The sequence below is a fragment of the Acidovorax sp. Leaf78 genome (assembly GCF_001422735.1).
Classification (GTDB): Bacteria; Pseudomonadota; Gammaproteobacteria; order Burkholderiales; family Burkholderiaceae_C; genus Acidovorax.
Genome location: NZ_LMLZ01000009.1, coordinates 1 through 56,597, shown reverse-complemented (window position 1 = coordinate 56,597; position 56,597 = coordinate 1). Strand labels below are relative to the sequence as shown.

Annotated in this window: 50 protein-coding genes, 2 tRNA genes and 1 pseudogene; 23 read left to right on the top strand and 30 right to left on the bottom strand. The window is 64.5% G+C overall.

Annotated elements, in window-relative coordinates; translation table 11 throughout:
- Window positions 1-445: 445 nt before the first annotated feature.
- Both ASF16_RS07950 and ASF16_RS07945 read right to left on the bottom strand, forming a co-directional pair.
- The gene (locus tag ASF16_RS07950; RefSeq protein ID WP_056165076.1) at window positions 446-1,768 is read right to left on the bottom strand and encodes a DUF445 domain-containing protein; all 1,323 of its coding nucleotides are present in this window, start codon (window positions 1,766-1,768) and stop codon (window positions 446-448) included.
- 54 nt (window positions 1,769-1,822) lie between these two features.
- Window positions 1,823-2,962, bottom strand: coding sequence for an aminotransferase class V-fold PLP-dependent enzyme (locus ASF16_RS07945; protein ID WP_056165074.1), 1,140 nt, complete (start codon window positions 2,960-2,962; stop codon window positions 1,823-1,825).
- An 89-nt stretch (window positions 2,963-3,051) separates the two neighbouring features.
- Between ASF16_RS07945 and ASF16_RS07940 the strand changes: the two genes are divergently transcribed.
- Entirely contained in the window at window positions 3,052-3,861 is an 810-nt protein-coding gene (locus ASF16_RS07940; RefSeq protein WP_056165072.1) for an AraC family transcriptional regulator, read from the top strand.
- Between the two features lie 80 nt (window positions 3,862-3,941).
- Window positions 3,942-4,580, top strand: coding sequence for a LysE family translocator (locus ASF16_RS07935; protein WP_235507295.1), 639 nt, complete (start codon window positions 3,942-3,944; stop codon window positions 4,578-4,580).
- 24 nt (window positions 4,581-4,604) lie between these two features.
- On the opposite strand, the gene ASF16_RS07930 is transcribed toward ASF16_RS07935, so the two are convergent.
- The gene (locus ASF16_RS07930) at window positions 4,605-7,895 is read right to left on the bottom strand and encodes a carboxyl transferase domain-containing protein (protein ID WP_056165080.1); all 3,291 of its coding nucleotides are present in this window, start codon (window positions 7,893-7,895) and stop codon (window positions 4,605-4,607) included.
- A gap of 230 nt (window positions 7,896-8,125) precedes the next feature.
- On the opposite strand from ASF16_RS07930, the gene ltaE reads away from it, so the two are divergent.
- Window positions 8,126-9,193, top strand: a complete 1,068-nt coding sequence (gene ltaE, locus ASF16_RS07925) for a low-specificity L-threonine aldolase (RefSeq protein ID WP_056165069.1) — start codon at window positions 8,126-8,128, stop codon at window positions 9,191-9,193.
- Between the two features lie 176 nt (window positions 9,194-9,369).
- On the opposite strand, the gene ASF16_RS07920 is transcribed toward ltaE, so the two are convergent.
- Complete coding sequence (locus ASF16_RS07920; RefSeq protein WP_056165067.1) at window positions 9,370-10,077, bottom strand: YggS family pyridoxal phosphate-dependent enzyme; 708 nt, start codon at window positions 10,075-10,077, stop codon at window positions 9,370-9,372.
- 37 nt (window positions 10,078-10,114) lie between these two features.
- Between ASF16_RS07920 and ASF16_RS07915 the strand changes: the two genes are divergently transcribed.
- The 4 genes from ASF16_RS07915 to ASF16_RS07900 all read left to right on the top strand — a co-directional run bounded on the left by ASF16_RS07915 (window position 10,115) and on the right by ASF16_RS07900 (window position 14,346).
- The gene (locus ASF16_RS07915; protein WP_056165066.1) at window positions 10,115-11,158 is read left to right on the top strand and encodes a type IV pilus twitching motility protein PilT; all 1,044 of its coding nucleotides are present in this window, start codon (window positions 10,115-10,117) and stop codon (window positions 11,156-11,158) included.
- A gap of 207 nt (window positions 11,159-11,365) precedes the next feature.
- Entirely contained in the window at window positions 11,366-12,001 is a 636-nt protein-coding gene (locus ASF16_RS07910) for a Crp/Fnr family transcriptional regulator (RefSeq protein WP_056165064.1), read from the top strand.
- Window positions 12,002-12,077: 76 nt separating this feature from the next.
- Window positions 12,078-13,214, top strand: a complete 1,137-nt coding sequence (locus tag ASF16_RS07905; protein WP_056165062.1) for a PilT/PilU family type 4a pilus ATPase — start codon at window positions 12,078-12,080, stop codon at window positions 13,212-13,214.
- 217 nt (window positions 13,215-13,431) lie between these two features.
- On the top strand, window positions 13,432-14,346 hold the full coding sequence (locus tag ASF16_RS07900; protein ID WP_056165060.1) for an NAD(P)-dependent oxidoreductase: 915 nt from the start codon (window positions 13,432-13,434) through the stop codon (window positions 14,344-14,346).
- A 294-nt stretch (window positions 14,347-14,640) separates the two neighbouring features.
- On the opposite strand, the gene ASF16_RS07895 is transcribed toward ASF16_RS07900, so the two are convergent.
- The 3 genes from ASF16_RS07895 to ASF16_RS07885 form a co-directional block, all read right to left on the bottom strand.
- Window positions 14,641-15,306, bottom strand: coding sequence for a BON domain-containing protein (locus ASF16_RS07895; RefSeq protein WP_056165058.1), 666 nt, complete (start codon window positions 15,304-15,306; stop codon window positions 14,641-14,643).
- A 17-nt stretch (window positions 15,307-15,323) separates the two neighbouring features.
- Window positions 15,324-15,935, bottom strand: coding sequence for an SIS domain-containing protein (locus tag ASF16_RS07890; RefSeq protein ID WP_056165057.1), 612 nt, complete (start codon window positions 15,933-15,935; stop codon window positions 15,324-15,326).
- A 102-nt stretch (window positions 15,936-16,037) separates the two neighbouring features.
- On the bottom strand, window positions 16,038-16,481 hold the full coding sequence (locus ASF16_RS07885; RefSeq protein ID WP_056165055.1) for a YraN family protein: 444 nt from the start codon (window positions 16,479-16,481) through the stop codon (window positions 16,038-16,040).
- Here ASF16_RS07885 and rsmI point away from each other — a divergent pair.
- Complete coding sequence (gene rsmI / locus ASF16_RS07880) at window positions 16,481-17,434, top strand: 16S rRNA (cytidine(1402)-2'-O)-methyltransferase (protein WP_056165053.1); 954 nt, start codon at window positions 16,481-16,483, stop codon at window positions 17,432-17,434. The genes ASF16_RS07885 and rsmI overlap by 1 nt on opposite strands.
- Window positions 17,435-17,667: 233 nt before the next feature.
- Here rsmI and ASF16_RS07875 read toward each other — a convergent pair whose 3' ends face one another.
- On the bottom strand, window positions 17,668-18,921 hold the full coding sequence (locus ASF16_RS07875; RefSeq protein WP_082516803.1) for an Hsp70 family protein: 1,254 nt from the start codon (window positions 18,919-18,921) through the stop codon (window positions 17,668-17,670).
- Between the two features lie 669 nt (window positions 18,922-19,590).
- Here ASF16_RS07875 and ASF16_RS07870 point away from each other — a divergent pair.
- Window positions 19,591-20,352 carry an SDR family NAD(P)-dependent oxidoreductase gene (locus ASF16_RS07870; RefSeq protein ID WP_056165052.1) on the top strand — a complete coding sequence of 254 codons (762 nt, stop codon included), beginning with the start codon at window positions 19,591-19,593 and terminating at the stop codon, window positions 20,350-20,352.
- A 161-nt stretch (window positions 20,353-20,513) separates the two neighbouring features.
- Here the strand turns inward: ASF16_RS07870 and ASF16_RS07865 are convergent, their stop codons facing one another.
- Window positions 20,514-20,933, bottom strand: a complete 420-nt coding sequence (locus tag ASF16_RS07865) for a MarR family winged helix-turn-helix transcriptional regulator (protein ID WP_056165050.1) — start codon at window positions 20,931-20,933, stop codon at window positions 20,514-20,516.
- A 164-nt stretch (window positions 20,934-21,097) separates the two neighbouring features.
- Between ASF16_RS07865 and ASF16_RS07860 the strand changes: the two genes are divergently transcribed.
- Both ASF16_RS07860 and ASF16_RS07855 read left to right on the top strand, forming a co-directional pair.
- Complete coding sequence (locus ASF16_RS07860; RefSeq protein ID WP_056165077.1) at window positions 21,098-21,556, top strand: tripartite tricarboxylate transporter TctB family protein; 459 nt, start codon at window positions 21,098-21,100, stop codon at window positions 21,554-21,556.
- A gap of 12 nt (window positions 21,557-21,568) precedes the next feature.
- On the top strand, window positions 21,569-23,071 hold the full coding sequence (locus tag ASF16_RS07855) for a tripartite tricarboxylate transporter permease (RefSeq protein WP_056165048.1): 1,503 nt from the start codon (window positions 21,569-21,571) through the stop codon (window positions 23,069-23,071).
- A 99-nt stretch (window positions 23,072-23,170) separates the two neighbouring features.
- On the opposite strand, the gene ASF16_RS07850 is transcribed toward ASF16_RS07855, so the two are convergent.
- Genes ASF16_RS07850 through ASF16_RS07840 form a run of 3 tightly spaced genes read right to left on the bottom strand, consistent with a single transcriptional unit; the run spans window position 23,171 to window position 26,849 of the window.
- Entirely contained in the window at window positions 23,171-24,421 is a 1,251-nt protein-coding gene (locus ASF16_RS07850; RefSeq protein WP_056165046.1) for a dienelactone hydrolase family protein, read from the bottom strand.
- A gap of 42 nt (window positions 24,422-24,463) precedes the next feature.
- Window positions 24,464-26,035, bottom strand: coding sequence for an NAD(P)/FAD-dependent oxidoreductase (locus ASF16_RS07845; RefSeq protein WP_056165045.1), 1,572 nt, complete (start codon window positions 26,033-26,035; stop codon window positions 24,464-24,466).
- A gap of 13 nt (window positions 26,036-26,048) precedes the next feature.
- Window positions 26,049-26,849, bottom strand: a complete 801-nt coding sequence (locus ASF16_RS07840; RefSeq protein ID WP_056165043.1) for an SDR family oxidoreductase — start codon at window positions 26,847-26,849, stop codon at window positions 26,049-26,051.
- A gap of 301 nt (window positions 26,850-27,150) precedes the next feature.
- On the opposite strand from ASF16_RS07840, the gene ASF16_RS07835 reads away from it, so the two are divergent.
- Both ASF16_RS07835 and ASF16_RS26700 read left to right on the top strand, forming a co-directional pair.
- Window positions 27,151-28,089 (top strand): AraC family transcriptional regulator, encoded by a 939-nt coding sequence (locus ASF16_RS07835; RefSeq protein ID WP_235507294.1) that lies wholly within the window; start codon window positions 27,151-27,153, stop codon window positions 28,087-28,089.
- Window positions 28,005-28,244, top strand: coding sequence for a helix-turn-helix domain-containing protein (locus ASF16_RS26700; RefSeq protein WP_235507293.1), 240 nt, complete (start codon window positions 28,005-28,007; stop codon window positions 28,242-28,244). Before ASF16_RS07835 ends, ASF16_RS26700 begins: the two co-directional genes overlap by 85 nt.
- 293 nt (window positions 28,245-28,537) lie before the next feature.
- Here the strand turns inward: ASF16_RS26700 and ASF16_RS07830 are convergent, their stop codons facing one another.
- Complete coding sequence (locus tag ASF16_RS07830) at window positions 28,538-29,515, bottom strand: hypothetical protein (RefSeq protein WP_156371990.1); 978 nt, start codon at window positions 29,513-29,515, stop codon at window positions 28,538-28,540.
- Window positions 29,516-30,317: 802 nt separating this feature from the next.
- On the opposite strand from ASF16_RS07830, the gene ASF16_RS26050 reads away from it, so the two are divergent.
- The 10 genes from ASF16_RS26050 (at window position 30,318) to ASF16_RS26695 (ending at window position 36,961) form a co-directional block, all read left to right on the top strand.
- Window positions 30,318-30,914 carry a hypothetical protein gene (locus ASF16_RS26050; RefSeq protein ID WP_156371989.1) on the top strand — a complete coding sequence of 199 codons (597 nt, stop codon included), beginning with the start codon at window positions 30,318-30,320 and terminating at the stop codon, window positions 30,912-30,914.
- A 296-nt stretch (window positions 30,915-31,210) separates the two neighbouring features.
- Complete coding sequence (locus tag ASF16_RS25350; protein ID WP_162241060.1) at window positions 31,211-31,786, top strand: helix-turn-helix domain-containing protein; 576 nt, start codon at window positions 31,211-31,213, stop codon at window positions 31,784-31,786.
- Window positions 31,787-31,864: 78 nt separating this feature from the next.
- Complete coding sequence (locus ASF16_RS07820; RefSeq protein WP_056165036.1) at window positions 31,865-32,509, top strand: helix-turn-helix transcriptional regulator; 645 nt, start codon at window positions 31,865-31,867, stop codon at window positions 32,507-32,509.
- Window positions 32,506-32,652 (top strand): hypothetical protein, encoded by a 147-nt coding sequence (locus ASF16_RS26045; protein WP_156371988.1) that lies wholly within the window; start codon window positions 32,506-32,508, stop codon window positions 32,650-32,652. The genes ASF16_RS07820 and ASF16_RS26045 overlap by 4 nt, the downstream gene beginning before the upstream one ends.
- 528 nt (window positions 32,653-33,180) lie before the next feature.
- The gene (locus ASF16_RS26040; RefSeq protein WP_156371987.1) at window positions 33,181-33,342 is read left to right on the top strand and encodes a hypothetical protein; all 162 of its coding nucleotides are present in this window, start codon (window positions 33,181-33,183) and stop codon (window positions 33,340-33,342) included.
- A 204-nt stretch (window positions 33,343-33,546) separates the two neighbouring features.
- Window positions 33,547-34,779: a phage/plasmid replication protein, II/X family gene (locus ASF16_RS07815; protein ID WP_162241059.1), complete on the top strand. Its 1,233-nt coding sequence runs from the start codon at window positions 33,547-33,549 to the stop codon at window positions 34,777-34,779.
- Between the two features lie 25 nt (window positions 34,780-34,804).
- A complete protein-coding gene (locus tag ASF16_RS07810; RefSeq protein ID WP_056165032.1) occupies window positions 34,805-35,113 on the top strand; it encodes a hypothetical protein in 309 nt (102 codons plus the stop codon).
- Between the two features lie 118 nt (window positions 35,114-35,231).
- The gene (locus ASF16_RS07805; RefSeq protein ID WP_056165030.1) at window positions 35,232-35,750 is read left to right on the top strand and encodes a hypothetical protein; all 519 of its coding nucleotides are present in this window, start codon (window positions 35,232-35,234) and stop codon (window positions 35,748-35,750) included.
- 9 nt (window positions 35,751-35,759) lie between these two features.
- Window positions 35,760-35,984, top strand: a complete 225-nt coding sequence (locus tag ASF16_RS07800; protein WP_056165028.1) for a DUF4224 domain-containing protein — start codon at window positions 35,760-35,762, stop codon at window positions 35,982-35,984.
- A 92-nt stretch (window positions 35,985-36,076) separates the two neighbouring features.
- Window positions 36,077-36,961, top strand: a complete 885-nt coding sequence (locus ASF16_RS26695; RefSeq protein WP_235507292.1) for a tyrosine-type recombinase/integrase — start codon at window positions 36,077-36,079, stop codon at window positions 36,959-36,961.
- Here the strand turns inward: ASF16_RS26695 and ASF16_RS26035 are convergent.
- The 17 genes and pseudogenes from ASF16_RS26035 to ASF16_RS25345 form a co-directional block, all read right to left on the bottom strand.
- On the bottom strand, window positions 36,954-37,604 hold the full coding sequence (locus ASF16_RS26035; RefSeq protein WP_156371986.1) for a hypothetical protein: 651 nt from the start codon (window positions 37,602-37,604) through the stop codon (window positions 36,954-36,956). The two genes, ASF16_RS26695 and ASF16_RS26035, sit on opposite strands and share 8 nt — an antisense overlap.
- Window positions 37,605-38,091: 487 nt before the next feature.
- Window positions 38,092-38,167: transfer RNA gene (locus tag ASF16_RS07785), tRNA-Phe, on the bottom strand.
- 72 nt (window positions 38,168-38,239) lie between these two features.
- Window positions 38,240-38,920 (bottom strand): response regulator, encoded by a 681-nt coding sequence (locus ASF16_RS07780; protein ID WP_056165023.1) that lies wholly within the window; start codon window positions 38,918-38,920, stop codon window positions 38,240-38,242.
- Between the two features lie 41 nt (window positions 38,921-38,961).
- Window positions 38,962-41,256 (bottom strand): ATP-binding protein, encoded by a 2,295-nt coding sequence (locus ASF16_RS07775; RefSeq protein WP_056165022.1) that lies wholly within the window; start codon window positions 41,254-41,256, stop codon window positions 38,962-38,964.
- Complete coding sequence (locus ASF16_RS07770; protein WP_369817127.1) at window positions 41,253-41,837, bottom strand: DUF4390 domain-containing protein; 585 nt, start codon at window positions 41,835-41,837, stop codon at window positions 41,253-41,255. Before ASF16_RS07770 ends, ASF16_RS07775 begins: the two co-directional genes overlap by 4 nt.
- Before the next feature lie 37 nt (window positions 41,838-41,874).
- Window positions 41,875-43,311, bottom strand: coding sequence for a 16S rRNA (cytosine(967)-C(5))-methyltransferase RsmB (rsmB, locus tag ASF16_RS07765; protein ID WP_056165018.1), 1,437 nt, complete (start codon window positions 43,309-43,311; stop codon window positions 41,875-41,877).
- A 24-nt stretch (window positions 43,312-43,335) separates the two neighbouring features.
- Window positions 43,336-43,965 carry a LemA family protein gene (locus tag ASF16_RS07760; RefSeq protein ID WP_056165016.1) on the bottom strand — a complete coding sequence of 210 codons (630 nt, stop codon included), beginning with the start codon at window positions 43,963-43,965 and terminating at the stop codon, window positions 43,336-43,338.
- A gap of 189 nt (window positions 43,966-44,154) precedes the next feature.
- Entirely contained in the window at window positions 44,155-48,393 is a 4,239-nt protein-coding gene (gene rpoC / locus ASF16_RS07755) for a DNA-directed RNA polymerase subunit beta' (RefSeq protein WP_056165013.1), read from the bottom strand.
- 21 nt (window positions 48,394-48,414) lie between these two features.
- Window positions 48,415-52,527, bottom strand: coding sequence for a DNA-directed RNA polymerase subunit beta (rpoB, locus tag ASF16_RS07750; RefSeq protein WP_056165012.1), 4,113 nt, complete (start codon window positions 52,525-52,527; stop codon window positions 48,415-48,417).
- Between the two features lie 300 nt (window positions 52,528-52,827).
- Window positions 52,828-53,205: a 50S ribosomal protein L7/L12 gene (gene rplL, locus ASF16_RS07745; RefSeq protein ID WP_007850046.1), complete on the bottom strand. Its 378-nt coding sequence runs from the start codon at window positions 53,203-53,205 to the stop codon at window positions 52,828-52,830.
- 39 nt (window positions 53,206-53,244) lie between these two features.
- On the bottom strand, window positions 53,245-53,769 hold the full coding sequence (rplJ, locus tag ASF16_RS07740; protein WP_056165010.1) for a 50S ribosomal protein L10: 525 nt from the start codon (window positions 53,767-53,769) through the stop codon (window positions 53,245-53,247).
- A gap of 237 nt (window positions 53,770-54,006) precedes the next feature.
- Window positions 54,007-54,705 carry a 50S ribosomal protein L1 gene (gene rplA / locus ASF16_RS07735; RefSeq protein ID WP_056165008.1) on the bottom strand — a complete coding sequence of 233 codons (699 nt, stop codon included), beginning with the start codon at window positions 54,703-54,705 and terminating at the stop codon, window positions 54,007-54,009.
- Between the two features lies 1 nt (window position 54,706).
- Complete coding sequence (gene rplK, locus ASF16_RS07730) at window positions 54,707-55,138, bottom strand: 50S ribosomal protein L11 (RefSeq protein ID WP_007850051.1); 432 nt, start codon at window positions 55,136-55,138, stop codon at window positions 54,707-54,709.
- 186 nt (window positions 55,139-55,324) lie between these two features.
- Entirely contained in the window at window positions 55,325-55,921 is a 597-nt protein-coding gene (gene nusG / locus ASF16_RS07725) for a transcription termination/antitermination protein NusG (protein WP_056165005.1), read from the bottom strand.
- On the bottom strand, window positions 55,918-56,304 hold the full coding sequence (gene secE, locus ASF16_RS07720) for a preprotein translocase subunit SecE (protein WP_056165003.1): 387 nt from the start codon (window positions 56,302-56,304) through the stop codon (window positions 55,918-55,920). Before secE ends, nusG begins: the two co-directional genes overlap by 4 nt.
- 90 nt (window positions 56,305-56,394) lie before the next feature.
- Window positions 56,395-56,470: transfer RNA gene (locus tag ASF16_RS07715), tRNA-Trp, on the bottom strand.
- Between the two features lie 21 nt (window positions 56,471-56,491).
- Window positions 56,492-56,597: pseudogene (locus ASF16_RS25345) on the bottom strand (elongation factor Tu); the annotation flags it as partial.

Genomic DNA, 56,597 nt, shown 5'->3' with positions numbered 1-56,597 from the left:
CCCCAGGAGATATCACTGGGGGCCGGCCAGTCTTTGCCATCGTATTGCTCCTGTGGAATCGGCACGATGGGATCATAATTTATTTCTTCTACACCCTCTTGGCGACGCAAGAGAAAGTTACCGCGCCGCCGGGCGCGCACCCCGGCTCCCGCCCTCAACAAAGGCATGCGCCCCCATCAGCGAGCCCGCGAGCAGCGCCCAGGTTTCGACAAGCTCAACCCGAACGGCCTGGGGGTGTCGACGAGCACAGGCGTCGACACGCTCAACCCGAACGGCCAGTGATGCAACGCCCCGGTTTCGACAAGCTCAACCCGAACGGTTTTGGGGGTGTCGACAAGTACAAGCTTCGGCAGGCTCAGCGCGAACGGATGGATGATGAAGCGACCAGGCTTCGACAAGCTCAGCCCGAACGGTTGTGGGGGTGTTGCTGCTCTCCCTCGCCGAACTACCCGCCCACCACCGCCCGCCAAATCTCCCCCGCATGCGACACCGCAAACAAAACCAGCCCAATCAGCCCCCCCACCACAGTCCCGTTGATCCGGATGTACTGCAAGTCCTTGCCAATATTCAGCTCGATCAACTGCGTCATCTCCTCAGTGTCCCAACGCCGCACCGTGTCCTCAATATGCTGCGCCACAAACTGCGACACATCCGGCGCAAGCCCCTGCACCCACTGCTCCAACCGCGCATTGAGTGACTGCCGCAGCGCCGCATCCCCCGCCAGCGACTCCCCCAGCCACTGACCCAACGCCCGCACCTGCCGCGCCACGGCCGACTGCTCGTCCGCCAAGTCACGCCGCAGCGCCCCCCGCACGTCCTGCCACAGCGTCTGCACATAGGCCCCCACCGCACCATCGTTCTGCAGATACGCCCGAATCTCTTCGCCCTTGCGGGCCCACTCCGGGTCGGTGCGCAGACGCTCCACAAAACGCGCCACCGCCGTGTCGAACTGTGCGCGCAGCACATGCTGGGGGTTGGCAGCCACCTCGGCCATCAGGCTTTCGAGCGCGCGGGCCAGCAGCGACGACCCCTTGTCGCCCAGCCAGTCGCTGGGCAGCAGCTTCTCGGTACGCGGGTGCTCCTTCTTGAGCCAGGCCACGATGGTCTGCGCCACCCAGGTGCGCGTCTGCTCGTTCTGCAGCAACTCGGTGAGCTTGCCCAGCACATCGTCCAGCAGCGCCTGGTGGCGGCCGTTGTGCGTCAGCGTGTCGAGCACCGTGGCCAGTGCGCCCGACAGGTCGATCTGGCCGATGAGCGAGCGCGCAGCTTTCTGGATGAAGCGCTCCACCTGCGCGTCCTGCACGGTGTCGAGCGCAGCCGACAACAAGCGCGTGGCCTGCTGGCCCAGCAGCGCGGCGTTGCCCGGCGCCGTGAGCCACTGCGCCAGCCGCTCGGCAGGATCGTGCCGGCGGATCAGCGCGACCAGCGAGGGCACATCCAGAAATTTGTCGCGCACAAACGTGGCCAGGTTGCGGCCGATGCGCGCCTGGTTGCGCGCAATGACCGCGGTGTGCGGAATGGGCAAACCCAGCGGGCGCCGGAACAGCGCCACCACCGCAAACCAGTCCGCCAGCGCACCCACCATCGCGGCCTCGGCCATGGCCTTCACGCAACTGAGCCACAGGCCGCGCTCGACCACGCTGGTGGCGACGAACACCGCGGTGACCAGCAGCAGCAAGCCCAGCGCCTGCCGCTTAGCGCGCCGCAGGGCGCGCACCGGGTCTTCGATGGCGTCGGAGGGAGGAGGTGTTGTCGGACTGCTGTTCATGCCAACAAGGCGCGCGCGGGCACAACGACGCCCTGCGCCACGCCACAACGCAGGTCAGGGCGCGGCTGCAATCTGGTCCAGCGCCTTCGACAAGTGGCCCACGGTGCGGTCCACGTTGTGCCACTTCTCAAGGCCAAACAGGCCGACGCGGAAGGTCTTGAAGTCTGGCCCCTCGTCGCACTGCAGCGGCACGCCGGCAGCGGTCTGCAGGCCCACTTCCATGAACTTCTTGCCGTTCTGGATGCCGGGGTCGGTGGTGTAGCTCACGACCACGCCGGGCGCCTTGAAGCCATCGGCCGCCACGCTGGGGAAGCCGCGCGATTCGAGCAGCGCGCGCACCTTGGCGCCCAGCTCGATCTGCTCGTCGCGCACCTTGGCGAAGCCATAAGCGCGCGTCTCGGCCATCACTTCGGACAGGCGCACCAGGGCGTCGGTGGGCATGGTGGTGTGGTACGCGTGCTGGCCCTTTTCATAGCCTTCGGCGATCTGCATCCACTTCTTGAGGTCGCACGAAAAGCTGCTGCTCGTGGTGCCGTCGATGGCCTGGCGCGCGCGTTCACCCAGCATCACCATGGCGCAGCAGGGCGAGCCGCTCCAGCCCTTTTGCGGCGCGCTGATGAGCACGTCCACACCCGTGGCCTGCATGTCCACCCACATGGCGCCGGACGCCACGCAGTCCAGCACGAACAGTGCACCCACATCGTGGGCCGCAGCCGTCACGGTGCGGAGGTAGTCGTCGGACAGGATGATGCCGCTGGCCGTCTCCACATGGGGGGCGAACACCACCTTGGGTTTTTCGGCGCGGATGGTGGCTGCGACTTCTTCGGCCGGGCATGGCGCCCAGGGGGCCTGCGGGCCGCTGCCCTGCGGGCGTGCCTTGCACACCACCGAGCCGCCGCCCAGGCCCTGGTCGGCGTCGAAGATCTGCGTCCAGCGGTAGCTGAACCAGCCGTTGCGCACGATGAGCACTTTCTCGCGGTTGGCGAACTGGCGGGCCACGGCCTCCATGCCGAAGGTGCCGCTGCCGGGCACCAGCACGGCCGTGTGGGCGTGGTAGACCTCTTTCAGCGTGCCCAGAATGTCCTGCACCACGCCGGTGAAGCGCTTGGACATGTGGTTGAGCGCGCGGTCGGTGTAGACCACCGAAAACTCAAGCAAACCATCGGGATCGATATCGGGCAAAAGGCCGGGCATGGGGAGTCTCCACGTGTGAAACTGGGGGCATGAAACAAGGTGATCGGGCCAGCTTATCATGGCCCCGCGCCACCCGGAGCCCGTGCGCCATGCCGTCCAAACCCTTCCAGTTCCTGCCGACCGCCGTGCCCGGCATCGATGCGATGCGGGCCGATTCGCAGTTCGCGTTCGGCAGGCACATGCACCTGCAGTTCGGCCTGGGCGTGATCGACCGGGGCGCGCAGAAATCCTTCAGCGGCCGGGGCACGGTGGAGTCGCTTCCGGGCGACACCATCACGGTCAATCCCGGCGAGGTCCACGATGGCAAGCCGCTGGACGACGGCGGTCGCGCATGGCGCATGCTGTACCTGGAACCGGCCTTGGTGGCGGACCTGGCGGCCGAGGTGCGCCCGGGCCTGCCCGGCGCCAGCTTCGAGTTCCATGCGCCCAACCTGCGCGACGCACGGCTCGCGGCGCAGGTCCACGCGCTGTTCACCGCGGCCACTGCGCACCCGGCCCACGCGGCCGCACCGCTGCGGGTGGAGGAATGCCTGTTGCAGATCCTGGCGTGCCTGCTGCGCTTGCCGGGCCCCGGCCGGCATGCCGCTGCGCGCATTGCAACCGCCCGCGCCATGATGGACGACGACCCCACGACCGCCTGGAGCCTGGCGCAGCTGGCCCACGAAGCCGGCTTGAGCCGATACCAGCTGGTGCGCCAGTTCGCGCAGGCGACGGGCCTGACCCCGCATGCCTACCTGGTGCAGCGCAGGCTGCACCACGCGCGGCGACTGATGGCGGCGCGGATGCCGCTGGCCGAAGTCGCCGCCGCCAGCGGCTTTGCCGACCAGAGCCACCTGACACGCCTGTTCGCGCGCAGCTTCGGCGCCACACCGCACGCCTATTTGCGCGCCCACGGCTGATGGCGGGGCGAGAGCCCGCCTGCAATTTTGTTCAAGACGGCAGGCCGGTGGTGGGTCGATGCTGCGGCCATCTCCACCTCATGCCGCTACGACGCGGCTCCAGCGCCATGGGCATCGAATTCCTCATCACCTCACTCATCGTCGTCGTCTCGCCGGGGCCGGGCGCACTGTTGACCGTGGCAGCCGGGCTCTCGGGCGGCGCACGGGCGGCCGCTGTCACGGCCCTGGGCTGCACGCTGGGCATCGTGCCGCACCTGTTGGCGGCCGTCACCGGGCTGGCCGCGCTGCTCCATGCCAGCGCCACCGCCTTCGACGTTCTGCGCTACGTGGGCGTGGCATACCTGCTGTACATGGGCTGGGCCACCTGGCGCTCGCCCGCTGCACTGCAGGTGCGCACCGACGCGCCCGCACGCTCCACCGGCGCACGCATCGCAGAGGCCATGCTGGTCAACCTCCTCAATCCCAAGCTGTCGCTGTTCTTCCTCACGTTCCTGCCGCAGTTCATCGCGCCGGGCGAAGCGCAGCCCGCGGCACGCATGGCGCAGTTGTCGCTGGTGTTCATGGCGATGACGTTCGTGGTGTTCCTGGCCTACGGCGTCTTTGCGGCACGGTTTCGCAAACAGGTCCTGGAGCGCCCTAGCGTGCTGGTGTGGCTGCGGCGCGGCTTTGCCGCGGCCTTCGTGGGACTGGGAGGGAAGCTGGCGCTGATGCAGCGCTAGACCAACGCCAACGCCAACGCCGGCTCACCAGGTATCGACGAACCGGTGCCCCAGCGGCCCCACCTGCGCCGACGCCAGCCCGCGCGCCAGCCACGCCCGGGTGTCGGCCGGGTCGATCACCGCATCGATCTCCAGCGTGGCCGCCATGTGCAGCGCCTCGCCGTTGGCGTACGACTTGGCCAGCAGCTTGGCGAACAGCGCGTCGCGCTCGGCGCCTTCGGGCAGGGCCTCCAGCTCCTTGCGAAAGCCCAGGCGCACCGCGCCTTCGAGGCCCATGGCGCCGAACTCGCCCGTGGGCCAGGCCACCGTGAACACGGGCGCATGAAAGCCCCCCGCCGTCATCCCCATGGCGCCCAGGCCGTAGCCCTTGCGCAGCACCACGCTGAAGGTGGGCACGCGCAGGCTGGCGGCGGTGACGAACAGGCGGCTCACGTGGCGCACCTGGGCCGTGGCTTCGACCTCGGGGCCGACCATGAAGCCGGGCGTGTCGACCAGGCTGACGATGGGCAGGCCATGCGCATTGCACAGCTGCATGAAGCGCGCGCCCTTGTCGGCCGCGTCGGCATCAATGGCGCCGCCCAGGTGCAGCGGGTTGTTGGCCAGGATGCCCACGGGGCGGCCTTCGATGCGCGCCAGCGCGGTGTGGATGCCGGCGCCAAAGCCGGTGCGCAGCGGCAGCAGGCTGCCCTCGTCCACCAGGCCCGCCATCGCCGTGCGGGTGTCGTACACGCGAAGGCGGTTCTCGGGCACCACGGCGCGCAGCAGGCGCTGGTCGGGTGCGGACCATTGCGGCGTGCGGCCCTGGAAGAACGACAGGTAGTGGCGCGCAGCCTGCACCGCCCCGGCTTCGTCCTCCACCAGGACGTCGATCACGCCATTGGCATGCTGCACGCGGCTCGGGCCGATCTGCTCGGGCTTGAAGACGCCCAGGCCGCCGCCTTCGATCATGGCCGGGCCGCCCATGCCGATGTTGCTGCCGCGCGTGGCGATGATCACGTCGCTGCAGCCCAGCAGCGCCGCATTGCCCGCAAAACAGCGCCCCGCCGCGATGCCGATCACCGGCACCTGGCCCGACAGTGCGGCGTAGCTGGCGAACGTGTGCACGTGCAGGCCTGCCACGATGGGCATGTCGGTATCGCCCGGGCGGCCACCGCCGCCTTCGGCCCACAGCACCACCGGGAGCTTCTGCGCGAGGGCGATGCCCAGCATGCGGTCGGTCTTGGCGTGGTTGCGCGCACCCTGGGTGCCGGCCAGCACGGTGGCGTCGTACGACATGACGACGGCGCGGGATTTCTCGGGCCCGAAGAGTGCGCCGTTGATGCCGCCGATGCCGGTGACCATGCCGTCGGCCGGCGTGTTGGCGATCAGATCCTCAAGGCTGCGGCGGCGCGTCTGCGCGGCGATGGCCAGCGCCCCGTATTCGATGAAGCTGCCGTCGTCGCACAGGTCGGCGATGTTCTCGCGCGCGGAGCGGCCGCCTTGGGCGTGGCGCTTGTCCATCGCCTCGGGGCGCGCGGCGTCGAGCGTGAAGGCATGGCGGTCGATCACGCGCTGCAGGTCGGCGCGGATGTGGTCGGGGTCGAGCGCGGCGCTGCCCGGCGCTTGCACAGCCGCCGCATCTGCGACGGCCTCCAGCACCAGCAGCGGCTGCCCCTGCGCCAGGTAGCCGCCCGCCACGGCCAGCAGCGCACCCACGCGGCCTGCATGCGGGGCCAGCAGCACGTGCTCCATCTTCATGGCCTCGAGCACGGCCAGCTCGGCACCTGCGGCGACCACGTCGCCCTGGGCCACGCTGAGCTGCACCAAGCGTGCAGGCATGGGAGCCAGCACCGCGCCTGGCGGTGCGAGCGTGGGGGCGAGAGCGGACGCAGTGTTTTGAGTGTCTTTCAGGCCGCTACCGCTTGTTGGACGAGCGCTAACAGCTATGTTTTTAGTAGCATCCAGCAATGCAGGCAGCACCGATTCGAGCCAGCGCGTGTGCACCTGCTGGCTCTCCATCTCGGGCCGCGCGGCCAGGGCCTGCAGCAGCGCCAGGTTGGTGGCCACGCCCTCGATGCGGCACTCGGCCAGCGCGCGCTGCGAGCGGCGCAGCGCATCGGCAAAGTGCGGGCTGCGCGTGTGCACGATGAGCTTGGCCAGCAGCGTGTCGTAGTGCGGTGACGGCGCGGCGCCCGCTGCGCCGTGGGTGTCCACGCGCACGCCGGGGCCCGTGGGCAGGTCGAAGCGCTTCAACGTGCCGCTGCCGGGCGTGGCGCCGCCCTGGGCATCCAGCGTCTCGGCGTTGATGCGCCACTGCACCGCAAAACCCTGGACGGGCGGCGGCGCGGCGGGGTTCAGGCCAATGTCCTTCAGCGTTCGGCCCGCGGCCAGCGCGATCTGGGCCTGCACCAGGTCCACGCCGGTGACTTCTTCGGTGATGGTGTGCTCCACCTGCAGGCGCGGGTTGCATTCGATGAACACGAAAGGCAGTTCGCTGGACGCCAGGTCCACCAGGAACTCGAAGGTGCCCAGGCCTTCGTAGGCCACGGCCCGCGCCATCGACAAGGCAGCGGTGGTGATGCGCTCACGCAGCGCTGCGGGCAGAGAAGGGCTGGGCGCGATCTCCACCACCTTCTGAAAGCGCCGCTGCAGCGTGCACTCGCGCTCGCCCAGCGCGATCACCTCGCGCCCGTCGCCCAGCACCTGCACCTCGATATGGCGGGCGTTGCCCATCAGCCGCTCCACGTACACGCCGTCCACCCCGAAGGCGGCCTGTGCCTCGCTGCGGCAGCGCGCGTAGGCGGCGGGCAGGTCGTCGGCCGACACTACCGCGCGCATGCCGCGCCCGCCGCCGCCGCCGATGGCCTTGATGACGATGCCTGCGCAGGCGTGCTGCGAGAAGAAGGCTTGCGCCTCGCCCAGCGCCACCGCCGCCTGCGTGCCGGGCATGAGCGGCACGCCCTGCTGCTGCGCCAGCGCACGGGCCTGCGCCTTGTCGCCGAACAGCGCCAGCTGCGCGGGCGTGGGGCCGATGAAGCGCAGCCCGGCGTCGGCGCACGCGCGGGCGAAGTCGGCGCGCTCGCTCAAGAAGCCGTAGCCGGGGTGCACGGCATCGCAGCCCTGCGCCTTGGCAATGGCGATCAGGCGCGCACCGTCCAGATACGCCGCGGGGCCGGTGGCGCCCAGCGCGACTGCAGCGCTGGCCGCGTGCACATGGGGGCTGGCGGCGTCGTCGTCGGCAAACACGGCCACGCTGGGCAGCCCCAAGTCATGCAGGGCGCGCACGGTGCGCAGTGCGATCTCGCCGCGGTTGGCAACCAGGACTTTGGCGAACAGGGGGCGGTCGGTCATGCAGAGGTACCCAGAGGAGGGGTGAAGTTGCCGTGCATTCTGGCGGGCAGCGGCGGGCGCAGGTGGCATGCAAGCGACAGCCCCGGCACCACCACGGCATCACCACGACACTGCCACAACGACCCCGCACACCGCCCCAAAAACCCCTGAAAACCAACCCACCAGCAGGCGCCGCTACGATGCGCCTTTTGCATTTGTTTGCCCACAGGACGCCCATGCCCGACTTTCGCAGCGACACCGTCACCCAGCCCACGCCCGCCATGCGCGAGGCTATGTTCAAAGCCCCGCTGGGCGACGATGTGTTTGCCGACGACCCTTCGGTGAACGCATTGCAGGAGCATGCGGCGCAGTTGCTGGGCTTCGAGGCCGCACTGTTCGCGCCTTCGGGCACGCAGACCAACCTGATCGCGCTGTGGGGCCACTGCCAGCGCGGCGATGAGGCCATCGTGGGCCAGAGCTGGCACACCTACCGCTGGGAGGCCGGCGGCATGGCGGTGCTCGGCTCCATCCAGCCGCAGCCGGTGGAGACGCAGCCTGATGGCACCTTGCGCATTGCCGACATCGCCGCCGCCATCAAGCCGGACGATCCGCACTTCGCGCGCACCCGCCTCGTGGTGCTGGAGAACACGACCGGCGGCCAGGTGCTGCCGCCCGCCTACATTGCCGAGGTGGCCAAGCTGGCGCGCAGCCGGGGCCTCGCCATGCACCTGGACGGCGCGCGCCTGTTCAACGCCGCCACGGCCAATGCAGCGCGCCACGGCACCGATGTGTACGACGAGGCGCGTTCGCTGTGCAGCCATTTCGATTCGGCATCGCTGTGCCTGAGCAAGGGCCTGGGCGCCCCCGTGGGTTCGCTGGTGCTGGGCTCGCGCGACTTCATCCGCCAGGCGCGCCGCACCCGCAAGATCCTGGGCGGCGGCATGCGCCAGGCCGGCGTGCTGGCCGCCGCGGGCCACTACGCGCTGGAGCACCACGTGCGCCGCCTGGCCGACGACCACGCGAACCTGGCGCGGCTGGCGCAGGGGCTGAACGATCTCAACCAGAGCCATCCGGTGCTGCAGGGCAAGATCACCGTCCACCCCTGGCAGACCAACATTCTTTTCACCGACTTGCATGCAGATGTCGCCCCGGCCTTCACGGCCTGGCTGGCAGAGCACGGCGTGCGGGTGACGAGCAGCCTGTACGGCGTCGCCACGCGCCTGCGCTGGGTGGCGCACTTGGACGTGAACGAGGCGGATGTGACCGCGGCGCTGGACTGCGTGGGGCGGTTCGCCGGCAGGTAAGGCAGGAGCGCCCCCCCCTACGTGCGCCTTTTCCCCCGCTGTTCAATACCGACATGCTTCAAGCCAGTGACCGCCGCGCAAGGGCCGCCCCGCCGCGCTGGCGGTGTCCCTCTTCCCGAATTGCGCAGCAATTCGAGAGAAGGGGGAAGGCGCGCAGCGCCACAGGGGGTTGCCCTCTAGTTTCTTCCGCCGAAGATGCCGGTGCCCACGCGCACCATCGTGCTGCCGGCGTGGATGGCGGCTTCCAGGTCGGCCGTCATGCCCAGGGACAGGGTGTCGAAGTGTTCGAGTCTGGGTTCCTGCAGCGCCGCTATCTGGTCAAAAAGCGCCTTGGCGCCCGCATGAAGGGCGCGCTGCGCTTCGAATTCAGGAGCATGGTCCGGGATGCTCATGATCCCGCGCACCACCAGCCGTGGCAGTTTCGCTACAGCACGCACCAATTCCAGCGTGTCAGCGGGCGCCACGCCGGACTTGGTGGCCCCGCCGTCGATGTTGACCTGCACGCATATTTGTAACGGTGCCAGGTGCTCCGGCCGCTGGGCCGACAGGCGCTCGGCGATCTTGATGCGGTCCACCGTGTGAACCCAGTCGAAGTGCTCGGCCACCAGGCGCGTCTTGTTGCTCTGGATGGGCCCGATGCAGTGCCACTGCAGCGCCACGGCGGGCTCCGCAGCGCGCAGGGCGATGATCTTGTCCACGCCTTCCTGGATGTAGTTCTCGCCGAAGTCGCGCTGCCCGGCGGCCACAGCCTCGGCCACGGCATCGGCGCCAAAGGTCTTGGAAACCGCCAGCAAGGACACGCCGGCCGGGTCGCGCGCGGCGGCTGTGCACGCCTGCGCCATCCTGCCCAGAACCTGTTGGAGGTTGTTAGCAATCGTGGTCATAATGTTTGACAGCGTATCAAACGATTAGAGGGATTCCGTGGACATTACCCAACTGCTCGCTTTCAGCGTCAAGAACAAGGCCTCCGACCTGCACCTTTCAGCAGGCCTGCCGCCCATGATCCGGGTCCACGGCGATGTCCGCCGCATCAATGTCGATGCGCTCGACCACAAGACGGTGCATGCCATGGTGTACGACATCATGAGCGACTCGCAGCGCAAGACGTATGAAGAATTCCTCGAGGTCGACTTCTCATTCGAGATCGAAGGCCTGGCCCGCTTTCGTGTCAACGCCTTCAACCAGAACCGCGGCGCGGCTGCGGTGTTCCGGACCATTCCTTCCAAGATCCTGACCCTTGAGCAGCTCAACGCGCCCAAGATCTTCGGCGACCTGGCCTTGAAGCCGCGCGGCCTGGTGCTGGTGACCGGCCCCACGGGCTCGGGCAAGTCGACCACGCTGGCCGCCATGGTCAACTACCTGAACGAAACCGAGTACGGCCACATCCTGACGGTGGAGGACCCGATCGAGTTTGTGCACGAATCCAAGAAGTGCCTGATCAACCAGCGTGAAGTCGGCCCGATGACGCTGTCGTTCGCCGCCGCGCTGAAGTCCGCGCTGCGCGAAGACCCGGACGCCATCCTGGTGGGCGAAATGCGCGACCTGGAAACCATCCGCCTGGCCATGACGGCCGCGGAAACGGGCCACCTGGTGTTCGGCACGCTGCATACCTCGAGCGCCGCCAAGACCATTGACCGGATCATCGACGTGTTCCCGGCCGAAGAAAAGGAAATGGTCCGCGCGATGCTCTCCGAGTCGCTGCAGGCCGTGATCTCGCAGACGCTGTGCAAGACCAAGGACGGCTCGGGCCGCGTGGCGGCGCACGAGATCATGCTGGGCACCAGCGCCATCCGCAACCTGATCCGCGAAGCCAAGGTGGCGCAGATGTACTCCACCATCCAGACCAGCAACAGCGTGGGCATGCAGACGCTGGACCAGAACCTGACCGACCTGGTCCGCCGCAACATCATCAGCCCGGCCGAAGCCCGCGCCAAGGCCAAGATCCCGGATAACTTCCCAGGCTGAAATGCGACACCCCCTGAGTCGCTTCGCGCCTTCCCCCTCTCTCGCATTGCTGCGCAATGCGGGATGGGGACGCCCCCAGTGCGGCGGGGCGGCCCTTGCACGGGGGCGCTGGCTTGGGCCGCGCCGACTCCGAACGCTCTGCGATCCAGACTTCACCACATTGACAGACGACACGGCGGCGCACAGCGTCGCACTACGGAGCTCACTATGAAAGGCATTCTTGGCCTTCTGAAAATGAAAACCCGCAATGGCAAGCCCGCGGACGACCACACGGATTCCGTGCTGTTCTCCACCGCGTTTGCCGGCCAGGGCGTGGACGACTCGATGCTGGTGCCCTGGGAGGCCCGCGCTGTGGAAGTGGGCGCCAAGCGCCTGCCCACCAGCCGCGGCGGCAAGCTGCTGCAGGGGCTGTGGGCCAAGGACAAGTACATGGCGCACCTGGACAAAGACGCCGTGGAGCGCATGGAGCGCTTCTTCGAGTTCGCCGCCATCCCGTCCAACCGCGACGTGATCCGCCAGGACGAATACGGCAACTTCATGGTGGTGCTGCTCACCGGCACCATCGCGGTCGACCGCGTGCAGCCCTGGGGCGAACAACTGCGCCTGGCCGAGACGCGGCCCGGCGACATCCTGGGTGAAATGTCGCTCTTGGACAGCGGTATCCGCTTTTCGGCCTGCACCACGCTGACCGACTGCGAGATCGCAGTGCTGTCGGCCGAAGCCATGGACGACATGATGACCAAGGACCCGCAACTGGCCGCCAGCCTGATCGCCCTGCTGGCCCGCAAGCTGTCGCTGCGCCTGCGCGTGGTCAGTGCCCGCCTGAGCGACAACCAGAAGTGATACCAATGATGCGCCGACGATTCAACATCATCAACCGTAGCCGCCGTGCCGGCGGACACGCCAGGGAGAACATCTGATGGAACGCGATCAGGCCAGTAAATTCATCAATGACCTGCTCAAGTTGATGGTCAGCCGCAACGGCAGCGACTTGTTCATCACAGCAGAATTCCCACCGGCCATGAAGGTGGACGGCAAGGTGACCAAGGTCTCGCCGCAGCCCCTGACGCCCGCTCACACGATGACGCTGGCCCGCTCGGTCATGAGCGACAAGCAGGTGGCGGATTTCGAGCGCACCAAGGAATGCAACTTCGCCATCTCGCCCGCGGGCGTGGGCCGGTTCCGGGTGAATGCCTTTGTCCAGCAGGGCAAGGTCGGCATGGTGATGCGGACGATTCCGCTCACGCTGCCCACCATCGACGGACTGGGCGTGCCGCAGGTGCTCAAGGACGTGACGATGACCAAGCGCGGCCTGTGCATCCTGGTGGGTGCCACGGGCTCGGGCAAGTCGACCACGCTGGCCGCCATGGTGGACTGGCGCAACGAAAACTCGTTCGGCCACATCATCACGGTGGAAGACCCGGTGGAATTCGTGCACCCGCACAAGAACTGCGTGGTCACGCAACGCGAAGTGGGCCTGGATACCGACAGTTGGGAAGCGGCCCTGAAGAACACGCTGCGCCAGGCGCCCGACGTGATTTTGATGGGCGAAATCCGCGACCGCGAAACCATGGAGCACGCCGTGGCGTTTGCCGAAACCGGCCACTTGTGCCTGGCCACGCTGCACGCCAACAGTGCCAACCAGGCGCTGGACCGGATCATCAACTTCTTCCCCGAAGAGCGCCGCCCGCAGCTGCTGATGGACCTGTCGCTCAACCTGCGCGCCATGGTGTCGCAGCGCCTGATCCCCAAGCAGGACGGCAAGGGCCGCGCCGCCGCCGTGGAGATCATGCTGAACACGCCGCTGATCTCGGATCTGATCTTCAAGGGCGATGTCCACGAGATCAAGGAGATCATGAAGAAGAGCCGCAACCTGGGCATGCAGACCTTCGACCAGGCGCTGTTCGACCTGTACGAGGCCAACATGATCACCTACGAGGACGCGCTGCGCAACGCCGATTCGCTGAACGACCTGCGCCTGCAGATCAAGCTCAACAGCCAGCGTGCCAAGTCGCCGGACTTGGCGCAGGGCACCGAGCATTTCGCTATTGTTTGAAGCGCCCTGAGTCGCCTGCGGCGCCTCGGTGGCACGCGCCAGAGGCGCGGCCTCTTCGGCCTGTCCAAGCCTGCGCAGGCAGGCTTGTAGCCGCAGGCCTCAGCCCCTCAGGGGGACGCCACCGGTGGCCGGGCAGAGCCCGCTCCACGGTGGCACTGGCAAGTGCACGCCCATCGCGGGCTTTTCGTTTTTTTGATCCACCCATTTCTGTATTCACATGCCAAGTACCAACCCCCGCAACTACGACGCTACTCCTTCCCGCAAGGTCGCCTTCCTGGGCCTGGGGGTCATGGGCTATCCGATGGCCGGCCACCTCGCGCTGGCGGGGCATGAGGTCACGGTGTACAACCGCACCGCTACCAAATCGATAGCTTGGTGCGCAGAGTACGCGAGCTCTACGGCCCCACAACATGCACCCACGCCGCGCGAGGCGGCGGCCGGGGCCGACATCGTGTTTTGCTGCGTGGGCAATGACGATGACCTGCGCTCGGTCACGCTGGGTGCCGACGGTGCGTTTGCGGGCATGAAGCCGGGTGCGGTCTTTGTGGACCACACCACCGCGTCCGCCGAAGTGGCGCGCGAGCTGTATGCCGCCGCCAAAGCCCAGGGCCTGCAGTTTGTCGATGCGCCCGTGTCGGGCGGCCAGGCCGGTGCGCAGAACGGGCAGCTCACGGTGATGTGCGGCGGCGATGCCGATGCGTTCAACACCGCGCAGCCCGTGGCCGCGGCGTTTGCACGCGCCTTCACGCTGCTGGGCGACAGCGGCGCGGGCCAGCTGGCGAAGATGGTCAACCAGATCTGCATTGCCGGGCTGGTGCAGGGCCTGTCCGAGGCCGTGGCATTCGGACAGAACGCGGGCCTGGACATGAAGCAGGTGCTGGACGTGATCGGCAAGGGTGCAGCGCAAAGCTGGCAAATGGACAACCGCGGCAAGACCATGGTGGACGACAAGTTCGACTTCGGCTTTGCGGTGGACTGGATGCGCAAGGACCTGGGCCTGGTGCTGGACGAGGCCAAGCGCAACGGCTCGCGCGTGCCGGTGACGGCGCTGGTGGACCAGTTCTATGCCGACGTGCAGAAGATGGGCGGCAACCGCTGGGATACGTCGAGCCTGGTCAAGCGGCTGAAGTGAAGCCCCCCTGAGTCGCCTGCGGCGCCTCGGTGGCACGCGCCAGAGGCGCGGCCTCTTCGGCCTGTCCAAGCCTGCGCAGGCAGGCTTGGAGCCGCGGGCCTCAGCCCCCGAGGGGGGACGCACCCGGTGGCCCGGCAGAGCCGGTTCCACGGGTGCGCTGGCTTGTGCAGCGCCAGTTTCGCAGCACGGCGCGCAGGGTCGTCGCCAAAAAAAAGAATCCCGGCCGCGTGTTGCGCGCCGGGATTTCTTTTTTATTCAGCGGTCATGCAGGCAACCGGGCCTGCTGGATGATATTCAGCCGCCTGCAGGCCGGGTGTTGTCCGTGGTGACTGGAGCGGGCTGCGGGGCGATGCGGCGCAGTTCTTCTTCCGAGACGATCTCGAACACGCGCACGACCTTGGTCACGCCGCTCACGCCGCGGGCGATGTCGGAGGCGCGGGTGGCTTCGCGCTGCGACACGCGGCCCATCAGGTAGACGATGCCGCGCTCGGTCACCACCTTGAAGGAGTTGGCCGAGATGTCTTTCGCGTCCACCAGGCTGGCGCGGACCTTGCCGGTGATGAAGGTGTCGTTGGAGCGCTGGCTCAGCGTGGTGGTGGGCATGACGGCCAGGTCGTTGACCACCGAGCGGGTGTTCTCCACCTGCGAGACGATCTGCTCCACGGTTTGCCGGTCCTGGGCCGTGGCGACCTCGCCGGTCAGCAGGGCCTGGCGGTTGTAGCTGGTTACGTTGACGTGCGCGCGGTCGCCCAACGTTTCGCGGATGCGGGCGGCAGCGCGCAGTTCGATGCCTTCGTCCTCGATCTGCGTGCCGGCCGTGCGGCGGTCGATGGCCATCACGCCACCCACCATGGCACCGCCGACGATCAGCGGCGCGCAGGCTGCGAGGCCACCAGCCAGGGCGGCTGCGGCGAGCACGGTGCACACCGCACGGGATGCACGGCGAAGGGTCGGGTTCATGGTCGTCGTCGTTTGCGTCATAGCGGAATCTCCTGTTCACCAAGTAACTGGGCGTCCACGCCGTCGCACAGGCAGTGCAGCACAAGGGCATGGACTTCGCGCACGCGCGCGGCGCGGTCGTGGGGCACGCTGATCAACACATCGGTCTCGCGCAGCAGCGCAGACAGCTTGCCGCCCGTGCGACCAGTCAGGGCCACCACGGTCATATCGCGCTCGTGCGCGGCTTCGGTGGCGGCGATCAGGTTGGCATCGTTGCCGGTGGCCGACAGCAACAGCAGCACATCGCCCGCCTGGCCGAGCGCGCGCACCTGTCGGGCAAACTGCTGGGTGGCGTCGTGCACCGCCCCCGCGCCGACGGCGGCCGAGGTGAGCAGGGTGCTGTCGGACGAGAGGGCCAGCGCGGCCAGCTCCGGGCGTTCGCGCTCGAAGCCGGTGACGCAGAAGGCGGCGAACTGCCGGGCCTCTGCGGCCGAGGGACCGTTGCCGCAGGCCAGGACCTTGCCGCCGCTGGTCACGCAGGCCAGGATGGCCTGCACGGCGGCAGCGATGGGGTGGCTCAGGGCCTGCGCGGCCTGGTACTTCAGGTCGGCGCTGTCGATGAAATGCTGTTGGATGCGTTGCTCAAGCATGAGGCCCCGATGATACCCGCCGGGTGTTACAGCTTTTGTAGCAAACCGTTGCCGTCTGCCTTGCGCTGGCGGGCTGTGGCATAGCCACGCTGTCAGCCCGGACTACTGCGCATCGAATGCCGCCTTGAGCCACTGGACCGTGCCCTCCACCAGCACCACGTCGAACCGGCATGGCGGCGGCGACGGCAGGCGCAGCAGGTAGTGGCGCGCCGCAAAAACGATGCGCTGCTGCTTGGCGGCGCTGATGCTCGCGCCCGCCCCGCCGAAGGACGCGCTGGCACGGCTGCGCACCTCGACGAACACCAGCGTGCCATCCCGATCGCGCAGGATGAGGTCGATCTCGCCCCCGCCGCGGCCGGGCGTCCGATAATTGCGCACCACGAGCTGCAGGCCCTGCGCCTGCAGGTACGCCAGGGCCCGGTCTTCTGCCGCATTGCCGCGCTCGCGCGTGGTGGTGCTGGCGGTCGCCGTGGCTGTGGTACCCACAGCCCGGCCGGGCGCCGCAGGCGTGGCCGCAGCAGACTTCTTTCTTCCAAGGAAATTCATTGAGCGCTTCTTTCGCTTCAGCCCAGAGCGCCGCGCATGAGGCAGCGGCTGCGCAGCATTATCCGCAGGGCGCGCTGTACGTGGTGGCCACGCCCATCGGCAACCTGGCCGACATCACGCTGCGCGCGCTGCACGTGCTGCAGCTGGTGGATGCCGTGGCCTGCGAGGACACGCGCCACACGCAGTCGCTGCTGCGCGCCTACGGCATCGACAAGAACTCCGGGCAACTGCTGGCCGTGCACCAGCACAACGAGGCCGAGGCCGCGCAGGCCGTGGTGCAGCGGCTGCAGCAAGGCCAGCGCGTGGCCTACGTGAGCGACGCCGGCACCCCGGGCGTGAGCGACCCGGGCGCGCGCCTGGTGGCTGCTGTGCAGGCCGCCGGCCTGCGGGCCGTGCCCCTGCCGGGCGCGAGCAGCGTGACCACGGCGCTGAGCGTGGCGGGCGCCGTGGCCCACAGCACCGAGCACGGCGGCTTTGTGTTTGCGGGGTTTCTTCCGGTCAAGAACGCCGAGCGGGCCGCCGTCATCCACAAGCAGCTGGCCGGCGAGCCCCGGTGCGTGGTGCTGCTGGAGGCCCCGCACCGCATCGGCGAACTGGCCACCGCCCTGGCCGTGCTGGGCGACCGCCCGGTGACCCTGGCGCGCGAGCTGACCAAGCAGTTCGAGGAAGTGACGACCCAGCCCGCGCACGCCCTGGCGGCCTGGCTGGACGGCGGGCCGCAGCGCTCGCGCGGCGAGTTCGTGGTGCTGCTGCACCCGGTGCCCGTGGCGGCCGACGACGGCGAGAGCCTGCGCGTGCTGCGCCTGCTGGTGCAGGAGCTGCCCCTCAAGACCGCCGTGCGGCTGGCGGCCGAGATTACGGGCGCATCGCGCAACGTGCTGTACGACACGGCGCTGGCGTGGAAGCGCGGCGATGCAGCGGGTGATGCAGCCAGCGAAGAGCCGGCAGACTGAATACGGCCTGCATCCAGCATGAAAATGGCCCCTACCGCTTGATAGAAAAGCGCTAGCAGCTATAAATTTAGTAGCAAATGGATTTAGCAGGTGCGCCGCCCACGGTGCGGCTGCACCCCGTGCCGCGCGCACCTCGCAACGGCCCGATCAGCCCGATAGCTGAACCCACTGAACCCACTGAATCGATTGGATCAACTCGATTCAGCGCATCGGCCCATCAACAACTCAGCCTCTCAGCGCGACACGGCCAGGCCCGCCGCCACCCCGCCAAACAAGTCACCCTCGACCTGCGGCGTGTCCGGGAAAGCCTCCCTGAGCGCCTGCCGCAGCGGCCGCAGCGCGGACGAGCCGCCCGTCAGGTAGATGGCGTCCACGCCCTGCGGGCCCAGGCCCGCCTGCTGCACGCAGTCGTGCGCGCAGGCCACCACCTGGGCCAGCGGCTGGGACAGAAACTGCGACAGCCCCTGGGGCGTGACAGCGGCTTGCAACCCGCGCTCAATCCAGTCCAGCGGCATGGGCGCCTCGGCGTCGGCCAGGGACGCGGCGATCTTGGCCTGCTCCACCGTATCGGCCATGCGGTGCCCCAGCCGTTCGCGCAGCACGTACATCAGGCGCTCGTACAGGCGTGGGTCCGCGTAGTCGGTGCGCAGGCTCTGCGCGTCGCGCAGCGCCTTGGGCGAGTACAGCCACTGGATCAGGTGCCAGGTCGACAAATCGAAAAACACCCGGCTGGGCACCTCGCGCCCCGACGGGCCGGTGTGCCGAAACCCGAGCAGCGGCATGAGCAAATCCAGGCTGAGGCGGCGGTCGAAATCCGTGCCGCCCACGTGCACGCCGGTGGTGGCCAGCACATCGCCGCTGCGGTCGGGCCGCGCAAAGCGGTCTGGCCCCAGCCGCACCACGGTGAAGTCCGACGTCCCGCCGCCGATGTCCACCACCAGCACGATGGATTCGCGGGCTATGCGCTGCTCGTAGTCGAGCGCGGCGGCGATGGGCTCGAGCTGGAACGACACCTCGGAAAACCCAGCGTCCACCGCAGCCTGCCGCAGCGCGGCCTCGGCCTGCTGGTCGCGCTCGGCATCGTCGTCCACAAAATGCACCGGCCGCCCCATCACCACGCGCGCGGGCATGCCGCCCAGGTCGTCGCAGGCCTTGCCCACCAGCATGCGCAAAAACAGGCTGATGACATCCTGGTAGCTCACCAGCTTGTCGTGCACCACGGTCTTGTCCTGCAGCAGCGCGCTGCCCAGCAGGCTCTTGAGCGAGCGCATCAACCGCCCCTCGGTGCCCGCCAGGTACTGCGCCACCGCGTCACGCCCGAAGTGGGTGCGGTGGTCCTCACCGTTGAAGAACAGCGCCGTGGGCAGCGCGCGCGCCTCGCCCTCCAGCGCAATCATCCGGGCCGGGCCCGTGCCCTGGCGCACGGCCATCGCGGAGTTGGAGGTACCGAAGTCGATACCGAGGGTGGTGTCCTGCAAAAGACGCATGGTCATGAAAATATCGCAATGGAAGAACGCTTGCAGCACGCGCTCACACACGCTCGGAACCTGCAGACGAAAAGAAAAGGAGAACGGAAAAGGAGCGTGCGGGGGAAGGCTACGGATGCCGATGGGGTGCGGATACAGGCCACAGAACAGGTCTCGCTGGAGCAGCGCGCCCGCAACTTGGGCCCGAATCATAGTGGCGGGCTCGCGGCAATCGCATGCCGTACCCGTGTAACGGGCCCGGAAATGTCAAAAATCGCCGAAAGGCAGGGCCGAACATGCCGCAAAACGTCACCGCAAGGCTCCAGTGCAGCGCTCACGCCGGGCACCACAGTCCAGCCATGGGCAGCAGCCGATCCGCGTGAAGGGCTGGCCTGTGCTGATCAGCGGCTCTGACAATGACATTGCGGGAGCGCAAAACTGCCTGGCAACGGCAAGCGCGTTTGGCGCAGAGGCTGCACCGGCCCGTGATGCAGCCTGCACGGCGCTCCGCACTAAACTCTCCGGGCCGCCATCCATCGCCGGCTCAAAGCGGGCATCGACGTTGTGGCGCGCATCGATATGAGCCCCGTGTTCCGCCGCGGGAACCAGCGCGCCGCGCACAGTAACGCGCCCACTTCAAAACATGGACAGCTCAGGCCTGCCAACCGATCGACACCGAGGATTTGACAGATGAATGCGCCTTCGACAACCGACAACATGCTGGGTGTGGCGCTGGTGACCGGGTCGACCTCGGGCATCGGCGCCGCCATCGCGCGCAGGCTGAGCCGCGAGGGGTACGCGGTGGTCCTGCATTCGCGCAGTTCGGCTGACACCGGGCGCGCCATGGCCGCCGAGTTGAAGCACGCGGTCTACGTGCAGGCCGATCTGGCCCTGGAGGCCGACAGGGTGCACCTGATGCACGAGGCCATGGCCGCGTGGGGCCGGCTCGACGTGCTGGTCAACAACGCCGGCATCAGCAAAGTCATCCCGCACGCCGACCTGGCGGCAGCCACGTCGGCGGTGTGGCATGAATTGCACGAGGTCAACGTGGTGGCGCCCTTTCACCTCGTCGCCCTGGCCGAGCCGGCCCTGCGCGAGGCAGCGAAGAGCGGCCGTGCCGGCAGCGTCGTCAACATCAGCTCGCACGCGGGGGTGCGGCCCAAGGGCGCGTCCATTCCGTACGCGGTGAGCAAGGCGTCGCTCAACCACCTGACGCGGTTACTGGCCGTGTCGCTCGGCCCGGACATCCGCGTCAACGCCGTCGCACCGGGCCTGGTCGACACACCGCTGACGGCGGACTGGAAAGATGCGCAGGCGCTGTGGCGGGCCCGCGCCCCCATGCACCGGGCCGCCAGCCCCGACGACATCGCCCACGCCGTGGCCATGCTGGTCGCGTCCGACTACTTGACGGGCGAGGTGTTGCTGTCGGACGGTGGGCTGAATCTGACCTGACGCCCGCAGGCGCTGGCCACCGCTCGACGCCCGCACTCGTCCTCAAGGCCTCATGGCCTCATGGCCTGCCCCTGCAGGATGACATCGCGTTGCGCTTGCAGCTGCTGATCGGCACCACGCTGATCGCAAAGTCCGCCACAGCACGCTGGCTGCCGGCGGGCCTACTTTTCGAACCCGCCCCGGTACCGGGCACTGGCTTGCTCGATGATGTCTGCCAGCGCCGTCAATTCGGACTCGTGCCGCAGGGCGATCTGCTGAAGGCTCTTCTGGCCCTGGGCGGTCAGGTGGATCTCCACCACCCGGCCGTCGTCCGCGTTCTGCCGGCGCACCACCAGCCCCGCCGCCTCGCAGCGCGACACCAAGGCCACCACGCCGTGGTGCTTGGCTTGCAGGCGCTCGGCCAGCTCGCTGATGCTGGCCCAGTGGCGCCCCTCCACGCCCTGCGTATGGAGCATGAGCTGGTACTGCAGCACGGTCAATCCGGCCTCTTGGGCGGCGTCCTCGCTAAAGCGCATGAACCGCCGCAGTTGGTACCGGAATTGCGAAAGGCGCTCCAGCTGCGCCTTGTCGATCTTCTTCATGTTGTTATTTCCTGCCGATGAAATCAACGAGCGTCCCGCCAATGTACCCGGCCCATAACCACACGCCAATCTATGTCATGCTGTGATGCAAATAGATCATGCAGTGATATAAATCGCGCTCCTTTGATCAACGACAGTGCAAGGAGACAAAAATGGGGTCAAGAATTCAGGTCCGCAATCAGAAGGACTTCGGCGCCGGGTGCATCTACGTGCTCGCCGGCCTGGGGTTCAGCATCGGTGCGCTGAGCTACCGCGTGGGGGACGCTGCGCGCATGGGCCCGGGCTGGTTCCCGTTGTGGATCGGCGTCCTGCTGGTGCTGATCGGACTGGCGCTCGCAGCGGGCTCGTTGAAACCCTCTGCTGCGCAAGAGAAGGTCAAACGCCCTGAGTTCGGCAGCATCGCCTGGATCCTGGGTGCCGTCGTGCTCTTCGGCCTGCTGCTGCAGCCCGCGGGCCTGGTCCTGTCGCTGGTGGTGCTGGTGGTCGTCTCCAGCATGGCCAGCCATGAGTTCACCTGGCGGGCGGCGCTGTTGAACGCGGCGCTGCTGAGCGCCTTCAGCGTGGGTGTCTTCATCAAAGGCATCAACCTGCAGATCGGCCTGTGGCCGGCCTTTCTGGGTTGAAGGGAGCACGCCATGGAACTGCTCTCCAACCTGGCCCTCGGCTTCGAAACCGCACTCAGCCTGCAGAACGTCATCTACGCGCTCGTGGGGTGCCTGCTGGGCACGCTCATCGGGGTGCTGCCGGGCCTGGGCCCGTCGACCACCATCGCGATGCTGCTGCCCATCACCTATTCGCTGGAGCCCGTGTCCGCGCTGATCATGCTGGCCGGCATCTACTACGGCGCGCAGTACGGCGGCTCGACCACGGCCATCCTGGTCAACCTGCCGGGCGAATCATCGTCCGTGGTGACCGCCATCGACGGCTACCAGATGGCACGCAAGGGCCGCGCCGGCGCGGCGCTGGCCACGGCGGGCATCAGCTCGTTCCTGGCCGGATGTTTTGCGACCCTGGTGCTGGCCGCCTTCGCGGTACCCATGGCCGAGCTGGCGTTCAAGTTCGGGCCGGCGGAATACTTCTCGCTGATGGTCCTGGGGCTTGTGGGCGCGGTCGTGCTGGCCTCGGGTTCGTTGTTGAAAGCCGTGGGCATGATCCTGCTGGGCCTGGTGCTGGGGCTGGTGGGCACCGACGTCAACTCCGGCACGGCCCGCTATTCCTTCGGCGTGCCCGAACTCACCGACGGCATCAACTTCGTCGCGCTGGCGATGGGCATCTTCGGCTTTGCAGAAATCATCGCCAATGTGGAGCAGCGCGAGCACCGTGAGACCTTCACCAGCGGGGTGATGAAGCTGTTCCCGACCAAAGACGACTTTCGCCGCTTCATTCCGGCGGCCGCACGTGGCACCGCGCTGGGCACGGTGCTGGGCATGCTGCCGGGCGGTGGTGCCACGCTGTCGTCCTTTGCCTCCTACACGCTGGAAAAGAAGCTGTCGAGCCGCAGCCACGAGTTCGGCCACGGCGCCATCGAGGGCGTGGCCGGCCCCGAGGCCGCCAACAACGCTGGCGCGCAGACATCGTTCGTGCCGCTGCTGACGCTGGGCATCCCATCGAACGTCGTCATGGCCCTGATGGTGGGCGCGATGACCATCCACAACATCCAGCCCGGCCCGCAGGTGATGACCAGCAACCCAGAACTGTTCTGGGGCCTGATCGCATCGATGTGGATCGGCAACGCGATGCTGATCGTTTTGAACCTGCCCCTGGTCGGGCTGTGGGTGAAGCTGCTGAAGGTGCCCTACCGCCTGCTCTACCCCGCCATCCTGGTGTTCTGCTGCATCGGGGTGTACTCGATCAACAACAACACCTTCGACGTGTTCGTGACGGCGGCGCTGGGCGTGGCGGGCTATCTGTTCGCCCGTTTCGGCATGGAGCCTGCCCCGCTGCTGCTGGGCTTTGTGCTGGGCCCGATGATGGAAGAGAACCTGCGCCGGGCACTGCTGCTCTCGCGCGGCGACTTCGCCACGTTTGTGGAGCGGCCCATCTCCCTAGGGCTGCTGATTGCCACGCTGATCCTCCTGGCGGTGGTGGCACTGCCGGCGGTGAAGAAGCGGCGGGAAGAGGCGTTTCAGGAGACGTAAGAAGGCGGCCTGCGGCGAGAGCAAAGCCCTCACCTCAGCCCTCACCTCAGCCCTCATCTCACCCCGCATCTCAGGCCATGCCGCCGGGCCACACCCAGGCTAGCGGCCCTCGCCCATCAACCTGTTGGAAGGCAAGGTCTCGTCCAGCAGCTTGCGCGCCGTCTCCACGCCGGCCACGGGCAGGCCGGCAGGGTCGAGCAGGCCGACCTGCACCAGCACGCTGGCCTGGTCCCAGTAGATGTGCTCGTGGTAGAGCTTGTCGCCGCGGAACTTCACCACCGCCAGCAGCGGTATCTCCACACGCCGGCCCGTGGGCGCCACGCCGGGCAGCATCCACGGAATCTCGGTGGTGTGGGTGAAGCTAAAGAGCATTTCGTCGACCACCTGCGTGGCCCCGACCGTGCGGGAGATCGGGGTCAGGCTCGTGTCCGGCGGGTTGCTGTTGACGAAGTGGCGTGTGTAGAAGTCGTGCAGGTGCTTGTAACCCACTCCGCCCGTCATGGTGGGGATGTGGTTCACATACGGCTCGGCCACCATGGTCGCCATGGTGGCGTCCACGTCGCGGGTGGTGAACTCGTATTCGCAATGCTTGTCCCACAGCGCCGACAGGTCGTAGTGCGGGCCCATCTCGCGCCGCAGCGCGGCCACGCTGCGCTGGTGCGCCATGAGGGCCGACGGCTTGTGAAAATGGTCGCCGCCCACGCGGGCGAAGGCATGGTCGGTACCGGGGTAGACGTACAGCTCCACGTTCTCGCGGCCCGACAGGGCCTGCACGATGGCGTCCCGCGCAGGCGGCGGGCAGAAGCCGTCGAGCTCGGCGATGTGCAGCACCAGGCGGCAACGGATGCCGGGCGCCTCGGCCAGCGCGGCCTCGATGCCCACGCCGTAGTAGCCCACGGCCACGTCGGCGTCGGTGCGGCAGGCCGCCAGATAGGCGAGCTTGCCGCCCAGGCAAAAGCCCAGCACACCGACCTTGCCCGGGCCGGCCGCGCTGCCCGCGCTGCCCGCGCTCTGGACCTCGGGCCGCGCGCGCAGGGCGGTGATGGCGGTTTGCAGGTCGTCCACGCCCTTGGCTTCATCGAAGCCCTGGTACAGCGCGAATGCGCGCGGCATGTCGGCGGCGGCGTCCAGCTCGACCTCGGGCTCCTGCCGCCAGAACAGGTCCGGCACCAGCACCACGTAGCCTTCTTCTGCGTAGTAGTCGGCCACGTCGCGCATGGTGGCATTGACGCCAAAAATCTCCTGCGCGATCACCAGGCCGGGACCGCTGCCGCTGGCAGGGGTGGCGAGGTAGGCGCGAAAGCGGCCGCTGCCGTCGGCGGCGTCCAGCGTGGTCCATTGTCCTGGCATGGGATGTCCTTCTTGGTGGGGTAAGAGTCGGGGCGAATTCTTTCAGACACCGGTGCCGGCTGCGGCGCGGGCGGCCAGCGGCGCACCGGCAGCTGCACCCGCATGCCGGGCCAGCAACTGCCGGGTGACCACAGCATAGTCGGCGGGGTTCACCGGCTCCAGCCATTGCCTGAAACGCGTGACGGCGCCGAGCGGCAAGCCCATGTCCTGCAGCAGCTCGTCGATGTTGTGCACCGAGAACGGGATGATGTTGGTGCCCTTGGAATGCTTGCCATCGGTGCGCTCCTCCATCCAGGCCAGGCGCCGGTCGATCTGCGCATTCATGTCGGCCTGGGACGGCAGCTGCAGGCCGCCGCGCAGGTGGTTGGCCAGCCACAACGCACCCACCTCGCAGTTGAGCTGGCTGAAGAACGAGGAGTTGTAGCCATTGAAGGCCAGGCGCGGCATGCCCACCGGCAGGATGGAGCGGTACAGCCGGAAGTTGCCGCGCGCATCGGTGATGCGCTGCATCACGCCAGTGTCGAAAAACGGCACCTGCTGGTGCCAGCCGGTGCCGCAGACCACGATGTCGGCCGGCACCGTCTCGCCATTGCTCAGCACTGCCTGGCCGGGCTGCAGCTCGCGGATGGTCAAGCCTTTGCGCACGCCGAGAGCTCCTGCGGCCACCTTTTCGTAAAAGCCATCGGTCACCAGGCTCACGGTGCTGCGGGCGATGGTCTCCAGCGGTGTGCCCGGGTGCAGGCCGATCTCGCGCAGCTTCAGTTGCCGGGTGACCACCGACTCGACACTGCCCAGCATGGAATTGCGCACCGGCAGGCCCGCACCGTGCAGGAATTTCTCGAAGCCCTTGGGCTCGATGTACTTGAACAGCGCCTCGCCCATGCGCGTGAGCAGCAGGAACTTGAAGTTCAGCACGTTCATGAACTTCTTGGGAATCTTCCAGATCAGGTGGCGCGCGAGCACCGTGGTGCTGGCACTGTCGGCCGCAATGGCGTTGGCCACGTCGCACGACGACTTGCCGTAGCCCACCACCAGCACATGCTTGCCGCGTGCATCGCTCGCGTCGTTGAACTGGCTGGTATGGCACACGCGCCCGCCCGCCGCCACGAAGGAGTCCGCACCCGGATAGTGCGGCACGGCGGGCTCGCTGAAGATGCCGTTGCACACCACCAGGTAGTCGAAGCGGTGCGTCTGGGTCTGACCCTGCGTTTGCGCCTGCGTGGGCGTCACGCCATCGCCCTGCCCTTGCGCAGGCCGCGTCTGCACCGTCCACGTGCCGGCATCTTCATCCAGCACCGCGCTCTCCACCACCGTGGACATGCGCAGGTGGGGCACCAGGCCGAAGTGCTCTGCATACGATTGCAGATAGGCCTGCACCTGCTCGCCCGACGGCCATTCGGGGTACTGCGCCGGCATCGGAAAGTCCGACAGCGCGTAGGTGGTGCGCGGGTTCTGCGTGGTCAGGCCGGGATAGCGGCGCGATGCGGCCCACACGCCGCCCACGTCGGGCTCTTTTTCGAACACCGTCACCTCAAAGCCAAAGGCGCGCAGCACCTTGGCGGTGGACAGGCCGGCAAACCCGGCACCGACGATGCCTACGGATCGAATGGTCATGGCGGCTGCTCCTTCACGACATCAGTTGGGGAATGGCGGGGGTATAGGACTCGGGGCCCATGGCCGAGTAGCCGCCGTCGCAGGCATAGTCGGCCCCCGTCACGAAGCTGGCCAGGTCCGAGCACAGGAACAGCACCACGTTGGCCACTTCGGCCGGGTCGCCCACGCGGCGCAGCAGGTGAAACGGCGCGGCCACGCGGTCGGTCTTGGCGCGGTCGCCGCCGGTGAGCTGGTCCATGATGGCCGACCACGTCCAGCCCGGGGAGACGCTGTTCACGCGCACACCCTCCCCCGCCAAGTCCATGGCCATGCTGCGCGTCAGCTGCACCATGGCCGCCTTGCCCACGGGGTAGAGCCAGCGCCCGGTCTGCGCCACGCCCGAGGAAATGCTGGTGAAGTTGACCACCGCACCGCCGCCCGCACGCTGAAAATGCGGGCGCACGGCCTTGAGCACCATCACCGCGCTGACCAGGTTCACGTTGAGCGAAGCCAGCCAGTCCTCCCGCGGCGATGCAATGCCATCGTCCAGATAGGAGCAGGCCAGGTTCACCAGGTAATAGACCCCGCCGTGGCGCTCTGCAGCTTCGGCCACGCAGGCGGCGATCTCCGCGTCGCTGGTGATGTCGGTGCGCCGAAACAGCACGCCGGCACCCAGTTCATCCGCCAATGCCTGCCCGGCTTCTGCGTTGATGTCGGCCACCATGACCCTCACCCCCGCCTGGTGCAGTGCGCGCACCACCCCGGCCCCGATGAGCGTGGCGCCCCCCGTCACGATGGCGCTCTTGCCGCGCATTCCTTCGAACCCCTGGACCATGATGGTGACTCCTGTGCGTTGCGCCCCGGGCAGTGCGCCCGGCGGCCTTTGCTGCGCTGCAGCAGCGTTTACACGCCGACACAGTCGCGCCGATTGCCCCGGGGTAACGCTCTTGCGCAGGGCTCGGGGCCTGCACAAGAATAGAAAAGGAGCCGGCCCGACCGCATCCGGAAAGCGCAGGCGGTGTCCCTAAAACGCAGTATTTCGTTCGCACCGCCGCCGTGGCGCACCCGCTGCATGCAGCACACGATCCACCGACCGCCCGACCGACCGACCGACGCACGCCCACGCCGCAAAGACCATGGACATCGCCCCGCAGAGCACCGCCGCCGACCGGCTACCGCTGCAGCGCTATCGCCTGTTCGACAGCCACGACCTGGACGAAGCGCGCGAGTTCGTGGGCCGCGTGTTCTGCCCGCACGACCTGGCCACCCTGCACCCCGGCGACAGGCTGGACGCATGCCACCACAGCGCCCCGCTGCACCGCCATGTCAGCCTGAACTATGTGCAGTACGGCCCTGCAGTGCGCATCGAGCCCGGATACCTGCGCAGTTTTTATTTGCTGCAGATACCGCTGCGCGGCGGCGCCACGGTCCGCTGCGGCGGGCAAACGGTGGAGTCGCACACGCTGATGGCCTCGGTACCCTCGCCCACCGAGCCGCTGTCCATGCGCTGGCATGAAGACAGCCCGCAGTTCATCGTCAAGATTGAGCGCGACGCGCTGCACGCCCGCTTGTCGGACCTGCTGCAAGCGCCGGTGCAGCAGCCCCTGGTGTTCGACCTGGGCATGGACCTGGCCAACCCCGCACTCATGGGCATGGCCAGCTTCATCGCCTACCTGCGTTCGGCGGTGGAAACCAGTGCGTTCCTGCTGGGGCACCCGGTGCTGGCGGAACAGGCCGAGAACCACCTGCTCACCAGCCTGCTGCTGTCCGCGCAGCACAACCACTCGGCAGTGCTTGCCGCTGGCGCAGGCGCGGGCGCATCCACAGCCGGCGCCGGGCGCGTGGTGCTGCCACGTGCCGTCAAGCGCGCACAGGAATTCATGCACAGCCAACTGGAGCTGCCCATCACCCTTGCCGACGTGTGCGCCCATGTGGGCACCAGCGCCCGGTCGTTGCAGCAGGCCTCGCCCAATGCACAGGCAAAAGCCCCATGGCCTTTCTGCGCGACCTGCGGCTGGATGCCGCCCGCGCCGCACTGCAGCAGCCCACCAGCGCAGACCGCGCCCCGCACGTAGCGGACATTGCAGCGCGCTATGGGTTCTTTCATCTGGGGCACTTTGCAGTGGGCTACCGCAAGCGGTTTGGAGAGACGCCGTCGGATACGCGGCAGCGGGGGTGTGGGGGGGCACTGATTGAGCCGGGGATTCGGAGGCCGACGCCGAGGGAGTAGTCGATGTGACGTGGCCGGCGAACCCAGGGGAATACGTCGTCGGGTCAGAAAAGCAAAAGCCCAGTTGGATTGAACTGGGGCTTATCGGATTTGGTGGCTTAGGCTCTACAAGAAGGCGCCCAGAAGCACGCGCGGAATCTAGAAACTATTATTTGATAGCACCACAGTGCTCCCCCAGAGTTCCCCCAAATTCGACAAAGTACGGTCATACGATTGACGCTCAATCGGAGGCCTCACAAGAGAGCAAAGCCTGAAACGTTGCGTCACCTTGCGTGTCCGTTGTGGGCTGCGGACTAGGGCAAGATGAGTTCCGTGTCCTTTTCGGGAATAGTCAATCTGACGCCAGGTTTGGGCAATGGCGTGCCGTTGACCGATTTCGCCGCAATCAGCCATCGGTCTCCCCAACGCAACTGCACTTCTACGGACAAGGTATTCACCGCGCGTTCGCAAATAGGCTGCGGGTCTGCGCCGGTCAGTTTTTCGAGACGCTTCGCTGCTGCAATTACGGTCGCACAGGTGCTTGTCGGAACCAGAATTTCAACGGTTCCCGGCAGTCGCAAACCGACTTGAGATGCCACGACTGCGGTCACATACCTGGGTCCCGCCACAGCCATAACAATCAACCCTGACGAGAAAAAACATAGGGCCAATACAGCCACAGGGGCAGCACGCACATAGGTGACAGCTGCATTTGCGCATATCAACACCACAGTTGCGCCGCACCATAATGCAATCGTCCAAACCCCGGGGTCGCCGAGGAGGCCAAGCCTAGCCGAATGTGCCCCAATCAAGAGGACTCCGAGAGACACCAACGGACCTCCCAATAGCAACGCGACTATTGCCAAGAGGAAGCCCTCTGTCTCCCTCCTAGGCTGCTCACGCCAGAGCCTCGCAAGTGTCCAGACTATTGCGCACAGACCGCAAACGGCGCACAACACAGAAAACCACAACCCTAACGGCCGGAAAAAGATTCCCATCAACAAGAAGAATGGACCCAGTTGCCCGAGAAGGGTGGTTCTCCAATTAAGGTTCTTTACCTCATATACAACCGCTGTCGCCACAACGCCGAACATCAAGACCGTTATCAAGGTCCAGAGCAACAAGAGCCACACCGACGAAATACCGGCCAAACCCAAAAGCCCGAGCAAATTAGTTGGCACATAGCCAACGAAGATCAGGTATCCAAGCAAAGGCATGCAGCCGACTACAAAAAACAGCGCACCTACCCATTTCCAAGGCAGCCCGCTCGTTACCGCCTCGACCTTCCGCATGGTGCTCAGTATCGCTGGCTCACGTCTTTCGGCTTGACTCAGTCAAGTGCGCCAACGCGCGGACCAATCAGCCCGCCCTGCCTTTTGATTTGTCATGTCCCCTCCATCGAATCAAATTGAAAAACCCTCGTCAGCCATCGCAATGTCATCATTCGGGGCTCGTGATTTCAAATCGCATGGCACGGCCAAAGTTGGATGACCTCAGCGTCATTACCGCATGTGTAGAGCTCAAACACATGCTGATTCGCTTCGTTTATCCGCGGCCAAATGGCAAAAGTACGCGCCAATCGCGATAATGCCCTGTTCTCGCACATCTTCAACTAGGCCAGGGATGGAGTCCCACCACAGAACAAACAGGGCGCTCGCGCTGTGTCACTGATGAGGAAGCGAACGCGTACTGGCCAACGCGCATCCCACGGTGATAGGTGCCATAGATATTGCCTTGCTAACGGGGCAACGGCCGACCGATGTGCTTAAGATCAAGCGCACCGATATTCGGGATGGCGCATTGTGGATCCTGCAGAACAAGACCGGAGCACGCCTGGGGCATCGAGATTACCGGCGAGCTGGCGGCCGTCATGGGCCGCATCAACCAGCGACCCAGGAAGGCCATTAGCGCGTCTTTGTCGGGATATTTGGGCGAAGGCCGCGACCGACACCGGCGACCTTGCTCACTCGCAGAAGCTGCTGGCGTAAAAGAATCGGGAGATGACCGAGCACTACGCGAACGCTCGGATGGGTGAACGGGTGCGCCCGCTCCGCTAGTGCAGCAGAATGGTCGCCACCCGATGGAGACCTACCCATGTCCGTGCCTGCAATCCCTTCGCTGGTCTTTGTACCCAGCGAAGATCCATATGACCCTGAGGCTCTATACGCAATTGCGACCGCTTACGCTCGCGCGGGGCTGCTGGTGAGCGACTACGGCAAGCGCTGTGAGGAAATGGCTTTGACCTTCCCGGCAGTCGTTTGCTCCAGCTTCGCACTCGAGCTTTTTCTGAAGTTCTTTTTGATGGTGGACCTTATTGACCGAGGAGAGTCATCGGAAAAAGTCAGCTTTGGCCACGCCATCCCTCCACTATGGTCAAAGGTGGCGCCCGCACACAAAACGCTCATCGGAGGGATGTTCGGTCACTTAAACCCAGAACCCTATTCAACAGGCCCCGACATTCGCCTTGAATCTTTTGAAAGGGCTCTTGAAACCCTTGGGAAACAGCCTTTCGTGCAATGGCGATATGCGCATGAACTGAAGGGACCGCAACTGATGTCGCATGCCACGATCAGCCTTGTGGTCGATACCTTCTGGCGAGCCGCCGCATACATCGTGCAAAGGAACCGAAGCCAATGGCAGCCGGGAGTGGCACCGGATGCAACGTGGGTTGAATCAACCTCGCTCCGCTGAATTGTAAAAACCGACGTTGAATGTAGAAGCGCCCCAGAACCCTTTCGGGCGCTGGGGCGCATGCTGACTGGTGGCCTGGGGCGGAATCGAACCACCGACACAAGGATTTTCAATCTCTCAAAAAATCCTTGCGCATCAACGGCCAACAAGAAAAAGCCCTCTACAAAAGGGAGCGGGATTGTGCCACGGGAAGGCGCGTGTATCCTCAGGGCTCCAGCTATTTGTAGATGCTTGATCGGCGATAGTCAGGTCAGTTCATCCATCTAGCCTCAACTCCCCACAATGAAGGTCGCCAAGTGTCATTGGACAAGTCTGCCGCGCCAACTGAAAAGCTAGTTCTCTATCCAGAACTTGTTCAGGCCCGAGAAAAGCTTGGTCTTACGCAGGCCCAACTCGCCAGCGAGAGCGGGGTTTCACTGTCAGCAATAAAAAGCTACGAAATCGGCCGCACATTTCCTGGGGCTCGGGAAATTCGCCAGCTCTGCAAAGTGCTGAAACTCACGCCAAACAAGCTGCTGTTTGGGGTTGATGACCCATTCAGTTCACAGCAGGTGGGTGACGCAGCACGGTTTCCCGGACTCACGCCAACCGAGGTGCATCGCTGGCGCATGAGATTCCTGATAGACCACCTCTCCGCAGAAGAATGTGCATCTTTCTATTTCCTGATGAGTGCGCTGGTGCGCTCCCGCAGGGGCGCGAACGACCTTGATGCAACGGAGGAGGAAGCGGATTTGTTTGCGGGCGTGGAGTTGCTGGGTAAAGGCCAGACGGACATTGAACTTTTCCGAGTCATTACGAAAGACCCAGAGAAGGCCAGACAGGTCTCCGATGCACTCAAAGCCGCCGCTGCCCAGGCAAAAAGTGTCAATTAAATAAAGTTTGACGTTTTCGAAACCTTGTCTTAAAGTGTCAATTACGGTGATTTTGCCGTTTTTGACACCAAGGTTTCTATGTCAGCACTTCGCAAGGGCGTCACGCCCGACCAGCTACACCAAGCATCTAAAGACCTCAACTTAACCGTTGCGGCAATTGCAGAGGGCACGGGCCTTTCGAGGGCCTACATCAGCGAGTTCCGCAGCGGGAAACGCAACTTCAAGCCCTCAGAACAAGCCCTGCTCCGCAGCTACCTCGAAGCTGAATACGCAGAACAGGGCTATGACTTTCCCGAAGAGCACGAAGCCAGTGACCAGGAGCTGCTGAATGGTCTGGGAGGCATGGTTCAGCGCATCAATCGCCCAGCCATTCTGCTGTCCGAGGACGTGCCAAAGGCCCAAGCAGAAAAGCTCGTTGACTTGATTGAGGCCAATCGACTCAAGGTCAATGGCATTCTCGATGAGGCGTTTGAAACGGGCGGCTTCCTGGGCGGCGAGTTCTCGCCCGCCACAGAGAACGCTATTCGCGAAACTTTTGCACTTCTTGCCCTGAACTACGTGGCAATCTTGATGCTGCAGGGCCGCAATATTGCTCGTCAGGTCCCTGAGGGCTTCACTCCCAAGACCATGGGCGACTGGCTTTCGAGCTACCTGTCCACCTCCCCTCTCGCCGCGCTTCTGCCCGCCGACGAATCGGCCACAGCCGACCAGGAGGCCGCATGAGCACGTTCACCACCCCCGTTTCCATGCTCGCATCCAAGGGCTCTGGCGCAGCACTCGCTGCAGGCGTGATCGGACTGCTTTTGATGCTCGCGCTTGCGTCCAAGAGCGATCCGACAGCACGCAATCAGACCACCGGACGGTGATTTTGATGCGGTCAGAACCGTCAGAACCCAGTTCTGATGCGGGTTGCGGACCTGTTGCGTCTGCGGCGGTCGCGCAGACAGCAGAGGGCACCGACTGGCCTGGGCACAACGACTGCGGCCGACGCGCGCACAGCAGCCAGGTGGCCCCCTTCAATGCCGAACAGGGGGCCTTCGCATCCACCCGCCCTGCCCTGACGTGGCGCCACAAGGCGCCGACCGGGGCACCCGCTTGCACGCCAGTGCATGCGGGGGGGGAGGGAACCACGTCCGCCAGTGCGGTGGATCGGGCAGACGGCGGCGGGTGGATCGCCAGGGCCACGCTACCTGATGGCAGGTGCAAGCGCTTCCGCCAGCTGCAGTGCTTCGACGGCTATGTGTCCGTCTGGCGCGCTGCCGGTTTTCTCCTGACCTGGCAGAACCCCCGCACGGTGTTCATCACGCGCGGTGGGCTCGACGCAGGGCCACAGCGCCCCGCCGCAGACCCGGCCCAGGTCACCCCATCAACACCTCACACAGAGGCTCTGAATCATGGTCAAACTCGATTTGGGCGTTGCCAAGCTCGATTGGTACGTGCTCTCCAGCCCTTCGGCCAACACTGGCCCTTTCTCGTTCTCCATCGACCACGAGGGCATCTTCCTGTTCATCAAGCCCGTGCAACTCGCGCTGCTGTGGCCCTGGGTGAAGGTATGAGCCAGAAGCCCGCACAGCCCACCTTCGCCTGGTGGACCACCCCCGCCACCCGCGCATTGCATCGTGCGCCCACACAGCCCACCACGGGCCTGCATCGCCGTCCGTTTTCTGGCGCTAGGGCCGCACCTCAACACCCCAAGGAGGCTACCCGTGCAACGGCACAAATTTTCCCCTTCACGGGCAGTAACACCCCGTATGAGTCTCATGAGTGAGACAGCAGCCAGCGAAGCGCAGCAGCTCATGGGACTCGATACGGTACGGATCAAAAGCCCTTACATGGCGAAGAACATCGTGGACAAAGTGACCGCTCAGGGGGTGAGCTATCGGCAAATCCACAACGAAACCGGCGAAAAGCTGTGGGAGGTGACACGCACAAGCCTCCAGGCATCGCATGACGCTCGAATCATGGTGAAGCCGATGTACGAGGACTTTGTGGTGTCCAAAAGCGGCAAACCAGAGCTGCACCCGAGCCCGCCCTATTTGATCGTGGAGTGCTCGATACCCAAGGCCATGCACGGCCAAAACATCTACGGGGTGATCGAGAACATGCAAACGGCCTGCGAGAGCCTGCGGGCTTTGCTGGAAAGCCTCCTAGGGGTGGCTCTGCCCCATACGCGCAATTGGACAGTGCAGCGCGTGGACTGGGCCGAGTCCTTTCAGCTGCCCGATCAGGCCGTGCAGGAGTTCTTCGAGGGCATCTACCACGTGGCCTTCCCACGCCGGAAGATGCAGAAATACGGAAACGAATCGATCTTCGTACCGGGCACCACCACCACGATCAAGCTGTACCACAAGGGCCGCGAGTTCGAGAAGAACGACCGTAAGCGCCTGGCCTGGGTGCTGCGCAACATCTTCCACGAAAACAGACCACGTGACGCCGCGCCTGATTGGGCCCAGCGACAGGCCTACCGCAAGGTTGCAGCTCTCCAGCGCCTGGCAAACAACCGACTACGCGCTGAGGTCGAAGTGCACGCGGAAAAGCTCGATTACGACTTCGGCCACAAACCCAAGGTCCATGAGGTCACAACCGAGTATCTGCAGGCTGTCTTCGACAAGGAGATGGCTCGCCTTCTGCGTGAGGGCCGCGAGGGTGTGACTGTGGTCCGCACAAGTCTGGCGGTTCGTGATCGCCTGGAAGCCCGTTTCTCGCCCGAACTGGCGGGGCTGCTGCATGGCTTCTGGTTGGGCCTTGCCACCCACGGCGAAGACGACATGAAGACACGCAGCACTCGCGCCACCTTCTACCGCCGCCGCAAACAGCTTGTCGATGCAGGTGTGTCCTGGCTCGCCACCGACATGCAACTCATCGAGCGTCAGGGGCAAATGCTGCCCGCGGACTTCTCCCCCGTTCGTGCAAACGCCAGGCGCTGTACCAGCCTGGTGCGCGAAAGACCCGCCTTCGACTACCGAAGCGGACTACTCCAACTGGCCGCGTAAGGCCCTCTCCCCAAAGGAAAACATCATGAGCGAAACCGTTCTCGTACTGCGTGCCGATCGGTACGAATTCACCAGTGAAAAAACCGGCGAAATCATCAAGGGCGCCAACGTCTACTTCATCAGCGATACCCAGGTCGAAACACCCAACGCGGTCGGCGACAAGCCGATGAAGGTTGCCATCAGCGACGAGGTGTTCAACGACATCAAGCACTACGGCGCACCGGCCATCTACGACATCACGACCAAGACCAGGCCGGGAAAAGATGGCACAGCTACCGTGACGCTGGTGAAAGCCAAGTTCCAGCAGCCATTCAAGCTGCCCGAGTCGGAATAAAAAAAGCGCTCACGTGCAGCAACACATGAGCGCCCACCGAACCACAAAACCCTATCCGTGATCGGCCCTAGCAGCTTACTCCATGTAGGCCGCCAGAGGCCATGAATCGAGGTTCCCCATGTTCTTTCACGCCCCCCAGAGTGTCTACGGTATCGATTGCTTCCGCATGTTTATGGACGAAATCGGCGGGGACGCGGTAACTGTGAGCCGATACCTCGGCGTTCATGAAAACACTGTCCGCCGTTGGCTGCGAGAGGCGACGCCTGTCCCTCGGGAAGCTGTCTTGGCTTTGTTCTGGGAGTCTAAGTGGGGGCGCTCCCACATCTTCACCGACCAGGTGAACGAAATCCGCCTGCTGTATCGGCAAGTCTGCATCCTGCAAGACCAGTACCAGAAGGCCAAAGACATCGTCACGGGGCTGCGAGCCATGCATGCAGGTTCCGCGAATGAACCACTTTTTGAAGAGCTGCCCGACCTTGTCCGCTGGCAAGAGCCAACATTCGGCACCGAGGCCGCCCTGCCTTTGTCTGCCGATCCTTCGCCACCCCTGCAGGACGCCCAACCGGCCCCAGTTTCCACTCGCGCCGCTCAGGCCATGCAGGCACTGGACCGCGCCCGCGCTGCCGCCCATCGCTGAGGGGTTGTTGTGGAGTCCCCCCTCTTTCTCACTGCCGATGAACTCAGCACGCTCACGGGCTTCAAGTCGCCCGCCCGCCAGGTGGAATGGCTGCGCACCAAGGGCTGGCGCTTTGAGGTCAACGGCAATCGCCGGGCCATCGTGGCGCGCAAATACGCCGAAAAGATGCTGGGTTGCGGTGTGCCCGAGGCCCAGACCTATCAGCCGAACTTCGGCGCAATGCAGGGGGCGTGATGGGGCGTCGTAGGCAGTCCAATTTCGATGATCCCCCGCGATTTCACCGCAAGGGCAACGTCTGGTATCACGTCAGCGGCACCCTGCCCCGCGTGTGGACCAAGCTCTCCAACGACCGCGCCGAAGCACTACGCCTCTGGGCCCAACGTGAGGGGGTGCGAGAGGACGAATCCACGCGGCTTTTCTCGGTGGTGGCCAGGCGGTACGTGCGCGAGGTATTCCCCACCAAGAGCGTGCAGACCAGGCGCGACAACGACAAGGAACTCGCCAACCTGCTGCGCGTGTTCGGTCATATGCCCATTGAGGCCATCGCCCCTATGCACATCCGCCAGTACATGGACCTGCGCGGCCAGGTGGCAAAGGTGCGCGCCAACCGCGAGAAGGCCCTGTTCTCGCACATCTTCAACAAGGCTAGGGAATGGGGCTTCACCACCGCGCAGAACCCCTGCCAGGGCGTGAAGGGCTTCAAGGAAACGGGGCGCTCCCGCTATGTCACCGACGAGGAATTCGACCGCGTGCGGGCCAACGCGCATTGCACTGTGGTGGATGCCATGGACATTGCCTTGCTCACCGGCCAGCGGCCCGCCGATGTGCTCAAGATCAAGCGCACCGACATTCGGGATGGGGCCTTGTGGATCGTGCAGAACAAGACCGGGGCACGCCTGGGCATCGAGATCACGGGTGAACTGGCGGCTGTCATCGACAGGATCAACCAGCGGCCCAGGAAGGCCATCAGCGCGTTTCTGATTCAGGACGAGAACGGCCAGCCGCTCAGCCAAGGGGCGCTGCGCTCACGCTTTGACAAGGCCCGCACGCTGGCGAAAGTGGATTTTCAGTTTCGAGACATTCGGGCGAAGGCTGCGACCGACACCGGCGACCTTGCGCACTCGCAGAAGCTGCTAGCGCACAAGAATCGGGAGATGACTGAGCACTATGTTCGAACGCGGATGGGCGAACGCATCAAACCACTCAGATGAACAGCGAGGGCAAGTCAGGATAAGCAGCCAACCCGGTGTACGACAGACCAAAGGCCTCTGAATTTTTCACCTCTACGCCCCGCTCCCGCAAAAAGCTAGCGATGAAGTCTCGCTTGTGCGCCGGCGCCCTAGGATCAATGAACGCTGCGCTGATAAAACCGTTTGGCGTGGGCGCCAAGTAGTGCTTCAGATTCGTTTCATCAACGCGTGGCAAAGCAGCGCTGTTTATTTGCTTAAGACCCGACAGGATCTCCAAAGACCCCTTGGCTGCCTCCCGCACGCGGTTCCGCTCTTCATCGAGTCCGGACAGCAGCGAAGGCTCCCATCCGAACCGCAATGCCACTCGAACTTCAGCCTCGTATTCGAATGCTTTGTGTTTTAGAACTGAAGGCTCCAGAAAGCCAGTCCATTGGGATGATCTATTTCGGCGTTTAGAGCCCAATTTTTCAAGCGAAAAATTTGTGTCCTTCACGATACGGCGAGCCAGCCGGGTTCGTCGGGCCAAGCGCTTCAAGAGATGCTGCAAATCTTCGTAGCGCGCGGGCAACACTTCTGCGTCGCACAAAAATGCAGTCTGTTCAAGCTCTGCTTCTGCAGTTTTGAAGTAAAAGCGAGTCCATTGCTCGGCCAGTCCAGTGCGCAAAGTTCTTGAAGCTTACCCACCGTCGTTTGCGCCTTGACTGAAGCTTGATCGGGTGAGTACATCGCCCACATCGCGTGCGATTCTGGGTTTTTTGACCAGCAGGACACAAACCTGCAATGTCGTTCCTCATGAACCATCTTTGCTGCCGAGGCCTCATCGTGCGCTCCAAACCCCCCGCATCCCTGGCCCGTTGCTGACGCATAGAGCGTCCTCACAAGGCGATCTACCCCTTCGTTGTGATCTGGGTAAGTGCTCACCCTAGTCATCCAAAGCCGCCGCTCACTCAACGTTTGCGCGAGTGAAAAAAAATCGGTTATGCGGTACAGGGGAGTCGACGGTTCCAGAGTCGATTTCTGTCTAATCAGCTTGAGGAAAAGACGAGCCAAGTTGACTTCAATTTCTTCGTTAGTCATGACGAATTGTAGAAATCTAATGCCGGATGTAGAAACGCCCCAGAACCCTTTAGGGCGCTGGGGCGCATAAACACTGGTGGCCTGGGGCGGAATCGAACCACCGACACAAGGATTTTCAATCCTCTGCTCTACCGACTGAGCTACCGGGCCTGAGCCTCAAATTATAACCAGAAAAAAATGGCTTTCTGGCGATGAACGGAAATTTTTGACGATGCCTGAAGATCAACCGCGCTTGCCGCGGCCCAGGTCCACGCCCAGCTGCCGCAGCTTGCGGTACAGGTGGGTGCGTTCCAGGCCGGTCTTTTCGGCCACGCGGGTCATGGAGCCGCCTTCGCGGGCCAGGTGGAATTCGAAGTAGGCCTTCTCGAAGCCGTCACGCGCTTCGCGCAGGGGGCGGTCGAGGTCGAAGCCCTGGTGGGCGTGGGGGCCGGCGTCCACACCGGCCATCACGGTCGACACGGCGGGGAGCTGGGCGAAGGTGGGGTCTGCCGGGGGCTGGACGGGTGCCTGGGCGGCGGCGGGTGCAGCCTGGTGGGCGGCGTTGCGGGCCAGGCCCTGCTCCACTGCCTTGAGCAGCTTTTGCAGGGTGATGGGCTTTTCCAGGAAGGAGAAGGCACCGATGCGGGTGGCTTCGACCGCGGTGTCGATGGTGGCGTGGCCGCTCATCATGATCACGGGCATGGTCAGCACGCCGGCGGTGGCCCATTCCTTGAGCAGGGAGACGCCGTCGGTGTCGGGCATCCAGATGTCGAGCAGCACGAGGTCGTAGCTGTTCCCGGCCCGGGCGCTGCGCGCCTGGGTGGCGTTTTCTGCAAGGTCTACGCTGTGACCTTCGTCGTTCAGGATTTCCGACAGCAGATCACGAATGCCGAGCTCATCGTCGACCACCAGAATGTTTGCCATGTGTGTAGAAACGCCTTGGGAAGTACTGCGGGGCGGTGTTGTTATGCCGCCAACGCTGGTTCAGGGGCGAATGATAACGACACTTGGGCCCCGCGCACCACGCCATCTTCGGTGCGGTTGGACAGGTCGATGCGTGCGCCGTGCTCGTCGGCGATCTTTTTGACCACGGCCAGACCCAGGCCGGTGCCGCGTGGTTTGGTGGTGACGTAGGGCTCGAAAGCGCGCTGCAGGATGTGCGCCGGAAAGCCGCCGCCACTGTCTGCCACGGTGAGCCGCACGCGGCGTGAAGACTCACTCCAGCGGGTGCTGATGCGCACCGGCGGCAGCGGTTCGGTGGCCGTGGCGCCGGCCTGCTCGGTGGAGTCCTGGGCGTTTTGCAAGAGGTTGTGGACGACCTGGCGCAGCTGCTGCGCATCGCCCGCTATCGAGGGGCAACGGGGGTCCAGCTCGGCCTCCACGCGGACGGTGGCGTTCTCTTCGCCATAGAGATTCAGCACGTCGGTCACCAGCGCATTGATGTCCAGCAATTGCAGCTCTGCTGCCGGCAAGCGGGCGTAGTCGCGAAACTCGTTGACCAGCCGCTTCATCGCATCGACCTGGTCCACGATGGTCTTGACGGACTTGGTCACCACTGCTTGCTCGGGGCCTTGCAGCTTGCCGGCCAGCTTCATTTCCAGGCGTTCGGCAGACAGCTGGATGGGCGTCAAAGGGTTCTTGATCTCGTGCGCGAGGCGGCGCGCCACCTCGCCCCAGGCCTGCGCACGTTGTGCAGAAACAATCTCTGAAATGTCGTCAAAAACCAACAGTCGCGCGGAATCGGGCAGTTCAGCGCCCCGCGCGACCAGGCTGGTGGCGTGCTGCCCCACGCCGATGGACGACGCATGCAGCTCGAACGGTTGCTGCCAGTGGTCAAGCCCGTGCCGCTCGTTATCGCCCAGAAAGGCGTCGAAGTGGCCTTGGATTGCCGCTGCGAATTCGGACAGGCCGGGTACTTCTGCCAGCGCCCGCCCTTCGTACGCTGCCATGGGCGCGCGCAGGATGCGCGTTGCGCCGGGGTTGGACGAGCGGATGACGCCCTGATCGTCCAGCACGATGACGCCGGCGGTGAGGTTGTCGAGGATGGTCTGCAGGTTGGCCCGCGAGGCATCGACCTCGCCCATGCTCAGCTCCACAGCGTGGCGGGCGTCTGCGAGCTGCTGGGTCATGAGCGCAAACGACCGTGTGAGGCCGCCCAGCTCGTCTTTGCCCTGCAGCGCGGCCTTGGGGCTCAGGTTGCCTGCGGCCACCTCGCGCACGCCTTCGGCCAGCACCAACAGGGGCCGCACGAGTTGATTGCCCAGCAGCACGGCCAGCAGCACCGCGCCGAACACGGCCAGAAACAGGCTCAAGGTGAGCGTGCCGACGTACATGCGCCGCAGGCCGCCGCGTGACAGGGCACGCTCCTGGTATTCGCGGTTGGCCTCTTGCACGGCGATGGCGTTGGCCACCAGGGCGGCGGGCAGCGGCAATGTGGCCTGCAGATAGCGCGGCTCGGCCAGCAGGCCCACGCTGGGGTTGCTGACAAGGGCCAGCACCTTCACGCGGGCGTTCTGGGCTGCGGCGGGGTCGGAGATGTCGTCCAGCCCCTCGATCTGGGCGCTGGCGCGTTGCTGGCGTACGGTGCGCAACAGCGACACGCTGGGGCGCTCGGGGTTGAGGCTGAAGCGGGACTGCCCTGCGCTGGCCACGGCCTGGCCTGCAGCGTTCCACAGCACCACGTCGGTCGCGCCCAGCTGGTCGCGAATGCGCTCCAGCACCAGGCCTGCGGCGGCGTCTGGCACCTGGGCCACCTGTGTGCCGGCATTGCGTGTCTTGGAGGCCATGTCGGTGGCCAGCGAGTCGAGCGACACGCGCGCCAGGTTGACGCCGGCGGACAGCGCCCCTTCCACCTTCACGTCGAACCAGCTTTCGATCGACCGGGTGACGAATTGGTAGGACACCACGTAGATCAGCAGCCCCGGCATCAGCCCCACCAGCGCAAAGATGGCGGCCAGCTTGACCAGCAGGCGGCTGCCGAAGCGTCCCTTGCGCAGCCGCATGGACAGGCGCGCAGCAACCCAGACCAGCACGGCCAGCAGCAGCAGTGCCACCAGCACGTTCACGCCGAAGAGCCAGGCGTAGTTGCGCTCGTACAGGGCGCGGTTGTTGGTGGCCAGCGTCAGCAGAAACAGCAGCACCAGCCCGATGGCGGACATGATGGCCGCGCCCACCCCCACCGCCCACCGCACCGCGCGGGATTGCCGGGCCGCCGCGTGGGCAGAGGCCGAGCCGGGGGTACTGACAGGATCCGGGCTCACTTGGCAGGCTCTAGGGCACCGACGCGCTGGCTGCGCGATACCAGGAGGTTCCAGCCCGAGCGGCCCACGGTGCCGATCTGGAACGGACGGGGCAGCTGGGAGGTGTCGAGCCTGAACCTGAAATGCACGGTGTGAACGGTATCGGCGTCCATGACGTCGCCTTCGGCGATTTTCCAGCGTGAAAAGCGCTGTATGGCGGCCATCGCGTCGTCATATTCATCAAACGTCTGGCCCAGTACCACGCCAAGCCCGCTGTTGGTGAAAGGCACTGGCGATATGTTGAGGCGCCACCGCCGGGTGAGCGGCTGGTAACTTAGTCGCAGATACCGGGTTGTTTCCGCCACTTGCCGGTCGTACCAGTACCAGCGGTCTCGGGTGACCTGGGCTTCGGCCACGAAGTACATGGGGATGCCTTTGTAGAGCGCATCCTCGGCCAGCTCGGGCAGCAGGACTTGCAGGTTGGCGCTGAGGTACAGGCCGTCTTCCGTGCGATCCAGCCGCAGGTCCCCCACTTCAGGGACAGCGGAAGGGGCCGCTACCGAGACGGATGCCAGGAAGCAGCAGCTCCACAACACCAACAGAACGCTGCAAAGCAGGCTCCAACGAGTCCATTGCGACTCATTGCGGCGATTTCTGCAACAGTGCGTAAAAAAATCCGTCGTGATCACCCAACTGATTGTCCGGGACAGTTCCGGGCTTGTCCGCTTTACCGGGAATTAAATGGCCGGGTGACGGCAGCAATTGCGCATCGGTGTTGTGCGCAAGAAACGTTTGGACCTGCCCCTCTCCCTCGGCGCGGAACACCGAGCAGGTGCAGTACAGCAACCGCCCGCCGGGGCGCACCAGCGGCCACAACGCGGCCAGCAGCCGTGCCTGCAGAACGGCCAGCTGGGCGATGTCGCTCTCGCGGCGCAGCCACCGCACGTCAGGGTGGCGCCGCACGATGCCGGATGCCGTGCACGGAGCGTCGAGCAAGATGGCGTCGAAAAGCGCGCCACCGCACTGCTGCTGCCACCAGTCCTCGGGGCGGGCCGCGTCGGCCACCACCACCTGGGCTTGCAGACCCAGCCGCTGCAGGGTTTCGCCGATCCGGGCGCTGCGCAGCGGGTCGATCTCCAGGGCCGTCACCTGCAAAGGGGCGCCGGCGCCGGCCATCTCGAGCAGGTGGGCCGTCTTTCCGCCCGGTGCGGCGCAGGCGTCTAGCACCCGCAGCGGCTGCGACAGATCCAAGCCATCGAGCAGCAGCGGTGCGGCCAGCTGCGCAGCAGCGTCTTGTACAGAGACGTGGCCATCGGCGAAGCCTGGCAAGGCCTGCACCGGCACTGCCTGGCGCAATTCCAGCCCCGACGCACCAACAGGCTCAGAATCAAAATTGATAGCATCTAGCGCTTTCTGGTAGAGCGGTAGCGTGCTTTTTTGTGCATTGACCCGCAGCGTCATGGGCGCGTGGGTGTTGTTGGCGCGCAAGATCTGCTCCCAATGCGCCGGGTGGTCCTTGCGCAAGCGGGCGATCCACCAGGCGGGGTGGTTCCACCGCGCCAAGGGGTCGGCGTCGGTGCCCTGCACCAGGGCGTCGCGCTCGCGCAGGAACCTGCGCAGGCAGCCGTTGATGAAGGACGACTGCGCGCGCGTACCGGCGTGGCGCTTGGCGGCCTCGACCGCCTGGTTCACCAGGGTGAAGGGCTCGTACGGCGACTCCTCCGGGTTCCAGCACAACGCCAGGGCTGTGCAGAGCAAGGCATCTGCAGCGGGGGGCGGCGTGCGCGGCACCATGGCACGGCGCAGGGCCTCGGCCCGGCCGGCTTGGCGCAGCACCTGGAACAGCAGGGCCTGCACGCCCGGGCGCAACACTGCCTCGACAGCGGCCAGCGCCGCGGTGCCGGACTGCCCGGCGCGGATGGCCTGCAGCGCGCCAGCCACGGCCAGCAGTTGCTGCCACAGCGCGACGGCTTGCGGCTTTTGGCCTGGCGGGCCGCCACGGCCCGTGGCGGAAGACCCTGCGCCCGGGGGCTGCGCGGCTGGGGGCGTATTGCCCCGGGATGGTGAGGAGCTCATGGGGGTCCTTCGGTGCGCGGGCGGCTACAGCCCGCGTGCCGCTTTGAAGCCAAACGCCCAGGCCAGCAGGTTGGCTGGAAACTGGACGATGGCTTCGTTGTACTGCACCACAGCGTCATTGAAGACGGCAATGGCCTGATCGTTCTGCTGCACATGGTCGCCCCAGCGCACCGACCAGAACAGCGAGGGCGACAACACCTCCGCCAGCGGGGCACTGTTGTGCTCCTCGCCCTCATTGGCTGGCGCTGCGGCAGGTAGCGCAGCCGCAGGCACCGTGACCACGGCAGCTTCTTGCGCCTTGCGCAGCGCGCCAGGCCAGCTGGCGTGCAGCACGTCGCGCGCAGCGGCCAGCGCGGCCATCGCATCGGGCCGCAGGGGCCGGGCCCTGGCCACGGCCAGCGACGCGCTCAACTGGGTGGTGGCGCCCTGCAGCGCCGCCATCTCCTGGTGTGCAGACAGTTCAGCGTCGTTCTGTTGCACCGAGCAAGCCGCGTTGAACTCCCCCAGTAGCGCCACCTGGCGCACCATGTGGGCGTCGAAGCTGCCGAACGACTGCACGACAGCCGATCGCAACCGCATCAGCCGGTTGTAGGCACCCAGCGCCCAGAACAGAGCGATGGCGATGACGATCCAGAAAAGAGGCGATGACCACATGCACAGATGCCGGCAGCGCGGACTTGGCGCGCACGGCCCGAAGAAGGGGTGAACGAAACAACGAATTGAATGAAAAACGCTCCCGGCCTGCCTGGGACAGGACGGGAGCGTTTCAAAGACAGCCTGGGGGCTGAAGGCCACGGTGAACCCGTCTTTCGCGCATGGCGAAGAACGGGTTCAGCCTTGGCCTCAATCGGCCGTGTTGTCGCTGGCAGCCACGGTGGCGCTGCCTTCGACGTCCGCCGTATCCGCCTGCGCTTCCATTTCGGCAGCTTCGGCGTCGGCGATGGCACGGCGCTCTGCGTCGTCCATGGCGTCCTTGGCCTTGCGTGCCTGGTGGTAGGCCATGCCGGTACCGGCAGGGATCAGGCGACCCACGATCACGTTTTCCTTCAGGCCACGCAGTTCGTCGCGCTTGCCCATGATGGCAGCCTCGGTGAGCACGCGGGTCGTTTCCTGGAAGGAAGCCGCCGAGATGAACGAGTCGGTCGACAGCGATGCCTTCGTGATACCCAGCAGCAGGTTGCTGTAGGTCGCGGCGATCTTGCCTTCGGACTGCAGTGCATCGTTGGTGTTCAGGATCTCGGAGCGCTCGACCTGTTCACCGGCAATGTAGTTCGACTCGCCGGTGTTCTCGACCACGACACGGCGCAGCATCTGGCGAACGATCACCTCGATGTGCTTGTCGTTGATCTTCACGCCCTGCAAGCGGTACACGTCCTGCACTTCATCCACGATGTAGCGCGACAGCTCTTCGATACCCAGCAGGCGCAGGATGTCTTGCGGGTCGGCCGGGCCGTCCACAATCGATTCGCCCTTGTTCACCACCTGGCCTTCGTGCACCAGGATGTTCTTTTCCTTGGGCACGAGTTCTTCGAACACGTGGCCTTCAGGATCGGTGATCTGCAAGCGGACCTTGCCCTTGGTTTCCTTGCCGAACGACACGGTACCGGTCATTTCGGCCAGCGTGCCCTTGTCCTTCGGAGTACGGGCTTCGAACAGCTCGGCCACGCGGGGCAGACCGCCGGTAATGTCGCGGGTCTTCTGACCTTCGACCGGGATACGGGCCAGCACCTCGCCGGGGCCCACGTCCTGGCCGTCGCGCACCTGGATCAGAGCGCCGACCTGGAAGCCGATGGTCACCGAGTGGTCGGTGCCAGGGATCTTCACTTCGTTGCCCTGCGCGTCGATCAGCTTCACCTGAGGACGAACGACCTTGGCAGCGCCGCGGCGCTTGGGGTCGATCACCACCAGCGTGGACAGGCCGGTCACTTCGTCGACCTGCTTGGCCACCGTGAGACCTTCTTCGACGTTCTCGAACTTGGTTTGACCGGCGAACTCGGTGATGATGGGTCGCGTCAGCGGGTCCCAGTTGGCCAGGATGGTACCGGCCTTGATGGTCTGGTCGGCCTTGACCGTCAGCGTCGCGCCGTAAGGCACCTTGTGGCGTTCGCGCTCGCGGCCATGCTCGTCGTGGATGATGATTTCACCCGAACGCGCAATGACGACCAGCTCGCCCTTGGTATTGCTCACGTAGCGCATCGTGGCGTTGAAGCCGATCACGCCGTTGGACTTGGCTTCCACGCTCGACGCGATGGCTGCACGCGATGCCGCACCACCGATGTGGAACGTGCGCATGGTCAGCTGCGTGCCGGGTTCGCCGATGGACTGGGCAGCGATCACACCCACGGCTTCGCCGAGGTTGATCAGGCCGCCACGGCCCAAGTCGCGTCCGTAGCACTTGGCGCACAGGCCGTAGCGGGTTTCGCAGGTCAGTGCAGTGCGTACCTTCACTTCGTCCACGCCAGCCGCTTCCATCTCTTCGATGATGTCTTCTTCCAGCATCACGCCGGCAGGCACCAGCACCGAGCGGTTCTCGGGGTGCAGAACGTCTTCGGCAGCGGTACGGCCCAGGATACGGTCGCGCAGCGATTCGATCACTTCACCGCCTTCGACGATGGCGCGCATCAGCGAGCCATTGAAGGTGCCGCAATCTTCCTCGGTCACGACCAGATCCTGCGTCACGTCCACCAGGCGGCGCGTCAGGTAGCCAGAGTTGGCCGTCTTCAGCGCCGTGTCGGCCAGACCCTTACGGGCACCGTGGGTGGAGATGAAGTACTCCAGCACGTTCAGACCTTCGCGGAAGTTCGCGGTGATGGGCGTCTCGATGATCGAGCCGTCAGGCTTGGCCATCAGACCCCGCATACCGGCCACCTGGCGAATCTGCGCAGCAGAACCCCGGGCGCCCGAGTCGGCCATCATGTAGATGGAGTTGAAGGACTCCTGGTCCACTTCGTTGCCGTGGCGGTCGATGACCTTTTGCTTGGACAGCTGGGCCATCATGACCTTGGACACTTCGTCGCCGGCCTTGCCCCAGATGTCCACCACCTTGTTGTAGCGCTCGCCAGAGGTGACCAGACCGGACACGTACTGCTGTTCGATCTCTTTCACTTCCTTCTCGGAGCGCTCGATGATGCCGGCCTTTTGTGGAGGCACGAGCATGTCGTCGATGGCGATCGAGATACCGGCGCGCGTGGCCAGACGGAAGCCGTTTTGCAGCAGCTTGTCGGCGAACACGACCGTTTCCTTCAGACCGCACTTGCGGAATGAGACGTTGATCAGGCGCGAGATTTCCTTCTTCTTGAGCGCCTTGTTCATGTTGGAGAACGGCAGGCCCTTGGGAAGAATCTCGGACAGCAGTGCACGGCCGGCGGTGGTTTCCACGAGCGAGGTGGACGGAACGAATTCGCCCGTTTCCTTGTTCTTGGTCCACTCGGTCATGCGCACCGTGATCTTGGCGGCGAGTTCGACTTCGCCGGCGTCCAGAGCACGCTGCACTTCACCGGTGTCGGCGAACACCAGGCCTTCGCCCTTGCCGTTGATACGGTCACGGGTGGCGTAGTACAGGCCCAGCACCACGTCCTGCGAAGGAACGATGGAGGGCTCGCCCGATGCAGGGAACAGCACGTTGTTGGAGGCCAGCATCAGCGTGCGGGCTTCCATCTGCGCTTCCACCGACAGCGGGACGTGGACGGCCATCTGGTCACCGTCGAAGTCGGCGTTGAAGGCCGCGCAGACGAGGGGGTGCAGCTGGATGGCCTTGCCTTCGATCAGGATGGGCTCGAAGGCCTGGATACCCAGACGGTGCAGCGTAGGCGCACGGTTGAGCATCACGGGGTGTTCCTTGATGACCTCTTCCAGGATGTCCCACACCACCGGCGTGCCGGATTCGACTTCCTTCTTGGCAGCCTTGATCGTCGTCGCGATGCCCATGGCTTCCAGGCGCGAGAAGATGAAGGGCTTGAACAGCTCCAGAGCCATCAGCTTGGGCAGGCCGCACTGGTGCAGCTTGAGCGTTGGGCCCACGGTGATCACGGAACGGCCCGAGTAGTCCACCCGCTTGCCCAGCAAGTTCTGGCGGAAACGGCCCGACTTGCCCTTGATCATGTCGGCCAGCGACTTCAGCGCGCGCTTGTTGGCGCCTGTCATGGCCTTGCCACGGCGGCCGTTGTCCAGCAGCGAGTCGACGGCTTCCTGCAGCATCCGCTTTTCGTTGCGGGCGATGATTTCAGGGGCCTTCAGCTCCAGCAGGCGGCGCAGACGCGAGTTGCGGTTGATGACGCGGCGGTACAGATCGTTCAGGTCGGACGTGGCGAAGCGGCCACCATCGAGCGGCACCAGCGGACGCAGGTCCGGTGGCAACACGGGCAGCACTTCGAGCACCATCCACTCGGGCTTGATGCCCGACTTCTTGAATGCTTCCAGCACCTTCAGGCGCTTGGCGTTCTTCTTGACCTTGACTTCGGAGCCGGTCAGGTCGCCGCGCAGGCGTTCGATCGACAGGTCGATGTCGATGGATTCCAGCAGGTCCTTGATGCCTTCGGCGCCCATCTTGGCAATGAATTCGTCGCCGTATTCCTTGCGCTTGGCGTCGTAGTCGTCCTCGGACATGATGCTGAACTTCTTCAGCGGGGTCATGCCGGGGTCGGTCACCACGTAGGCTTCAAAGTACAGCACGCGCTCGATGTCGCGCAGCGTCATGTCGAGCACCAGGCCCAGACGCGATGGCAGCGACTTCAGGAACCAGATGTGAGCGCAAGGCGCGGCCAGGTCGATGTGGCCCATGCGTTCGCGGCGCACCTTGGTCTGCGTGACTTCAACGCCGCACTTCTCGCAGATCACGCCACGGTGCTTCAAACGCTTGTACTTGCCGCACAGGCATTCGTAGTCCTTGATGGGGCCGAAGATTTTGGCGCAGAACAGGCCGTCGCGCTCGGGCTTGAACGTGCGGTAGTTGATGGTTTCGGGCTTCTTCACTTCGCCGAAAGACCACGAACGGATCTTCTCGGGCGAAGCCATGCCGATGCGGATGGCATCGAAGTGCTCATCCGGCGTGAATTGCTTGAACAGGTCGAGTAGCGATTTCATAGTGACTCTTTCCTTTTCTGCTTAGGAGCGTTCCAGCTCGATGTCCAGGCCCAGCGAACGGATTTCCTTGACCAGCACGTTGAACGATTCCGGCATGCCGGCTTCGATCGCGTGTTCGCCCTTGACGATGGATTCGTACACCTTGGTACGGCCCACCACGTCGTCGGACTTCACCGTCAGCATTTCCTGCAGCACGTAGGCGGCGCCGTAAGCTTCCAGCGCCCACACTTCCATTTCCCCGAAACGCTGGCCACCGAACTGCGCCTTGCCGCCCAGCGGTTGCTGCGTGACGAGCGAGTAAGGACCGGTCGAGCGGGCATGCATCTTGTCGTCCACCAAATGGTGCAGCTTCAGGTAGTGCATGTAGCCGATGGTCGTCGGACGCTCGAAGCGTTCGCCGGTGCGGCCGTCGAACAGGTACGCCTGGGTGCGCGTGGACGTGAGGCCCTTGCGCTCGGCGATGTCGTCCGGATAGGCGATCTTCAGCATGTCCTTGATTTCTTCTTCCGAAGCACCATCGAACACGGGAGTGGCATACGGCACGCCATTGGTGAGGTTGACGGCCATGGCGACGAGGTCTTCATCGCTCAGCTGCGACAGGTCCTCGGTACGGCCACGGGAGTTGTAGACCTCTTCCATGAACTTGCGCAGTTCCGACGCCTTGGCCTCTTCCTGCAGCATGTTGCCGATGCGCTGGCCAATTCCCTTGCCGGCCCAGCCCAGGTGGACTTCCAGCACCTGACCGATGTTCATCCGCGAAGGCACGCCCAGCGGGTTCAGAACGATGTCGGCAGGGGTGCCGTCGGCCATGTAAGGCATGTCTTCGACCGGAACGATCTTGGAAACCACACCCTTGTTACCGTGGCGGCCGGCCATCTTGTCACCAGGCTGCAGGCGGCGCTTGACGGCCAGGTACACCTTGACCATCTTGAGCACGCCAGCGGGCAGCTCGTCGCCTTGCGTGAGCTTCTTGCGCTTTTCTTCGAAGGCCAGGTCGAAGCTGTGGCGCGTCTGCTCCAGAGCGTTCTTGATGGACTCGAGTTGCGTGGCGACTTCGTCTTCCGCAGGGCGGATGTCGAACCAGTGGAACTTCTCGACGGAGGCCAGGTAGGCCTTGTCGATCTTGGTGCCCTTGGACAGCTTTTGCGGGCCGCCGTTGGCCACGCGGTTGTTCAGCAGCTTCTCGATACGGTCGAAGGCGTCGGCCTCGACGATGCGCAGCTGGTCGTTCAGGTCCAGGCGGAAGCGCTTGAGTTCATCGTCGATGATCTGCTGGGCGCGCTTGTCGCGCTGGATGCCTTCGCGGGTGAACACCTGCACGTCGATCACGGTGCCCGACGAGCCCTGGTCCACGCGCAGCGAGGTGTCCTTCACGTCGGAAGCCTTCTCGCCGAAGATGGCGCGCAGGAGCTTCTCTTCAGGCGTGAGGGTGGTCTCACCCTTGGGCGTGACCTTGCCCACCAGCGTATCGCCGGGTTGCACTTCGGCGCCCACGTAGATGATGCCGGACTCGTCCAGGCGGTTCAGTTGCTGCTCCGACAGGTTCGGAATGTCGCGCGTGATTTCTTCGGCGCCCAGCTTCGTGTCGCGGGCCATGACCACCAGTTCCTCGATGTGGATCGAGGTGTAGCGGTCTTCGGCCACCACGCGTTCGGAGATCAGGATCGAATCTTCGAAGTTGTAGCCGTTCCAGGGCATGAACGCGATCAGCATGTTCTGGCCGATGGCGATTTCGCCGAAGTCCGTCGATGCGCCGTCGGCGATCACGTCACCCTTGACCAGCTTGTCGCCCTTTTGGACGATGGGACGCTGGTGGATGTTGGTGTTCTGGTTGGAACGCTGGTACTTGATGAGGTTGTAGATGTCCACACCCACTTCACCGGCCACGGCTTCCTCGTCGTTCACGCGCACCACGATGCGGGTCGCGTCGACATAGTCGACGATACCGCCGCGGGTGGCCGTGACCACGGTGCCCGAGTCCACAGCCGCCACGCGCTCGATGCCCGTGCCCACCAGAGGCTTTTCAGGACGCAGCACAGGCACGGCCTGGCGCGACATGTTGGCGCCCATCAGCGCGCGGTTCGCATCGTCGTGCTCCAGGAACGGAACCAGCGATGCTGCCACCGACACGATCTGCGCGGGAGACACGTCCATGTACTGCACGCGGTCTGCGCCGCACAGGATGGATTCACCCTTTTCACGGGCAGAGACCAGGTCACCCGTCAAGCGGCCGTCCTTGTCGAGCACGGCGTTGGCCTGCGCGATCACGTACTTGCCTTCTTCGATGGCCGACAGGTAGTCGATCTCGTTCGTCACCTTGCCGTCCACCACGCGGCGGTACGGGGTTTCGATGAAACCGTACTCGTTCAGGCGGGCGTACAGGGCCAGAGAGTTGATCAGGCCGATGTTCGGGCCTTCAGGCGTTTCGATAGGGCAGACGCGGCCGTAATGGGTCACGTGCACGTCACGCACTTCGAAGCCGGCACGTTCGCGGGTCAGACCGCCTGGGCCCAGTGCGGAAACACGGCGCTTGTGCGTGATTTCTGCCAGCGGGTTGGTCTGGTCCATGAACTGCGACAGCTGCGAAGCACCGAAGAATTCCTTCAGGGCGGCCGAGATCGGCTTGCTGTTGATCAGGTCGTGCGGCATCAGCGGCTCTTGCTCGGCCTGGCCCAGACGCTCCTTCACAGCCTTTTCGATACGTGCCAGACCCGTGCGGTACTGGTTTTCGGCCAGTTCGCCCACACAGCGCACGCGGCGGTTGCCCAGGTGATCGATGTCATCGACTTCGCCGTTGCCGTTGCGCAGGTCCACCAGAATCTTGACCACGGCCAGGATGTCTTCGTTGGACAGCACCATGGGGCCGGTGGATTCGTCGCGGCCGATCTTGGCGTTGAACTTCATGCGGCCCACGCGCGACAGGTCGTACGTGTCGGGGTTGTAGAACAGGCGCTGGAACAGGGCCTGCACTGCGTCTTCCGTTGGCGGCTCGCCAGGGCGCATCATGCGGTAGATGGCCACGCGGGCGGCAAACTCGTCCACCGTTTCGTCGATGCGCAGCGTCTGCGAGATGTAGGCGCCCTGGTCGAGTTCGTTGGTGTAGATGACCTGCAGGTCCTGCACGCCGGCCGAGCGCAGCTTCTTGAGCAGTGCTTCGGTCAGTTCGTCATTTGCCTTGGCAATGATTTCGCCGGTGTCCGCATCCACGATGTTGCGGGCCACGACGCGGCCGATCAGGAAGTCTTCGGGCACGCTGATGTGCGTGGTGCCGGATTGCTCCAGTTCGCGGGTGTGACGGGCCGTCACGCGCTTGTCCTTGGCAACGACGACCGCGCCGGACTTGTCGGTGATGTCGAAACGGGCCACTTCGCCACGCAGGCGTTCGGAGACGAACTCCATCTGCGCGCCGCTGTCCATCAGGCGGAAGTTGTCGTTGACGAAGAAGTTCGCCAGGATCGATTCCGGGTTCAGGCCGATGGCCTTGAGCAGGATCGTGACCGGCATCTTGCGGCGACGGTCCACGCGGAAGTACAGGATGTCCTTCGGATCGAATTCGAAGTCCAGCCACGAGCCGCGGTAAGGGATGATGCGCGCCGAGAACAGCAGCTTGCCCGAGCTGTGCGTCTTGCCCTTGTCGTGTTCGAAGAACACGCCTGGCGAGCGGTGCAGCTGGGAGACGATCACGCGCTCGGTACCGTTGATGATGAACGAGCCCTTGTCGGTCATCAAAGGCACTTCGCCCATGTAGACCTCTTGCTCCTTCACTTCCTTGACCACCTTGGACTGCGATGTCGAAGACTCGCGGTCATAGATGATCAGCTGGACCTTGGCACGCACGGCCGAGGCGAAGGTCAGACCACGGGTCTGGCATTCGCGCACGTCGAAGGCAGGCTTGGCCAGGTTGTACTCGATAAATTTCATCTCCACAAAACCGTTGTGGGAGACGATGGGGAAGGCGGCGTCGAACGCAGCCTGCAGGCCTTCTATGGTGCGTTTCTGCGGTGCTTTATCTGCCTGCAGGAATGCGGTGTATGCGTCCTTCTGCATCTGCAGCAGATAAGGAACTTCGAGCACGCTATCGCGGGTGCCGAAGCTCTTGCGGATTCGCTTGCGTTCGGTGTAGGAATAGGCCATGAGATCTCCGGGCAAAGACGTGAGTCCTGGGTCTTCGACGACTGACCCGCATGGAGAGGTTTCCGTGCGGGCTTGGCGGTTGGCCACTACCAACCATGGCGGACGGTGATGCGTTGCACATCACCCGAACCAAGGCATCTTCTGCTGTCGGGATTGACAGAAGACACTTGAAAACCGGTTGGGCCTGTCCGTCGGCCTGGGGCCAGCGGCAACCGGGCCCAACCGGTTTTCAAGTGCGCTCTGAAAGCACCAAAGGCTGGAGGCCCGCGAGGAGCACTCCAGCCCTTGAAGGGGACTGAATTACTTCAGTTCAGCCTTGGCACCGGCTTCCACCAGCTTCTTGACTGCTGCTTCGGCGTCAGCCTTGGCAATAGCTTCCTTGACGTTCTTTGGAGCGCCGTCCACCAGGTCCTTGGCTTCCTTGAGGCCCAGGCCGGTGATTTCGCGCACTGCCTTGATGACGGACACCTTGTTGGCGCCGGCTTCGAGCAGCACAACGTTGAATTCCGTCTTCTCTTCAGCAGCTGCAGCAGCACCGCCGCCACCGCCGGCAGCAGGTGCAGCCATGGCTGCAGCGCTCACGCCAAACTTCTCTTCAATGGCCTTCACCAGGTCATTGAGTTCCAGAACCGTCATGCTGTCCAGAGCGGTCAAAAATGCGTCTTTATCGAATGCCATTTTTATTTCCTAACAATTAGTTGGTTGTCTGCCGGGCTATCAAGCCGCAACAGGTTCGGCGGCCGTTTCGGCAGCGCCTTCGCCTTTTTTCGCCGCCAGTGCGCCCAGCACAACGGCCGTACGCGACATGGGGGACATAAGCAAGCCACAAATCTGAGCCAACAGAACTTCCTTGGAAGGAATGTTAGCCAGTTGCTTAACGCCGTTGACATCCAGGGCCTTGCCACCGAAAGCGCCACCGCGAATCACCAGCTTGTCGTTGGTTTTCGCGAAATCGGCCACCACCTTGGCGGCGGCCACAGCGTCTTCGGAGAAGCCATAGATGAGCGGGCCGGTCATCTGGTCTGCCACCACGTCAAATGCGCTACCTGCCACAGCACGGCGAGCCAGGGTGTTCTTCAGAACACTCAGGGTCACGCCCTTGCTGCGAGCATCAACACGCAGTTTGGTCATGTCGGCGACCGTGATGCCACGGTATTCCGCGATCACAAGCGTTTGAGCTTTAGCGGCGAGGCTGGTCACTTCACTGATGACCGCTTCTTTCTCACTGCGATTAAGACTCAAGGTCTACTCCTTAAAATGCGCACTCGGCGGTTGCCTCATGCGCGCTCTTGTTGCAGCGACCAACTGTTCTGGAAAATTCCATCTGCAGCGGGATCGCCATCTGCGTTGGTGCCTTGTCTGGCTTTAAGCGCGACCGGATCGCGCACCAACGGTCTTGGATGGCCTGTGGCTACCGAAGCAGCCCCAGCCCACCACATCGGACCTGCCCGTGAAGGCCTGCCCGAAGATTTCTTGCAATTACGCTGCAGTGATGGTCTGCGTGTCCACGCGGACACCCAGGCCCATCGTGGAAGACACTGCCACCTTGCGCAGGTAGACACCCTTGCTGGTTGCAGGCTTGGCCTTCGTCAGGGCGTCGATCAGTGCAGCCAGGTTGCCTTGCAGCTTGTCGTTGTCGAACGAGCGACGGCCGATCGTGCTGTGCACGATGCCTGCCTTGTCGACGCGGAACTGCACTTGACCTGCCTTGGCGTTCTTCACAGCCGTAGCGACGTCAGGCGTCACGGTGCCCACCTTGGGGTTAGGCATCAGGCCACGTGGGCCCAGGATCTGGCCCAGCGTACCCACGACGCGCATGGCGTCAGGGGCGGCGATCACCACGTCGAAAGGCATGTCGCCGGCCTTGACCATCGCGGCCAAGTCGTCCATACCCACGATGTCGGCGCCAGCAGCCTTGGCTTCTTCAGCCTTGGCACCTTGGGCGAACACGGCCACGCGGGTCGTCTTGCCGGTACCGTTGGGCAGCACTACGGCGCCGCGAACGACTTGGTCGGACTTCTTGGCATCGATGCCAAGCTGAACAGCGACGTCGATGGATTCGTCGAACTTGGCCGTAGCGGCTTCCTTCACGATCACGACTGCGTCAGCGAAGGCGTACAGCTTCGTGCTCTCAACCTTGCCTTGCAGGGCTTTTTGCTTCTTAGTCAGCTTGGCCATTTTACAAACCCTCCACCGTCACGCCCATCGAGCGTGCAGAGCCGGCCAGCGTGCGCACAGCGGCGTCGACGTTGGCAGCGTTCATGTCTTTCATCTTGGTCTTGGCGATCTCTTCGAGCTGTTCGCGCGTGATCTTGCCGACCTTTGTCTTCAATGGGTTCGAAGAACCCTTGTCGAGCTTGATGGCCTTCTTGATCAGAGTCGTCGCAGGCGGCGTCTTGATGATGAAGGTGAAGCTCTTGTCTGCGAAAGCCGTGATGACCACGGGCAATGGCAGGCCTGGCTCAACGCCCTGGGTCTGCGCATTGAATGCCTTGCAGAACTCCATGATGTTGAGGCCACGCTGACCCAGTGCTGGGCCGATAGGTGGGGATGGGTTGGCCTTACCAGCTGGAACTTGCAGCTTGATAAAACCGACGATTTTCTTCGCCATGTTTTACTCCTTGCGGGTGATGACGCCATCCGCTGCACCATGCAGCATCGGCTCCCCGGGGTTAAGACTCTCTCCTGACGATCCCGCACCGAGTCGAAAGCGCGGGATCCAAATTTGATGGTGTGCCTGCCTTGGCAACACACCGGGGACCACGAAGGTCCTGCCAAAAGACTCAGGTCTTTTGACTCAGGTCTTTTCGACCTGGCCGAATTCCAGCTCCACAGGCGTGGAACGGCCGAAGATCATCACCGAGACGCGCACACGGCTCTTCTCGTAGTTGACTTCTTCGACGGAGCCATTGAAGTCCGTGAAAGGACCTTCCTTGACGCGCACCAGTTCGCCCACCATGAATTCGACCTTGTGGCGCGGCTTCTCCGTGCCTTCCTGCATCTGGCTGACGATCTTTTGCACTTCCTCTTCGGAAATGGGCGCAGGACGGTTCTTGGCACCACCCACGAAACCCGTCACCTTACTGGTGTGTTTCACCAGATGCCAGGTGTCGTCGTCCATGATCATTTCGACGAACACGTAGCCGGGGAACAAGCGACGCTCGGTCGTCTTGCGCTGGCCGTTCTTCATCTCCACGACTTCTTCCGTGGGCACCAGAATGCGACCGAACTTGGTCTCCATGCCCGAGCGCGCGATGCGCTCCTGGATGTTGCGTTCCACTGCCTTTTCCATGCCCGAGTAGGCATGCACGATGTACCAGCGCAGGTCTGGGTTGGCGGAAGCAGAAGCGCCAGAAGGAGCCTCAGCTCCAGTGATTTCCGTAGCGCTCGTCATGACTTTCTCCATCCCAAAATCAAGTCGTACAAGACCCATTCCAGCGTCTTGTCGGTGAACCACAGGAAAAGCGCCATGATCACCACAAAGGCGAACACATACGCGGTCATCTGCAAGGTTTCCTTGCGGGTCGGCCAGACGACCTTCTTGACCTCACGCCAGGCGTCCTGGGCAAAAGCGATGAACTGACGACCTGGCTCAGAAATCAGGAATACCGCCACGGCAGCGATCAATCCGACGATCAATGCAGCCCACTGGACGTATACGCCTTGCTTGCTCAGCAAATAGAAACCAGCCACCGACGCGATGACCAAAGCCACCACTGCCGCGAGCTTGGCTTTGTCAGCGCCTGTGTTGACGGTTTCAACCTGTGAAGTGGCCATGTTTGAATAATTCCTGCTACGAGTCTCGGCGCCACTTAAGACACCGAAGCCCGCCAGGGCCTGGCGGGCTTGTTGGAGGCCACTGTCAAGTGGCAGGGGCAGTAGGAATCGAACCTACAACCTTTGGTTTTGGAGACCAACGCTCTGCCAATTGAGCTATACCCCTGTATCTTCTGCCTTGCTTGAATTACGCAAGGATCTTGGCCACGACGCCAGCGCCCACGGTGCGGCCGCCTTCGCGGATAGCGAAGCGCAGACCTTCTTCCATGGCGATGGGGTTGATCAGCTTCACA

Excerpts from the sequence above, each read along its gene's own strand:
- ASF16_RS07945 (WP_056165074.1), bottom strand. The coding sequence starts at position 2,962 with ATGCCCGGCCTTTTGCCCGATATCGATCCCGATGGTTTGCTTGAGTTT.
- ASF16_RS07890 (WP_056165057.1), bottom strand. The coding sequence starts at position 15,935 with ATGCTTGAGCAACGCATCCAACAGCATTTCATCGACAGCGCCGACCTG.
- ASF16_RS07885 (WP_056165055.1), bottom strand. The coding sequence starts at position 16,481 with ATGAATTTCCTTGGAAGAAAGAAGTCTGCTGCGGCCACGCCTGCGGCG.
- ASF16_RS07815 (WP_162241059.1), top strand. The coding sequence starts at position 33,547 with ATGAGTGAGACAGCAGCCAGCGAAGCGCAGCAGCTCATGGGACTCGAT.
- ASF16_RS07865 (WP_056165050.1), bottom strand. The coding sequence starts at position 20,933 with ATGAAGAAGATCGACAAGGCGCAGCTGGAGCGCCTTTCGCAATTCCGG.
- rplK (WP_007850051.1), bottom strand. The coding sequence starts at position 55,138 with ATGGCGAAGAAAATCGTCGGTTTTATCAAGCTGCAAGTTCCAGCTGGT.
- ASF16_RS26050 (WP_156371989.1), top strand. The coding sequence starts at position 30,318 with ATGTCCGTGCCTGCAATCCCTTCGCTGGTCTTTGTACCCAGCGAAGAT.
- ASF16_RS07895 (WP_056165058.1), bottom strand. The coding sequence starts at position 15,306 with ATGAACCCGACCCTTCGCCGTGCATCCCGTGCGGTGTGCACCGTGCTC.
- ASF16_RS07900 (WP_056165060.1), top strand. The coding sequence starts at position 13,432 with ATGCCAAGTACCAACCCCCGCAACTACGACGCTACTCCTTCCCGCAAG.
- ASF16_RS07835 (WP_235507294.1), top strand. The coding sequence starts at position 27,151 with ATGGACATCGCCCCGCAGAGCACCGCCGCCGACCGGCTACCGCTGCAG.
- rpoC (WP_056165013.1), bottom strand. The coding sequence starts at position 48,393 with ATGAAATCGCTACTCGACCTGTTCAAGCAATTCACGCCGGATGAGCAC.
- secE (WP_056165003.1), bottom strand. The coding sequence starts at position 56,304 with ATGGCCACTTCACAGGTTGAAACCGTCAACACAGGCGCTGACAAAGCC.
- rplA (WP_056165008.1), bottom strand. The coding sequence starts at position 54,705 with ATGGCCAAGCTGACTAAGAAGCAAAAAGCCCTGCAAGGCAAGGTTGAG.
- ASF16_RS07840 (WP_056165043.1), bottom strand. The coding sequence starts at position 26,849 with ATGGTCCAGGGGTTCGAAGGAATGCGCGGCAAGAGCGCCATCGTGACG.
- rpoB (WP_056165012.1), bottom strand. The coding sequence starts at position 52,527 with ATGGCCTATTCCTACACCGAACGCAAGCGAATCCGCAAGAGCTTCGGC.
- ASF16_RS26700 (WP_235507293.1), top strand. The coding sequence starts at position 28,005 with ATGGCCTTTCTGCGCGACCTGCGGCTGGATGCCGCCCGCGCCGCACTG.
- ASF16_RS26045 (WP_156371988.1), top strand. The coding sequence starts at position 32,506 with ATGAGCACGTTCACCACCCCCGTTTCCATGCTCGCATCCAAGGGCTCT.
- ASF16_RS26040 (WP_156371987.1), top strand. The coding sequence starts at position 33,181 with ATGGTCAAACTCGATTTGGGCGTTGCCAAGCTCGATTGGTACGTGCTC.
- ASF16_RS07910 (WP_056165064.1), top strand. The coding sequence starts at position 11,366 with ATGAAAGGCATTCTTGGCCTTCTGAAAATGAAAACCCGCAATGGCAAG.
- ASF16_RS07820 (WP_056165036.1), top strand. The coding sequence starts at position 31,865 with ATGTCAGCACTTCGCAAGGGCGTCACGCCCGACCAGCTACACCAAGCA.
- ASF16_RS07940 (WP_056165072.1), top strand. The coding sequence starts at position 3,052 with ATGCCGTCCAAACCCTTCCAGTTCCTGCCGACCGCCGTGCCCGGCATC.
- ASF16_RS07845 (WP_056165045.1), bottom strand. The coding sequence starts at position 26,035 with ATGACCATTCGATCCGTAGGCATCGTCGGTGCCGGGTTTGCCGGCCTG.
- ASF16_RS07855 (WP_056165048.1), top strand. The coding sequence starts at position 21,569 with ATGGAACTGCTCTCCAACCTGGCCCTCGGCTTCGAAACCGCACTCAGC.
- rplL (WP_007850046.1), bottom strand. The coding sequence starts at position 53,205 with ATGGCATTCGATAAAGACGCATTTTTGACCGCTCTGGACAGCATGACG.
- ASF16_RS07780 (WP_056165023.1), bottom strand. The coding sequence starts at position 38,920 with ATGGCAAACATTCTGGTGGTCGACGATGAGCTCGGCATTCGTGATCTG.
- ASF16_RS07905 (WP_056165062.1), top strand. The coding sequence starts at position 12,078 with ATGGAACGCGATCAGGCCAGTAAATTCATCAATGACCTGCTCAAGTTG.
- ASF16_RS07870 (WP_056165052.1), top strand. The coding sequence starts at position 19,591 with ATGAATGCGCCTTCGACAACCGACAACATGCTGGGTGTGGCGCTGGTG.
- ASF16_RS07810 (WP_056165032.1), top strand. The coding sequence starts at position 34,805 with ATGAGCGAAACCGTTCTCGTACTGCGTGCCGATCGGTACGAATTCACC.
- ASF16_RS07805 (WP_056165030.1), top strand. The coding sequence starts at position 35,232 with ATGTTCTTTCACGCCCCCCAGAGTGTCTACGGTATCGATTGCTTCCGC.
- ltaE (WP_056165069.1), top strand. The coding sequence starts at position 8,126 with ATGCCCGACTTTCGCAGCGACACCGTCACCCAGCCCACGCCCGCCATG.
- ASF16_RS07875 (WP_082516803.1), bottom strand. The coding sequence starts at position 18,921 with ATGCGTCTTTTGCAGGACACCACCCTCGGTATCGACTTCGGTACCTCC.
- ASF16_RS07920 (WP_056165067.1), bottom strand. The coding sequence starts at position 10,077 with ATGACCACGATTGCTAACAACCTCCAACAGGTTCTGGGCAGGATGGCG.
- ASF16_RS07850 (WP_056165046.1), bottom strand. The coding sequence starts at position 24,421 with ATGCCAGGACAATGGACCACGCTGGACGCCGCCGACGGCAGCGGCCGC.
- nusG (WP_056165005.1), bottom strand. The coding sequence starts at position 55,921 with ATGACGAGCGCTACGGAAATCACTGGAGCTGAGGCTCCTTCTGGCGCT.
- ASF16_RS07950 (WP_056165076.1), bottom strand. The coding sequence starts at position 1,768 with ATGAACAGCAGTCCGACAACACCTCCTCCCTCCGACGCCATCGAAGAC.
- ASF16_RS07760 (WP_056165016.1), bottom strand. The coding sequence starts at position 43,965 with ATGTGGTCATCGCCTCTTTTCTGGATCGTCATCGCCATCGCTCTGTTC.
- ASF16_RS07935 (WP_235507295.1), top strand. The coding sequence starts at position 3,942 with ATGCCGCTACGACGCGGCTCCAGCGCCATGGGCATCGAATTCCTCATC.
- ASF16_RS07830 (WP_156371990.1), bottom strand. The coding sequence starts at position 29,515 with ATGCGGAAGGTCGAGGCGGTAACGAGCGGGCTGCCTTGGAAATGGGTA.
- rsmB (WP_056165018.1), bottom strand. The coding sequence starts at position 43,311 with ATGAGCTCCTCACCATCCCGGGGCAATACGCCCCCAGCCGCGCAGCCC.